We start from the raw sequence: 57,671 nt of genomic DNA on the forward strand, positions 1-57,671 counted from the left end.
CGGCCTGCGGGGGTGCGGGCATGGTGTCCGGCCTTCCGTCGGGGAGCGTAAGGACGTCACCCGTTGAGACGCCGCCTCCTCGGCCGCGGTTGCGGTTGCGCGGCCCGTACCGGAACCGTGGCCGGTCCGGCCCCGAACGCACCGCGGGCCCCGTCCGGAGGATTCCGGTCGGGGCCCGCGGCCACAGGTGCGCGGTGCCGGTCAGCCCGAGCGCTCCACCACGTAGTCGCACAGGGCCAGGAAGGCGTCCCGGGCCGGGATGTCCGGCAGGGTGACCAGTTCCGAGCGGGCCCTGTCGGCCCAGCCGCGCAGGGTGGCGTCGGCCTCGGCCATGGCGGGGTGCGGGCGCAGCAGCCCCAGGGCCTCCTCGGCCTCGGTGTCGTGGAGCGGACGGCCAAGCAGCGACTTCAGCCGCTCGTCGGCCGGGTCCTGCGAACGCATCGCGTAGAACATCGGCAGGGTGAGCACGCCCTCGCGCAGGTCCGTTCCGGGGACCTTGCCCGAATCGGCGCTCTCGCTGGCCACGTCCAGGATGTCGTCGGCCAGCTGGAAGGCCATCCCCAACGCGTCGCAGGCGCGGGTCAGGGTGCTCACCGTCTCGGGGTCGACCTTGCCGAACATGCCGCCGAACTCCGCGGAGGAGGCGATCAGCGAGGCCGTCTTGTCGTCGATGACGTTCAGGTAGTGGTCGAGCGGGTCGATCCCGTCGCGCGGTCCGGAGGTCTCCAGGATCTGCCCCTGGACCAGGCGGGCGAAGGTCTCGGCCTGGAGCCGGACGGCCTCGGTGCCCAGGTCGGCCAGCATCGTGGAGGCCTTGGCGAACACGTAGTCGCCGGTGAGGATCGCGATGGTGTTGCCCCAGCGCTGGTTGGCGCTGGCCTTGCCGCGGCGCAGCTCCGCCTCGTCCATGACGTCGTCGTGGTAGAGCGTCGCCACGTGGGTCAGTTCGACCACGGCGGCGGCCGGGATGAGGTCGGGGACCCGGGGGTCGCCGAAGTGGGACGCGAGCAGCACCAGCATGGCGCGGAAGCGCTTGCCTCCCGCGGCCAGCAGGTGGGAGGCGGCCTCGGTCAGCATGGGGTCGCTGGACCGGACCGATTCCCGCAGCAGGTCCTCGACCTTCTCCAGGTCGTCCTTGACCTCCCGGGCGAGGCTCGGGTCAACTCTCGGCAGAGCGAGAAAACCGCTCGGGACAGCACCGCTCACCGTAAAGCTCCACCTGTTGAACGGGCGTGTGACGGCCCCCTCGGGAGGGGGCCGTCACACGCTCAGCACATGAACATGATCCGACTTGCCACGTTATCCGACCCGGAATGATCGTCCAAAGCCACACCCGGGTAGGCGGTCACTCCTCGCCCGGGACCGCTGTGACCTGGTCAACCATTACCGCCGCGGGCTCCTGGCCCGGCTCCGAGGACGGCAGGAGGTTGTCCAGTACCGGCCCCGGGAAGATCCCGAGCGCGAGGGTGGCCGCGACACCCACGGTGATCACACCGCCGGTGAGCAGACCGGCCCGGGCCACCGTGGGGCCTTCGCCCTCGGAATCCCGGAAGAACATCACAACGATGATGCGGACGTAGAAGAACGCGGTGACGGCGCTGCTGAGGACACCGACGACGACCAGCGGGGCCGCACCGGCCGCGACGGCCGCCTCGAAGACCGCGAACTTGCCGATGAACCCGCTCGTGAGCGGGATGCCGGCGAAGGCCAGCAGGAACAGCGACAGCGACAGGGCCAGGGCCGGGGAACGCCGTCCCAGGCCCGCCCACCGGTCGATGTCGCCGAGCTCCTGCCCGCCGTCCCGGGTCCGCACCAGGGTGACGACGGCGAACGCGCCCAGCGTGGTGAACCCGTAGGCGGCCAGGTAGAACATGGCGCCCGCGAGCCCGTCGACGCTGCCCGCGACCACGGCGGTGAGGATGAACCCGGCGTGCACCACCGAGGAGTAGGCCAGCAGCCGCTTGATGTCCCGCTGGGTGACGGCGACGAGCGCGGCGACGACCATCGTCAGGACGGCCACCGTCCACAGCATCGGCTCCCAGATCTGCGCCGAGGTGCCGAACGGGACGAAGAACACCCGCAGCAGGGCACCGAAGGCGGCCACCAGCGTGCAGGAGGCCATCAGCGCGGTGATCGGGGTCGGAGCGCCCTGGTAGACGTCCGGCTTCCAGTTGTGGAAGGGCACGGCGCCGACCTTGAACAGCAGGCCGATCGCGACCAGGCCCACACCCATGAGCAGCAGCGGCTCACCGTTGCCGTCGGCGAAGATCTCCGCCCCGCCCGACTCCACGGCCAGGCGGATCACACCGAAGTTCACCGAGCCCGCGTAGCCGTAGACCATGGCGATCCCGAACAGGAAGAACGCCGAGGAGAACGCGCCCAGCAGGAAGTACTTGACCGCGGCCTCCTGCGAGAACAGGCGACGGCGGCGGGCCAGGCCGCACAGCAGGTACAGCGGGAGGCTCATCACCTCCAGGGCGATGAACATGACGAGGAAGTCGTTCGAGGCCGGGAACATCAGCATGCCCAGCACGGCGAACAGCACCAGCGGGTAGACCTCGGTGTGCTGGGAGCCCGCGAGGATGTGCGTGCGCTCCTCCTCGCTGCCCGGGACGGTGGCGGCCTGGGCCGAGAACGCGTCCCGGCCGTCCCGCCGCTCGGCGATCAGCATGAGGCTGACCAGGGCCAGCACGGTGATGGTGCCCTGGAAGAAGAGCACCGTGCGGTCCACCGCCAGCACACCGTTGGCGACGGTCGTACCCTCCCCGACCGCCTCCACCTGGAGGATCAGCAGGACGAACGTGGCCAGCAGGGCGAGCGCCGCGAGGGCGATCTGTACGGTGCGGCGGGAGCCCTTGGGCCAGAAGGCCTCGAACAGGACCGCCAGCACACCGGCGCCGAACAGCACCAGGAACGGGGCGAGCAGCCACCAGTCCAGGGCCGGCGGCGCCTCCGTGACTCCGTGGAGCGCCGGGGGCGCCCCGTCCGCAAGGTTGAGGGGGATCACTCCTCGTCTCCTTCCGCGTCGCCGTCCGTGACCGCCACTGCGGTGTCGGCCTCGGCCTCCACGGTGCGTTCGACGGCGGGGTTGATCACGTTGAGCATGGGCTGCGGGTAGACGCCGAACGCGATGATCAGGGCGACCAGCGGGGCGACCGCCCACATCTCACGCCCGGACAGGTCCGGGAGCCCGGACAGCCTCTCCGGGGTGGGGCCGGTCATCGTGCGCTGGTACATCCACAGGATGTAGAGCGCCGCGAGGACCACACCGGCCGTGGCGATGACCGCCGGGACCGGGTTGAAGGCGTACACGCCGACGAACACCAGGAACTCGCTGACGAAGGGGGCCAGGCCCGGCAGCGCCAGGCCGGCGAGCCCCGTGACCAGGAAGACCCCGGCGAGTTTGGGCGCGACCTTCTGGACGCCCCCGTAGTCCCCGATCCCGGAGCTGCCCCGGCGGGCGATGAGGAAGCCCACCACCAGGAAGAGCGCGCCGGTGGCGAACCCGTGGTTGACCATGTACAGGGCGGCTCCGGCCTGCGCCTGCTGGGTCAGGGCGAAGATCCCCAGGGTGATGAAGCCGAAGTGGGACACCGAGGTGTAGGCGACCAGGCGCATCATGTCGCTCTGCCCGATCGCGAGGATCGCACCGTAGACGATGCTGACCAGGCTCAGCCCCACCACCGGCCACACGAACCAGGACACGGCGGCCGGGAACATCTCCAGGCAGTACCGGAGCATGCCGTAGGTGCCGACCTTGTCCAGCACGCCGACCAGCAGTACCGCCGTGCCGGGACTGGAGGACCCGGCCGCGGTGGGCAGCCAGGTGTGCACCGGCCACATCGGGGCCTTGATCGCGAAGGCGATGAAGAACCCGAGGAAGAGCCAGCGCGCCGTGGCCGGGTCGACGGCCGCGAGGGCGCCGCCCGGGTCGGTGAGCTCGGTCCACAGGAACGTGCCGCCGACGACGTACACGCCGATCACCGCGACCAGCATGATGAGGCCGCCCGCGAGGCTGTACAGCAGGAACTTCATCGCGGCCCTGGCGCTGTCGGCGCCGCGCCCGTACCGCCCGATCATGAAGTAGACCGGGATGAGCATGGCCTCGAAGAACACGTAGAACAGGAAGACGTCGGTGGCGGCGAAGACACCGATCATCATCGCTTCCAGGGCGAGGACGAGGGCGAAGTAGCCGCGTCCGCCGTCCTCGCGGTCGGAGTACTCGTTCCAGGCCGCCAGCACCACCAGCGGCACCAGGACCACGGACATGAGGATCAGCAGCAGGGAGATGCCGTCGACGCCGACCGCGAAGTGGACCCCGAAGTAGGGGATCCACGGGTAGACCTCCTCGAACTGGAGGCCGCCCGCCCCCGAGGCGTCGAAGTTCAGGGCCATGGCCGCGACCAGGAGCAGGGTCGCGACCGAGAAGCCGAGTGCCAGGCGTTTGGCGGTCTCGGCCGGGGCCGCCGCGCCGCCGGTGGCGGCGGGACGGGCCCTGGTGGCCGTGGCGGTGCCCGAACCGGCGTCGGCGCGGGCCGAGGCGCCGGCCTGGGCCGCGGTGTCCGCGGCCGCCGGTGCCTTGACGCGCGGCAGCGCCCAGATGACGGCCGCGCCGACCGCGGGAAGCGCGATCGCGAGAGTGAGCCAGGGGATCATTTAGAACCTCACAACCAGCGTCGCGGCGACGATGACGGCGCCGAGGAGCATGGTGAGCGCGTAGGTGCGGGCGAACCCGGTCTGTGTCCTGCCGAGCCCGGTGGAGGAGTCGCGGACCCCGGCACCGATCCCGTTGACCGCGCCGTCGACGACCTTGTCCTCGATGACGACCAGCGCCTTGGTGAGCACCTGGCCGGGCCGCATGAACAGGCCTTCGTTGATCTCGTTGCCGTACAGCTCGTTGCGGGCCGCGTCGGTGACGAGGTTGCCCTCGGGTGCGGTGCGCGCCACGGGCTTGCGCAGGTACGCGAACCAGGCGAGCGCCACGCCGAGGACCAGCACGGCCAGGGCGGCCAGGCCGTAGGGGGCGGTGAGGGCGTGCCCCACGGTGAAGTGGTGCGGTTCGGCGCCGACCGCCGGGGCGAGGAAGCCCGCGAACCGGTCGCCGAGCACCAGGAAGGCGCCGAGGAAGACCGATCCGATCGAGATGACCACCATGGGGGCGGTCATGCTCACCGGGGACTCGTGCGGGTGCACGCCCTCGTCCCAGCGCTTCCTGCCGAGGAAGGTCATGAAGACCATCCGGGACATGTAGAAGGCGGTGAGCGCGGCTCCGGCGATGACGGCGGTACCGAAGACCGTCCCGGCCGTGCCGCCGATGCCGAAGGTGGCGGAGATGATGCTCTCCTTGGTCCACCAGCCGGACAGGAACGGGACGCCGATGATGGCGAGGTAGCCGAGGCCGAAGGTGGCGAAGGTGATCGGCATCTTCGACGCCAGCCCGCCGTACCGGCGCATGTCGACACCGTCGTTCATGCCGTGCATGACCGAGCCGGCGCCGAGGAACAGCCCGGCCTTGAAGAAGCCGTGCGTGACCAGGTGGGCGATGGCGGCGACGTAGCCGACCGGGCCGAGCCCGGCGGCCAGCACCATCATTCCGATCTGGCTCATCGTGGATCCGGCCAGGGACTTCTTGATGTCGTCCTTGGCGGAGGCGATGATCCCGCCCGCCAGCATGGTGGCGGCCCCGACCGTCATGACGGCGGTCTGGGCCACGGGGGCGCCCTCGAAGACCGGCCCGGCGCGCACGATCAGGTACACACCGGCGGTGACCATGGTGGCGGCGTGGATGAGCGCCGACACCGGGGTCGGGCCCTCCATCGCGTCGAGCAGCCACGCCTGGAGCGGGAGCTGCGCGGACTTGCCGCAGGCGCCCAGGAGCAGGAGGAGCCCGATCGCGAGGAGGACGCCGTCACCGGCGCCCGGCACCGCGGCGAAGACGTCGCTGAAGCTCACCGCGCCGAGCGCGGTGAACATGATCATGATCGCCACGAGCAGGCCGATGTCACCGACCCGGTTGATCAGGAACGCCTTCTTGGCCGCGGTGGCCGCCGCGGGCTTGTACTGCCAGAACCCGATGAGCAGGTAGGACGCGAGGCCCACACCCTCCCAGCCGAGGAACAGCAGGACGAAGTTGTCCGCGAGCACCAGCACGAGCATGGCCGCGACGAACAGGTTCAGGTAGGCGAAGAAGCGCCGCCTGGCGGGGTCCTCGGCCATGTAGCCGAGCGAGTAGACGTGGATGAGCGAACCCACGAAGGTGATCAGCAGGACGAAGCTGATCGAGAGCGGATCCACCAGGAGGTTGATCCGGGCGGAGAAGTCGCCTGCCGCGAACCACTCGTAGACGGGGACGGAGACGCTGCGCTCGGCCGTGCCCCGGCCGAGGAGCTCGAACAGGGCCAGGACGGCCCAGACGAAGGAGCCGACCGGCAGGGCGGTGGCCAGCAGCGGCCCCCACCCGTTGGTGCGCCGCCCGCCGAGCAGCAGGATCACCGCGCCCGCGAGCGGCAGGGCGATCAGCAGCCAGGCGTTCGACAGCACCGCGCTGTCGGCCGCGGTCGCCACCGCGGGTTCGGCGGCGAGGTATGCGTGATGTCGTGTCACTGCCACGTCGCCTTCTAGTGCTTGAGCAGGTTCGCGTCATCAAGCGACGCCGACCTGCGGGTTCGGAAGATCTGCATGATGATCGCGAGGCCGACGACCACCTCGGCGGCGGCCACCACCATCACGAAGAAGGCGACGACCTGCCCCTCGATGTCCCCGTGCATCCGGGCGAACGCGACGAACGCCAGGTTGCAGGCGTTGAGCATGAGCTCCACGCACATGAAGACGATGATCGCGTTGCGCCGTACGAGGACGCCGACCGCGCCGATGGTGAACAGAAGCGCCGCGAGGACGATGTAGTTCATCGGGTCCACGTGGACTCGACCTCCTGCCCGTTGCCGTTGCCGTTCTCTTCGCCGTCCGTGTCGGAGGCGGTCCCGTCCTCACCGTGTGCGGCGGGGCGGGACTCCCCGTCCGCGATCGGCTCTGCCTCCTTGGAGCTGGTCGGGTCCGACGCCCCTCCGGGGATCGCGGACCGCCCGGTCCGGACCTCGCCCGGGACCCCCGACTGGTACTCGGGGTCGCGGGCGGTCAGGACCGGGTTGAGGGAGAGCTGGGAGACCGTGCCGTCGGGCAGCAGCGCGGGCATGTCGATCGCGTTGTGCCGGGCGTAGGTGCCGGGTCCGGGCAGCGGGGTCGCGTGGTCGCCGCGGATGCGGTCCTCGGACATCTCCCGCTGGGTGCGGCGCTTGCCCGTCCGGGCGGTGTGCGCGAGCACCATGGCGCCGAGCACCGAGGTGATGAGCAGCGCGGCCGTGGCCTCGAAGGCCACCACGTAGCGCAGGATGAGCTCACCGGCGATCCACGGGATGGTGCCGCCCACCGGGGCGGCCGCGGCGGCGATCCCGGTCGGGTCGCCCACGACGATGCGGGTGATGCCGGTGGTCAGGGCGCCGACGAAGCAGATCGCGACGACCGCCGTCATGAGCCGCTGTCCGCGCAGGGTCTCCACCAGGGAGTCCGCGGAGCTGACGCCGACGAGCATCAGCACGAACAGGAACAGCATGAGGACGGCACCGGTGTAGACGACGATCTGGACGACCATCAGGAACGGCGCCTCGTTGATGCCGTAGAAGATCGCGAGGCCGACCATGGCCAGTGCCATCGACATGGCCGAGTGCACGGCCTTGCGGGAGAAGACCACGCCCAGGGCACCGAGCACGACGACCGTGCCGAGGATCCAGAAGACCGCGGCCTCTCCCGAGCCGATGGGAGCCGGGGCGGCGAGGTGGAACGCGGGGGTCGCGGGGGTGAGCGGGTTCAACGGACCGCCCCCGTGTTCTCCGGCCGGTCCTGCGTCCCGTGCTCGCCGCGCCCGGTGGCGTAGTAGTCCTGTTCGGTCTCACCGAGCCGCATCGGGTGCGGCGGCTGTTCCATCTCCTCGCGGAGCGGGGCGAGCAGCTGCTCCTTCGTCCAGATCAGGCTCTGCCTGCTGTCGTCGGCCAGCTCGTACTCGTTGGTCATGGTGAGCGCGCGGGTCGGGCAGGCCTCCACGCACAGCCCGCACAGGATGCACCGCAGGTAGTTGATCTGGTAGACGCGTCCGTAGCGTTCGCCGGGCGAGTACCGGGCGTCCTCGGTGTTGTCCCCCGCCTCCACGTAGATGGCGTCGGCCGGGCAGGCCCAGGCGCACAGTTCGCACCCGATGCACTTCTCCAGGCCGTCGGCCCACCGGTTCAGCTGGTGCCGTCCGTGGAAGCGCGGCGCCGTGGGGCGCTGTACCTCCGGGTACTCGACGGTGGGCACCTTCTTGAACATCGTGTGGAAGGTGACACCGAAACCCTTGACGGGGTTGAGCCAATCAAGCACCGGTAACCTCCCCCTTCTTCTGGTTGCGTTCGGCGGTGGCGGCCGGGGCCGTCCGCGGCGGTTCGGCGAGCACGCTGCTGCCGTAGTGGGCGGCGGTGCTCGGGGGCACCGGGAAGCCGCCGTAGGAGGGCTCCCGGTGGGCGCGGCGCGCGTTCTCCGCGCGTTGGCGGGCCTCCTCGGCGCGTTCGCGGCGCACGAAGCGGACCCAGGCGGCGATCGCGGCGACGGTGGCCGCGGTGAAGCCCGCGACGACCGCGGCGATGACCAGCGGGTGGGCCCCGTCGAGCACGAGCATGCGGACGACGGCGACACCGGTGATCCACACGAGCTGGATCGGGATGAGGACCTTCCAGCCGAGCTTCATCAGCTGGTCGTACCGGACGCGCGGAAGGCTGCCGCGGGCCCAGATGAACAGGAACATCACGGCCACGAACTTGAGCAGCCACCACAGGACGGGCAACCAGCCCTCGTTGGCGCCGGGGATGATCATGCTGACCCCGGGCGGGGCGTACCAGCCGCCGAGGAAGAGCGTCACCGACACCGCGGCGACGGTGCACATGTTCACGTACTCCGCGAGGAAGAACATCGTGAACTTCATGGAGCCGTACTCGGTCATGAAGCCGCCGACGATCTCGCCCTCGCCCTCCGCGAGGTCGAACGGGAGCCGGTTGGTCTCACCGACCATCGTGACGATGTAGATGAGGAACGACGGCAGGAGCAGCACCGCGAACCACAGGTTCTCCTGGGCCGCGACGATGCCGGAGGTGGTGAGCGTCCCCGCCATGATGAAGACCGCGACGAAGGACAGGCCCATCGCGATCTCGTAGCTGATCACCTGCGCGGAGGCGCGCAGGCCGCCGAGCAGGGCGTAGGGCGACTGGGAGGCCCAGCCGCCGAGCACGAACCCGTACACGCCCAGGGCCGCGGTGGCCAGGACCAGCAGGGCGGCGATCGGCAGGTCGGTGAGCTGGAGCGGGGTCATGACCCCGAACATGTTCACCTCGGGCCCGAGCGGGATGACCGAGAAGGCGATGAACGCGGGGACGGCCGCGATCATCGGGGCGGCGATGTAGACGAACCGGTCCACCCCGCGCGGGATCAGGTCCTCCTTCAGGGAGAGCTTGATGCCGTCGAACAGGGACTGGAGGAGGCCGAAGGGGCCCATCCGGTTGGGTCCGTGCCGCTGCTGCATCCGGCCCATGACCTTGCGGTCGGCCATGATCATCATGAGCACGCAGACCATGAGGAAGACGAAGATCCCCAGGGCCTTGACGGTGGTGATCCACCACGGGTCGTTCCCGAAGGCGCCGAGGGTGCTCTCCGAGGCGAGGTGGACCACGCTCGGTTCGAGAGCGGCGGGGGTCACTGCTGCCTCCCGTTGGTGGTGTGCGCGGCCAGGGATACCGTCTGACCGGCGGCGCCGCCCAGGTCACGGCGGATGTCGCAGCCGTGGGCGTTGGCCGGGAGCCAGACGACCCGGTCGGCGATGCCGGTGACGACCACGGGGACGGTCACCGAGCCCCGGGTCCCGGTGACGCGGAGCGATCCGCCGTCGGGGACCCCGACCTCGTCGGCCGTGGCCTTGGACAGGTAGGCGCGCGGCTGGCGGGCGGTACCGGCGAGGTAGGGCTCGCCGTCCTCCATCCGGCCGGTGCCGAGCAGTTGTCGCCAGGTGGACAGGAGCGCCTGGCCCGGTGCGGGTTCGGGCGGCGGGACCGGCCGGACGGCGGGTCCGGCGGCCCGGTCGCCGAGCCACACCCCCATCTCCAGCAGCTCGTTGTAGGCGCTGGCGGAGTCGGGCAGGCCCAGGTGGACGTCCATCTCGTCGGCGACGGCGGACAGCACCCGCAGGTCCGAGAGGGCGCCGGGCACCTTGAGCGCGTCGCCGAAGGGCCGGTGGCGGCCCTCCCAGTCGACGAAGGTGCCGGACTTCTCGGCGACGGCGGCCACCGGGAGGACCACGTCGGCCCGGTCGGTGACGTCGCTGGCGCGCAGTTCGAGGCTGACGACGAACGGCACCCTGGCCAGTGCGGCGCGGGCCGCGTCGGGGTCGGGCAGGTCGTCGAGCTCGACCCCGGCGATGACCAGTGCGTCGAGCTCCCCCGCCTCGGCCGCCGCGATGATCGCGCCGGTGTCGCGTCCGGGGGTCTGCGGGAGGGAGCCGACGTTCCAGGCGCGGGCGACCTCGGCGCGGGCCGAGGCGTCGGCGACCGGGCGGCCCCCGGGCAGCAGGCCCGGCAGCGCCCCGGCGTCGATGGCGCCCCGTTCACCGGCGCGGCGCGGCACCCAGGCCAGCCTGGCGCCGGTGCGCTCGGCCAGGGCAGCGACGGCGGTGAGGGCTCCGGGGACGGCGGCGAGCCGCTCGCCCGCCAGGATGACGGCGCCCTCCTGACCGATCGCCTCGACGACGTCGGGGTGGTCCGCGTCCAGGGCGTTGAGGGCGCGGCCCTCGTCGCCGGGGGCGGTCCGGACCAGAGTGCCCTTGGTCTTGGTGAGGCCGAGGCTGGCGTGCGAGGCGATCGAGTACACCTTCAGGCCGCGCTTGCGCGCCCCCTTGCGCAGGCGCAGGAACACCAGGGGCGACTCGTCCTCGGGTTCGAACCCGGCCAGCAGCACGGCGGGGGCCTTCTCCAGGGCCGTGTAGTCCACGTCCACCGGGGTCCCGGCCACGTGGGCGGCCAGGAAGTCGGCCTCCTCGGCGGAGTGCTCGCGGGCGCGGGCGTCCACGTCGTTGGTGCCCAGGGCCACGCGGGCGAACTTGGCGTAGGCGTAGGCGTCCTCGTAGGTGAGGCGCCCGCCGACCAGGACACCGACCCTGCCGCGGGCCGCCTCCAGCCCCCGGGCCGCGACGCTGACCGCCTCGGGCCAGGAGGCGAACTCCAGGGCCCGGGAGTCCTCGTCGCGGACCAGGGGCCGGGAGAGGCGGTCGGACCGGGTGGCGTAGGTGAACGCCCACCGGCCCTTGTCGCAGTTCCACTCCTCGTTCACCTGCGGGTCGTCCCCGGCCAGTCGGCGGGTGACCTTGCCCCGGCGGTGGTCGGTGCGCTGGGCGCAGCCGGCCGCGCAGTGCTCGCACACGCTGGGGGTGGAGACGAGGTCGAAGGGGCGCGACCGGAACCGGTAGGCGGAGCCGGTGAGGGCGCCGACCGGACAGATCTGCACGGTGTTGCCGGAGAAGTAGGAGTTGAACGGCTCCCCCTCGGCGATACCGACCTGCTCCTGGGCGCCGCGCTCCATCAGTTCGATGAGCGGGTCCCCGGCGATCTGCGCGGCGAAGCGGGTGCAGCGCGCGCACTGGATGCAGCGTTCGCGGTCGAGCAGCACCCCGGTGGAGAGCGCGATCGGTTTGGGGAAGGTCCGCTTGACGTCGATGAACTCGGTCTCGCCCTGCCCGGTGGACATGGCCTGGTTCTGCAGGGGGCACTCGCCGCCCTTGTCGCAGACCGGGCAGTCCAGCGGGTGGTTGATCAGCAGGAACTCCATGATCCCGCGCTGGGCCCGCTCCGCCGTCTCGGAGGTGAGGTGGGTGTTGACCACCATCCCCTCCATGACGGTGATGGTGCAGGAGGCCGCGGGCTTGGGCATCCCGCGCCCGTTGCCCATGTCGGGGATCTCCACCAGGCACTGGCGGCAGGCCCCGACCGGGTCGAGCAGCGGGTGGTCGCAGAACCGCGGGATCTGGATGCCCAGCAGTTCGGCGGCCCGGATCAGCAGGGTGCCCTTGGGGACCCGGATCTGGAAGCCGTCGATGGTGACGGTGATCAGGTCCTCGGGGGGCGGGGCGGGTGCGGACCCGCCGGAGGTGTTGGAGGTGACGGTCACTGGTTCCCTCCCTCTTCCGTGGTCGGCCGGTCCGCCCAGACGGTGGACCTGGAGTGGTCGAAGGGGCAGCCGCCCTTCTCGAAGTGGTCAACGTACTCCTGGCGGAAGTGCTTGATCGAGGACATGACGGGGCTGGTGGCACCGTCGCCCAGCGCGCAGAACGAGCGGCCGAGCAGGTTGTCGCAGATCTGCAGGAGCTTGTCGATGTCGGCCTCGGTGCCCTCGCCGCGCTCCAGCCGGTCCAGGACCTGGACCATCCAGAAGTTGCCCTCGCGGCAGGGTGTGCACTTGCCGCAGGACTCGTGCGCGTAGAAGGCGATCCAGCGGCCGACGGCGCGGACCACGCAGGTGGTCTCGTCGAAGATCTGGAGGGCGCGGGTGCCGAGCATGGACCCGGCGGCGCCGACCGACTCGAAGTCGAGCGGGGTGTCCAGGTGCTCCTCGGTGAAGATCGGTGTGGAGGATCCCCCCGGGGTCCAGAACTTGAGCCGGTGCCCGGCGCGGACGCCGCCCGCCATGTCCAGGAGCTCGCGCAGGGTGATCCCGAGCGGCGCCTCGTACTGGCCGGGGTTGGTGACGTGCCCGGACAGCGAGAAGAAGCCGAACCCGGCGGACTTCTCGGTGCCCATGGAGGTGAACCACTCGGCCCCGTTGGCGACGATGCCGGGGACGCTGGCGATGGACTCGACGTTGTTCACCACGGTGGGCGAGGCGTAGAGCCCGGCCACGGCGGGGAAGGGCGGTTTGAGGCGGGGCTGGCCCCGGTAGCCCTCCAGGGAGTCCAGGAGGGCGGTCTCCTCACCGCAGATGTAGGCGCCCGCCCCGGCGTGCACGACGACGTCGAGGTCGAAGCCGCTGCCGAGGACGTCCTTGCCGAGCAGTCCGGCCTCGTAGGCGTCGGCTACCGCCTGGCGCAGCCGGCGGACGACGTGGACGACCTCGCCGCGCACGTAGATGAAGGCCTGGTTGGACCTGATCGCGTACGAGGCGATCGCCACCCCCTCCACCAGCACGTGCGGGTTGGCGAGCATGAGCGGGATGTCCTTGCAGGTGCCCGGCTCGGACTCGTCGGCGTTGACGACGAGGTAGCGCGGGTTGGGGTTGTCCTTGGGCAGGAACCCCCACTTCATCCCGGTGGGGAAGCCCGCACCGCCGCGGCCGCGCAGACCGGACTCCTTGACCAGGTCGACGATGGAGTCGGGTTCCATGGTCAGCGCCCTGCGGAGCGCGTCGTAGCCGCCGGTGGCCCGGTATCCGTCGATGGTGAAGGAGTCGGGGCGGTCCCAGTTCTGGGACAGGATCGGGGTCAGGGTGGTCACTTCGCGCCCTCCTCACCCTGGTCGTCGGTCGAGGGGGCGGGAAGGTTCCGGGGGTCCGGAGCCTCCCACCCGTTGCTTCGGGCGAGTGTGAGCCCGGCCAGCGAGGGGGCGGCCGCCTGCACGCCCTCGCCCGCGCGGCCGTCGTCGAACCCGGCGAGCACGCGCGAGGCCTGCTTCCAGGTGCACAGGCCCGCGGGGCCGCGGGTGGGGGCGACGTCCTTGCCCAACCGCAGGTCGTCCACCATCTGCCTGGCGGTGGCGGGGGTCTGGTTGTCGAAGAACTCCCAGTTGACCATCACCACGGGGGCGAAGTCGCAGGCCGCGTTGCACTCGACGTGCTCCAGCGTGACCTTGCCGTCCCCGGTGGTCTCCCCGTTGGCCAGGTCCAGGTGCTCCTTGAGCGCGGAGAAGATCTCGTCGCCGCCCATGACCGCGCACAGGGTGTTGGTGCACACGCCCACCTGGTAGTCGCCGCCCGGCTTGCGGCGGTACATGGTGTAGAACGTGGCGACCGCCCTGACCTCGGCGAGGGTGGTGTCGAGCTGGTCGGCGCAGAACTGCATGCCGGCCTGGCTGACGTGCCCCTCCTCGGCCTGCACCAGGTGCAGCAGCGGCAGGAGCGCCGAGCGCGGCTTCGGGTAGCGGCTGATGATCTCCTTGGCGTCCTGTTCCAGGCGCGCCACGACCTCGTCGGTGAAGACCTCGGGGGTCTCCTCTGCGGTGTTCTCGTTGTGCTCGCTCACCGGTCCACGCCTCCCATCACCGGGTCGATACTGGCCACGGCCGCGATCACGTCCGCCACCGTCCCGCCCTCGCACATGGCGGCGACGGCCTGGAGGTGGGTGAACGAGGGGTCGCGGAAGTGGACGCGGTGGGGGCGGGTGCCCCCGTCGCTGACGGCGTAGCAGCCGAGTTCGCCCTTCGCGCTCTCCACCGCCGCGTAGGCCTGGCCCGCGGGGACCCGGAAGCCCTCGGTGACCAGCTTGAAGTGGTGGATGAGCGCCTCCATCGAGCCGCTCATGATGTGCGCGATGTGGTCCGGGGAGTTGCCCAGGCCGTCCGGGCCGAGCGCCAGTTTGGCGGGCCAGCCGATCTTGGCGTCCTCGATCATCACCGGGCCGGGCCGGAGCTTGTCCAGGCACTGCTCGACGATCTTGAGGCTCTCCTCCATCTCGGCGATGCGCACCCGGTAGCGGGCGTACACGTCGCCGCCGTCGGAGACCGGGACGTCGAACTCGTAGTCCTCGTAGCCGCAGTACGGTTTGGCCTTGCGCAGGTCCCAGGCCAGGCCCGAGGCGCGCACCAGCGGGCCGGTGACGCCGAGCGCCATGCAGCCGGGCAGGTTGAGGTAGGCGACGTCCTTGGTGCGGGCCAGGTAGAGGGGGTTCTCGTCCAGGAGCTTGCGCATGACCTGGATGCGCTTGGGCATCTCCTTGAGCAGTTCCCGGATCTTGCCGACCGCGCCGGGCGGCAGGTCCTGCGCCACCCCGCCGGGCCGCACGTAGGCGTGGTTCATCCGCAGGCCCGTGACTAGCTCGAAGATGTCCAGGATCATCTCGCGCTCACGGAAGCCGTTGGTCATCACCGTGGTGGCGCCCAGCTCCATGCCGAACGTCGCCATGGCCACGAAGTGCGAGGCCATCCGGTTGAGCTCCATGAGCATGACGCGGATGACGCTGGCGCGCTCGGGGACCCGGTCGGTGATGTCGAGCAGCTTCTCGACCGCCAGGCAGTACGCCGTCTCGTTGAAGAGCGGCGTCAGGTAGTCCATGCGGGTCACGAACGTGGTGCCCTGCGTCCACGTCCGGTACTCCATGTTCTTCTCGATACCGGTGTGCAGGTAGCCGATGCCGACCCGGGCCTCGGTACAGGTCTCGCCGTCCAGTGTGAGGATCAGCCGGAGCACCCCGTGGGTGGACGGGTGCTGCGGTCCCATGTTGACGACGAGGCGCTCGGCGCTGGTGCCCTGGGCCTTCTCGACGACGTCGTCCCAGTCCCCACCGGAGGCGTCGATGTAGTCCTCGGTGACGGTCATGCCGTGCCTCCCTTCCGGAGGGGCCATCGTGTGGCTGGTGTGGTAGCAGGGCTGATCACTGGTAGGACCGCCGCTCGTCCGGCGGGGGCACGGTGGCTCCCCGGTACTCGACCGGTACGCCGCCCAGCGGGTAGTCCTTGCGCTGGGGGTGGCCGTGCCAGTCGTCGGGCATCTGGATCCGGGTCAGCGCCGGGTGGCCGTCGAAGACCATCCCGAAGAAGTCCCAGGCCTCGCGCTCGTGCCAGTCGTTGGTCGGGTACACCGACACGATCGAGGGCAGGTGCGGGTCGGCGTCGGGGCAGGTGGTGCAGACGCGGATCTCGCTGTTGTGGGTGATCGACCGGAAGTGGTAGACCGCGTGCAGTTCGCGTCCGGCGTCCTCGGGGAAGTGCACCCCGACCACGCCCGTGCACAGCTCGTAGCGCAGGGCCGGGTCGTCCCGCAGGACGCGGACCAGTTCCAGCAGCGCCTCGCGGCGCACGTGGAAGGTGATCTCACCGCGGTCGACCTCGACCCGCTCGACCTCGTCCTGCCGGCCGATCCCGGTGAGGGCCGCCTCCAGGTCGTCGGCGACCCGGTCGAAGTCCGCGGTGCGCGGGTCGCCGGGATCGGTGAAGGGGCGCCTGCTGTGGGCGGGAGCGCTCCCCCGCACCTGGAGTCCGCCGAAGCCGGAGGTGTCGCCCGTGGTGTTCGCGCCGAACATGCCGGTGCGCCTGACCGGTGCGGCCAGGCGCTCACGGCCGAGCTGGTCGGGGAGGTTCTCCGCGGCCTCGTCGCGCTCGTTCTCGTTGCTCATGTCAGTCCTTGGTCACCAGGGGCAGCGAACGGCGGAGCATGCGCTCCTCGGTCTCGGTGATCTCCTGCTCGCGGTGGGCGCCGAGCTTGGTGTTCTGCACCTTGTCGTGGAGCTTGAGCACGGCGTCCAGGAACATCTCCGGCCGCGGCGGGCAGCCCGGCAGGTACATGTCGACCGGCACGATGTGGTCGACGCCCTGGACGATCGCGTAGTTGTTGAACATGCCGCCGCTGGAGGCGCAGACGCCCATGGCGATGACCCACTTGGGTTCGGGCATCTGGTCGTAGATCTGGCGCAGGACCGGGGCCATCTTCTGGCTGACCCGTCCGGCGACGACCATCAGGTCGGCCTGCCGCGGGGTGGCGCCGAACTTCTCCATGCCGAACCGGGCGAGGTCGTAGTGGGGGCCGCCGACGGACATCATCTCGATGGCGCAGCAGGCCAGACCGAAGGTGGCGGGCCACATCGAGCTCTTGCGGGCCAGGCCCACGACCTGTTCGACCGTGGTGAGGGCGACTCCTGCGGGTAGTTTCTCTTCGAGTCCCATCAGCTGCGGACCTCCTCCGGGATGGGCGGCTGGGGCTGGTGTGGCTGGACGCGGGGTGCGCGGGTCGTCCCCGTTCGGGTCAGTCCCATTCGAGGCCCCCTCGGCGCCATTCGTAGGCGTAGGCGATGGAGACGTTCACCAGGAAGAGGATGATCGCGACCAGACCGAACCAGCCCAGGGCGTCGAAGTGCACGGCCCACGGGATGAGGAAGATGATCTCGATGTCGAAGACGATGAACATCATCGCCGTCATGTAGTACTTGACGGTGAAACGGCCGCCGCCCGCGGGCTGCGGAGTGGGTTCGATACCGCACTCGTAGGCCTGCATCTTGGCCCGGTTGTAACGCTTGGGGCCCATGACCGCGCCGGCGACCATCGACACCACGACGAACGCGGCGCCGATCCCACCGAGCACGAATATCGGTGTGTACAGCTCCACGGCTCACCCTCCTCCACTGAATGGCTGGTCGGAGTGCGCGACCGGCAGTCTTGTGAACGTTTTCACGTGCTTCTCGAATCCGTTTCGGCGAGGCCGGGCCGCTCCGGAGAGCGCCGGGGACCCGGTCCCCGCGCCGCGGCGCCCGCCCGGGTCTGCGCGCTCGGCCCCGACCCGCCCGGACGCCAGGGAAAGCCGGGGGTCCCTCGTCCGCTCCCCGCCCGTTCCTCCTGGCGGCTCGGTTCGTCCTGCGGAACCCCGGCGGCGCCCTCGCCTAGGCGGCGGGCGCGATCTTGGTCAGTCCGTTGATGACCCGGTCCATGGCGTCACCCTTGTTCGGCTCGGTGAGGTTGGCGAGCATCTTCAGGGCGAACTTCATGAGCGTGCGCTGGCGCAGGCCGTACTTGGTCGCGTACTTCATGAACTCGGGCTGGCCGATGACCTTCACGAAGTAGCGGCCGAGCGTGTAGTAGCCGCCGTAGGTGTCCGCCAGCACGTCCGGGTAGTGCAGCAGTGCGCGCTCCCGGGTCTGCTGGGTGGGGCGCCCGTGCGCCTGCACGATCACGTCGGCGGCGATCTGACCGGCCTCCATGGCGTAGGCGATGCCCTCGCCGTTGAAGGGGTTGACCATGCCGCCCGCGTCACCGACCAGCAGCAGGCCGCGCGAGTAGTGCGGGACCCGGTTGAAGCCCATCGGCAGCGCGGCGCCGCGGATGCCGCCCTTCTGGTTCTCCTCGGTGAAGCCCCACTCCCGCGGCATCGAGTCGGTCCACCGGCGCAGGAGCTTGCGGTAGTCCACGTCCTGGAAGGAGGAGGTGGAGTTGAGGATGCCCAGGCCGACGTTGCTGGTGCCGTCGCCGACCCCGAAGACCCAGCCGTAGCCGGGCAGGAGCACGTCCTTCTCACCGCTGCGGTCCCACAGTTCCAGCCAGGACTCCAGGTAGTCGTCCTTGTGGCGGGGGCTCTCGAAGTAGGTGCGCACGGCCACGCCCATGGGGCGGTCGTCGCGCTTGCGGATGCCCATGGCCACGGAGAGCCGGGAGGAGTTCCCGTCGGCGGCGACGACCAGCGGCGCCCGGAAGGTCACCGGTTCGCGGTCGGCGTTCTTGGCGCGCACCCCGACGATGCGGTTGCTGCGCTCGTCCATGAGGGGCCCGGTGACGTTGGTGCGCTCCAGGAGTTTGGCCCCGGCGGCCACGGCCCGGTTGACCAGGATCTGGTCGAAGTCGAAGCGCGTGCGCACGAGTCCGAAACCGGGGTAGGCGGCCAGGTCGGGCCAGGGCAGTTCGAGGCGGACACCCGCGCCGACGATGCGCAGGCCGTGGTTCTTGATCCACCCTTCGTCCTCGAAGGTGATCCCCATGGCGGTGAGCTGTTTCACCGCCCTCGGGGTGAGCCCGTCGCCGCAGACCTTCTCACGGGGGAAGGAGGTCTTCTCCAGGAGGAGGACGTCGAGCCCTGCCTGGGCCAGGTAGTAGGCGGTGGTGGAGCCAGAAGGGCCAGCGCCGACGACGATGACGTCGGCGTCGTACTCGATCCGTTCCCGGCCTCTGGGAGAGGAGGTGGCTGTCTCGCTCACGGATGTGTCCTCGACTACTTGCGCGGTACGCCGTGGCGGGTCAGTGCGGGGTCGACCCGCTCACGGGGGGTGTTATGGGACGTTTTGGGACTTCCGACATACCCGACATGGGTCTTGTGTCATACGACTCGTGTGCTTGTGAAGCACTTCACAAGCCTCTTTTCCGCAGTCTAGACCCTCCCGGGCCGGGAGGCGACCCCCGGGGGGCGTTCTTCAAGAAATCGGATATAGCGCCCACAAGGCCACTCATGCGCATCAAAGAGGTCACTCAGTGCTAGAAGTGCAGCTAGCACCACCACAGGAGGCACAAGTGACTCATGAGTAACAAGAAACCCCGGGGAACGGACCGTTCCCCGGGGTTTGAGTTCTTTTTAGTTGAAAGCGAAAGCTTTCGCCCTTTGGGCGTTATGTCGGGTTTTACTTCTCCCGGAAACCGCGGTGCAGGGCCACCGTGCCCAGGGTCAGGTTGCGCCAGGCGACCCGCGACCACCCGGCGCCCTGGAGGTACTTCGACAGCTCGGCCTGGTCGGGCCAGGCCATGATCGACTCCGACAGGTAGTCGTAGGCCTCGCTGCGGCCGGAGAAGGCTCCGGCGATCCTCGGCAGGGCCGCCATCAGGTACGTCGAGTAGAGCCTGTCCACGAACTCGACCGGGATGTGGCTGAACTCGCAGATGACCAGACGGCCGCCGACCCTGGTCACCCGGCGCAGCTCCCGCAGCGCCTGGTCCACGTCGGCGACGTTGCGCAGACCGAAGGAGATCGTCACCGCGTCGAAGGTCTCGTCGGCGAAGGGCAGGGAGAGGGCGTCACCCGCCACGAAGGTCACGCCGCCGCGCGAGGCGCCGCCGCGCCGCCGGGCCCCGTTCTGCAGCATGCCCAGCGAGAAGTCGCAGGCGATCACGCGGGCGCCCTTCCTGATGAAGGACTCCGAGGAGGTGCCGGTACCCGCGGCCAGGTCCAGGACCAGCTCGCCGCTGTGGGCGTCGACCGCGTCGACCACGGCGCGCCGCCAGACGCGGTCCTGGCCGAGCGAGATGACGTCGTTGACGAGGTCGTAGTTCTCTGCGATGCCGTCGAACATCGCGGCGACGTCCTGGGGCTTCTTGTCGAGCTTCGCGCGGGTCATGGAAACAGCCTAAGGGGGCCCGGACAGCAGCCCGGACCGGCCTTGTCTCAGACGGGGAACTCCCCCTGCCAGGAGCGCTCCAGCAGGGCACGGGGCAGGTAGTCCGAGCGCACGTCCATCCGGTAGCCAGGGTCGTGGTCGACCCGGTCGAAGGCCAGGCCGGCCAGGCCGAGCAAGCCGAGCGGCAGCACCTCCGCGAGCGGGTCCCCCTGCCCCTCCGACCGGGCGTGGTACTCCCCGAACGACTCCAGGCCCCGGACCAGGATCCGCTCGAAGTCCTCCGGTTCACCGCCCAGGAAGGCGCGCAGCAGGTCCAGTTGGGGGAAGACCAGCAGATCGAGTTCGAGAGCCGGAAGGTCGGCCCCGGGCTGCCGGGGGTCGGACAGTTCCATCGCCGAGCGCAGGTGCGGGGCGAGCCGGTCGTCCCCGTTGACGAGCGCCTGCAGGGCGCCCACCCAGTGGTGGAGGTAGGCCGGGTGCGCGGCGGTGCCCCCGGTCTCCCGCAGGCGTTCGACCGGGATGCCGGCCAGGTCCCGCACCCGCTTCTCGTCGCGGCCGACCAGGGCCAGGAAGAAGGCCCTCGTCCAGGCACTGGCGTCGGCGGCGGCCACCGGCCCGGGCGAGGTCAGGCGACGGTCCTCGTGCTCCACCCGCCACTCGAACTCCGTGCCGCGGGGAGCGGTCCCCAGCGCGACGACGGCGTGGTGGTACTGCGTGGCCAGGACCCAGCTCTCCCAGCCCCAGAGCCAGTCGCAGTCGGGTGCGGCCGCGAGGGTCTCCAACACGGGCCGGTACACCTCGTCCAGGCAGGCGCCGGCGGTCGCCGGCCGCTCCTCGAGGAGGGCGGCGTAACGGGGCCGTTCGGCCTCGATCTCCTCGATCCGGGCCCGGTCGACGGACACACGAACCGGCGAACGCCGGGGAACGAACACCACGGACTTCACTTCCTCACGGAGTCGGCATGGGCGGGTCGGTCTCAGCCGGGGAACGAGCGCTGCCCGCGTCGGACCGGCCGGTTCCCGCGCCCGGACGATCCGGTCCCCCACCTCACACAACACCCCGACGGGGGATTCCGCCAGGAAACTCACCCGACCGGCGACGAGCCGGTTTCCCCGGCGTGCGAGCCGTGCGTCCTCCGGTACCGGAGGACTCTCCCGGGCGGAGCAGGCGGCTCGTGGCCGCCCAGCCCGGGCGCCCGGGCTGGGAGAGCCGCGGACGATGCGGGAACGCTTGACTACCTGGAGTAATTAATCAGCAACAACATGCAATAATGGCGTCTCCGAAACCATCCCGCCGTGCGTCCTAGGAGAGTCCCGTGAACCCGGCCCGATCGTTCGTCGCCCTGACGATGAGCTCTCTGCTCCTGCTTCCGCTGGGGGCCGCGGCCGCCTCACCGGCCTTCGCGGCCCCGCACGACGGCGTGGTCAGCGAACAACCCGTCCAGTGGACCCCGCACGTCCTGGACGGGACGGTCAAGGACATCCTCCGCCTCGGCGACACCGTGGTGGTGGCCGGGGACTTCGACCGCGTCTCCGACGCCGACGGAAGGCGCACCCACGACCGGTACAACCTGTTCGCGTTCAGGCACGGCAGCGGCGAGGTCCTCCCGGGCTTCGCCCCGGCCGTGGACGGCACCGTCACCTCGCTGGCGGCGGGGCCCGACGGGTCGGTGGTCATCGGCGGCGAGTTCAAGCGGGTCAACGGGGCGGACAGCCGGGGCGTCGCACGGATCGACACGGCCACCGGGAGGACCGTCAGGGGGTTCGACGCCTCGGTGGACAGCGGGAAGGTGCACCGGCTCACCGGCGGCGGGGGCCACGTCTACCTCGGCGGGGACTTCACCGGGGTCAACGGCCAACGGCGCACCGGACTGGCCCGGATCGACACCGCCACCGGGCGGGTCGACCCGTACTTCGCCCCGACCCTCGCCGAGCAGCGGCGCGGCAGCCTGCGCGTGCAGGAGCTCGCACTGAGCCCGGACGGGGAACGGCTCGCCATCAACGGAACCTTCACCGAGGTGGAGGGGCTGGACCGCTACCAGATCGCCCTGATCGACACCGCGACCGCGGCCCCCACGGCCTGGTCGACCTCCGCCTACGAGGCGCCCTGTGACTACTCGGCGATGCACACGTACATGCGGCAGATGGAGTTCTCCCCCGACGGCTCCTACTTCGTGGTGGTGACCGCGGGCGGCCCGAAGACGAAACCCGGCCTGTGCAAGTCGACGGCCCGGTTCGAGAACAACGACACCGCGGACTCCGAGCCCACCTGGACCAACCTGACCGGCGGGGACTCGCTGTACTCGGTCGAGGTCACCTCGTCGGCCGTCTACGTGGGCGGCCACCAGCGCTGGATGGACAACGAGAAGGGCGCCCTGAACCCGGGCCCCGGGTCGGTGGCCCGGGAGGGCATCGCCGCGGTGGACCCCGGCACGGGGCGGGCCCTGCCCTGGAACCCGGGGCGCTCCCGCGGCCACGGCGTGGAGGCGCTGCACGCGACCTCCGACGGCCTCTACGTGGGCAGCGACACCGATCGCCTCGCCGACGAGTACCACGCGCGGCTGGGGATGTTCCCGGCCCCGTGAGGCACTCCCCCGGCCGGACCGGGGACCGCAGGGGCGGCTCCGCGGAAAGCGGGGCCGGCCCCTTCGTCAGTTCCTGGTCTCGGCGGCCCCGGTGCCCTCCGCGGGAGCGGCCCCGGCCCCCTCCGCGCCCCGGGCCTCCAGGAGCTCGTCCTGGATCTCGTCCTCGCGGGCGGCACCGCCGGAGAGCCGGGTGCCGACCGCCCTGTCCTCGCGCTTCTTCGACCAGTCGACGACCGACGCCGACATCTGGTCGCGCCACTTCGAGAGCAGGACGTAGGAGGCGAGCCCGCTGACCACCCACGCGAGGATCAACGCGACCCACGACCTCGCGCCGAAGAGGTAGACGACTCCGAAGGCGCCCGCGAACAGCGCCAGGCGGGCGGCGGTGTAGGTCAGCCAGCTACGCATCAAAAAGCCTCACAACAGACGATTACCTGCACTAGATTGGTCGACACACCCGCCCGCGCATGATCACGCATGTGGTCGGCCGAGTCGCGCGACCACGGTCGAAGGGTGGCGTTCCGCATCAGGCAGCCCTTACCTCCAGGTTAAGGGTGTGCCTCCGTCGGCACGCACCAGGGCGGGGTGTGTTCCACCGCAGGCCTGGCCGGGCGTGATCGGCACCGGATTCGGATAGTCATGGGATGTTTCCAATCCCGACAGCAGGGCCCGAACATCACGTTCCGATCACATATCTCCCACTCCTCCCCCCAGCGGAGCAATTTCTCCGAAAACTAGGGAGGAAACGGACCAACTCGTGCACACTAGGGGATCAAACGCCCGCCGCCCCCTCAGTCCAGGCGGGCACGATTGGGGGAATGTGAAGGTGGAACGAGCAAGCGAACGCCTGTTGACCCCCGGGGAAGTGGCCTCACTCTTCCGGGTTGATCCCAAGACCGTCACCCGCTGGGCCGCCTCCGGGCGGATCAGCAGCATTCGGACGCCCGGCGGCCACCGCCGTTTCCGGGAGTCCGAGGTACGCGCCCTCCTGCTCGGAGAGCCGAGCGAGAGCACCCCCTGACCGACCGGCGTCCGACACGCCCCCGACGGCCCCGGACCCGACGATCCGCGCGGTCTCCCGCACCTCTGGGCAGGCGCACCCGGCTGTGCGGAGTCGACAGCAAGAGTAGGCTGGAAGCATGGTGTGGCTCGGTGGCCTGATCACGCTCGTATCGATCGTTCTGTGGGTGTACGCGTTCTTCGACGCGTTGACCACCCCTGCCCAGGAGGCTCGGAACCTTCCGAAGGTCCTGTGGCTGGTCGTCATCGCACTGTTCATGCCCGTCGGCTCGATCCTGTGGCTCTTCCTGGGTCGTCCGCGCAGGCCTGCCTCCGTCGGTGGCACGCCCTCTCCGGAGCAGGCCGCGTCCGTGGACGACCTCGACCCGTCAGACTTCGCCAAGCCCTCGGACAGCCCGCACCCGCTCGGCCCCGACGACGATCCGGAGTTCCTCCGACGCCTCAACCGTCGGATCGACCCGGAGGAGTAGTCCACTCGGTACCGCCGAACGGCACCTGCCGAAGGGCTTCGCAGACAACGGACTGCGGGGGCCGTACCCGAACCGGGTACGGCCCCCGCCGCCGTTTCCGGGCGGGCCCCTCGGGGGCGGGCCGCCCGGCCGCCGGGCCCGGGTGGCTACAGGAGCCCGGCCCCCGCCGACCGGGGCAGCCCCCGGACCGCGTGCACCGGCTCCACCTCGTCCGCCAGCTGCGGCACCCAGGTCAGTTCGGTCCCGAGCCGGTCGTCCGGGCGGAGGGCGTTGTGCTCGGCGACCAGGTCGACAGGGGTGAGCCGTCCGGACCCCTCGGTCAGCAGGACGTTCCCGTGCTCCACGATGTCGGTGCCGCCCCAGTTGCGCAGCAGCTCACCGGCCCCGATCCCGTCGTGGAGGTCGAAGATGTTGTTCTCCGCGTACAGGTGCGACTCCTTTCCCACCCCCAGGCTGTAGCCGAAGTGCTCGGGGTCCCGGACCGTGTAGTAGTTGTTGTGCACGTGCACCTGGCCGTAGCGCACCCGCGGTGCCCGCTCCCCCAGGCCGTCGAAGTGGTTGTGGCGCCAGGTCACCCGCAGGTAGCCCCGGTCGGTGGTACGGCCGTCGCTGTTACCCAGCAGCATCGCCTTGTCCCGGCCCTCGAAGTGGTTCCGGGAGACCGTGACGAGGTCGGTGGCGCGCACGATGTCGAGCAGGCCGTCGTGCACCTCGTACTTGCGGCCGAAGTACTCGGGGAGTTCGCTGCCGGGGTTGTCGCCGTCGTCGAAGGTGTTGTGGTCCACCCACACGTTGGTGGATCCGGAGACCTCGACCTGGTCGTACTCGGAGTTCCAGTTGCCGCCGCCCCCGTCGCCCGGGTCCCAGCCGGGGAAGCAGTCGTACGCGTCGGAGAAGGTGAGGTTGCGCAGGATGACGTTGTCCGCGTTGTGGACCCGCAGGTTCATCCCGGTGACGGTGGCGTCGTCCCCCACCCCCACGATGGTGGTGTTGGAACCGACCCCGACCCGGATCTGTTCGGCCTGCACGGCCGACGAGGCGATCCGGGCCTCCTCCAGCGGGCCCTCGGGGTCCCTCCAGCCCCAGGTGTCCGGGTCGTACTCGGCGAGGTAGTCCTCCTGGGTGTACCCGTCCACCGCGTAGTCCTCGCAGCTCAGGGATGTCCCGTCCGGGGCGGTGTTGGCGTCGATGACGCCCTCGACGTAGACGATCACCGGGGTGTCGCCGTCCCGCTCACCCACCGCCGCGCGGAACTCCGCCATGGTGGAGACCCGGTGGACGTCCTCCGGGGCGGCCTCGGAACCGCCGGTCGTCCCGTTGCCCGCCGAACCCCAGCCGTCGCCCTCGGACAGGGTCTGGCGGCCGACACCGCGGGGATCACCGACGGGTTCGGCCGCGGCCGGGGCGAGTGTGGTGGCGACCAGCACGGCCGTCAGGGCCAGAGGTGGGACGAACCTTCGCATCTGTCTGCTCCTTGGTCGGGGGTCCTGAGCACATGCCTGCAAACGTTTGCAAGTATCTCTCTGAATTTGTCGCCCCCGTCAACCCTTCCTCCGCCGCGTTCCGTCTGGAAAAGGATGGAAAAACAGTCGTTGGGACAGTGGGAATGACAAAAAGGACGTGTGCCGACCGGGCTGACATCCGACAAACGATTGCCGTATTGTCGAGGAAGCGAGAACAGTCGGCGGAACGGAGGCCCCGGTGGCCGTCACCATCAGGGACGTGGCCCGGGTGAGCGGGGTGCACGTCTCCACCGTCTCGCGCACCCTCTCCGCGGCCCACCTGGTCAGGCCGGACACCCGTGCCCGGGTGCTGGCGGCCGCGGACGCGCTCGGCTACCGGCCCAACCGCGCCGCCAGGGCCCTGTCCACCAGCAGGACCGGAAACCTCGGGCTGATCGTCGCCGACATCGCCAACCCGTTCTTCCCGCCGCTGGTCAAGTCCGCCCAGGCCCAGGCCAGGGAACGCGACTACCACGTCTTCGTCGCCGACACCGACGAGCGGCCGGAGGTGGAGGAGGAACTGGTCCGGTCCATGGCCAAGCAGGTGGACGGTGTCCTGTTGGTCGCGCCCCGGCTGGCCAACCGCGTCATCGCCGAGCTCTCCCGCGAGCTCCCGCTGGTCGTCGTCAACCGGCGGCTCCGCGGGGTCCCGGGGGTTGTGATGGACGTCGGTTCCGGTGCCCGCCAGGCCCTCGATCACCTCCTCGGGCTGGGCCACCGGGAGATCGCCCTGGCGACGGGGCCGCACACGGCCTGGACCAGCCGGGAGATCGAACGCGCCGCCGAGGGGCTCGCCGCAGAACGGGGGGTGCTCCTCCAGCGGGTCGGTCCCAACCCGCCGACGGAGGAGGGCGGCCGGTCCGCCGCCGAGGAGGTCGCGGCCAGCGGGGCGAGTGCCGTGCTGGCCCACAACGACCTGATGGCCTTCGGTCTGGTCCGGCAGGCCGCCGAGCTGGGCCTGTCGGTACCCGGGGACCTGAGCGTGGTCGGCGTGGACAACAGCCACGTGGCCCAGTACTGCAGTCCGGCCCTGACCACGGTGGAGATGCCGGTGTCGGCCGCCGGGCGCGGAGCCGTCGACCTGCTGCTCCAGGCCGTGGGCGCCGGGGGTCCCCCCGGGACGGTCTCGTTGGACACCGGTCTGGTCGTACGCGAGTCGACCGCGCCGCCCCGAGGGGTCGGCGCGGCCGGCTGAGTCCGTGCGGCCCGGTGGCCGGTCAGGCGTAGGAGTGCAGTCCGCTGAACATGTAGTTCACGGCGAAGAAGTTGAACATGACGGTCAGGAAACCGATCACGTTGATCCACGTGGCCTTCGGACCGCGCCATCCGCCCGTGGCCCGGGCGTGCAGGTAGGCGGCGTAGACCACCCAGGTGATGAAGGACCAGACCTCCTTGGGGTCCCAGCCCCAGAACCGGCCCCACGCCTCGTCGGCCCAGATGGAACCGGCGATGACGCCGAAGGTCCACAGCGGGAAGGCGAACAGGATGAACCGGTGCGAGATGCGGTCGAGCAGCTCGGAGCTGGGCAGGCGGCCGGCGATACCGGCGACCTTCTCCCCCAGGGCGCGTTTGGCCTCGGCCCGGTGCGCGACCAGGTAGGTGACACCCGTGACACCGGAGACCATGAAGGCTCCGCCCGCGATGATCACGGCGGTCACGTGGATCGGGACCCAGTAGGAGTGGAGCGCCGGGATCAGCGGGCCCGGGTCGACGTACAGCCAGCGAACCCCGATGCCCAGCAGGAGCAGCACCGGGACGAGCACGAAGGCCCCGAGGAAGCGGGCCTGGTAGCGCCAGGAGGCGTAGAGCAGCGCGCCGACGGCCACCAGGCACATCGCCACGACGAACTCGAACATGTTGCCCCAGGGCCAGCGGCCCGCGGCCAGCCCCCGGGTGACGACCTGCGCGACGCTGAACACGAAGCCCAGCGCGGTCACGCCCAGGGCGATCCTGCCCAGAACGCTCTGGGGGGCCTGGGCCGCGCCCTCCGAGGTGCGGACCTCGACCTCGATGTCGCCGTCGTCGGCGTTCTCGACGGCCCCGGCGCCCACCGGCATGAGCCGGCCCTGAGCCTGGTACGCCGTCCGTAGGCGGCCTCGATGGCGAAGAGGAACAGTGCGGCCGCGTACGTCACGATCATCGCGATGATCAACGTGTCACTGGCCGACGCCATCGTCTCGTTCACCGGTCCGGCGAGTGTGTACGTCACCGGTCACTCCCTCTTGTCGTCGACTCTGGCGGGTCGGATGGTGTGCGGGGGTTGTCGTCGGACTCGCTCCGGAGCCGTCCGGCAAGCTGTTTGGTGATCTCGTGGAACTCGGAGTTGTCACCGGCCGCCTCGGTCTTGCCGAGCCCGGCCAGCTCCACCCGGGTGCGGCCGTCCGCTCCCCTGCTGGCGCGCACCCACACCCGGCGGGGGCGCACGAAGAGGGTGAGGAGCAGGCCGGCCACGGCCGTGGTGGCCGCGCCCAGGGCGGGCAGCCGGGCCCCGTCCCGGTTGCTCTGGAGGGTGGCGTACTGCTTGTACCCCTTGAAGGTGACCGAACCGGCCTCATCGGGCAGCTCCCAGGTGTCGCCGACGGCCATCACGGGGGATTCGCCGAGCTCCTCCATCCCCGTGGTCTGGAGCTGGTAGACCGACTGCGGCTCGGACATCCCCAGGTCGCCCCGGTAGGCCTCCAGGGTCACCGCGGGGTTCTCCGGTCCGGGGAAGGTGGAGGTCAGTTCGCCCCCGGCGTCCTCGGCGGCCGTGGGCAGGAAGACCCCGACGAAACCGATCTCCTCGCCGCCGGTGTCCGGGACCTTGATGACACCGTCGGAGGTGTAGCTCCTGGTCTCCCGGTGCAGGAACGGGACCGCCTGGTCGAAGACCACGTCGCCGTCGGCGTTGCGGACCTCGAACTCCGGGGCGTAACCGTGCCCGAGCAGGTAGACCTGGACGCCGTCCACGCTCAGCGGGTGGTTCACCTCCAGCCTGTGCTGCTGCTCCGGCGCCCCGGGAGCCTCCTTGTAGGTGACCTCGGCGACGTAGGACTCGGCCTGCCCGCGCAGGTCGCCCTCCTCGATGAAGCTGGCCTCGAAGCTGTCGAGGTGCATCGTGAAGGGCTCGAACCGGTCGGTGTCGGTCCAGTGGCCCGGGTAGACGGCGTCGTAGGACGGCAGCGTGTTGGCGAACCCGTCGCCCTCCACGATCAGCATGTTGCCGCGGTAGCCGAAGAACGCCCCGGCCGCGAGGGCCAGCAGCAGAGCAAGCAGGGCGAGGTGGAACAGTACGTTCCCGACCTCGCGCAGGTAGCCGGTCTCCGCGGAGACCGAGTCGCCGTACCGTTCGGTCCGGTACCCCCGGAGTACTCCGCCGACCCGCTCCAGCGCGGTCTCGGGTGAGGCGTCGGTGCTGAACCGGGCCACGTAGGGCATCCGGCCGAGGTTTCGCGGGGTGGGCACCGGCCGTGCCCGGACCGCCTTGGCGTGCACGAGGGCGCGCGGGAGCACGCACCCGGCCAGGGAGACGAAGAGCAGCAGGTAGATCGCGCCGTACCAGGGCGAGGAGAAGACGTCGAAGAGGTAGAGGCGGTCCAGCCAGGGCGCCAGCTCCGGGTTCTCCCGGAAGTAGGCGTTCACCTCGTCGACGCTGACCACGTTCTGCGGCAGGATCGATCCGGGGATCGCCCCCAGCGCCAGCAGGAAGAGCAGGATCAGGGCGGTGCGCATCGAGGTGAGGGTGCGCCAGACCCAGCGCGCCCAGCCGATGGCGCCCAGCCCTCTGGGCCGGTTCTCGGGGGGCTGTCCCCCGGACGTGTTCTCCGAGTTCTCGGACGTGGTCGTGGTCAAGTCAGATCACCGTCTGGAAGTTTGCGGCCCAGCCCTGCATGGCGATGGTCATCTGCGTCCAGAGGCCGGTCACCATGGCGAGGCCGACCAGGACGAGCATGACACCGCCGAACACCGTGACCGTGCGGGTGTGGCGCTTGAGCCATCCGAACGCGTGCAACGCGCGCCGGTAGAGCAGCGAGGCGAGGATGAACGGCAGCCCCAGCCCGACGCAGTAGACGAGGGACAGGAGCATCCCCCGGCCGGCGCCCCCCTCGACGAAGGCGAGGGTCTGGACGGCGGCCAGGGTGGGACCGATGCACGGGGTCCAGCCCAGGCCGAAGAGGACGCCGAGCAGTGGCGCCCCGGCCAGCCCGGCGCGGGGCAGGCGGTGGAAACGGAACTCGCGGCCGAACCCCGGCAGGAGGCCCATGAAGGCCAGGCCGAGGACGACGGTGAGCGCACCGAGCACCCGGGTGACGGGGTCGGTGTAGTCCATGAGGAGGTCGCCGAGCCAGCCGATGAATCCGCCGACCGCGACGAAGACGAAGCTGAACCCCGCGATGAACAGGATGCTGCCGGTGACCATCGTCCACCGGCGCCGCGCGAGCTCGGTGTCGATGTCGGCGACCGTACGGGTGCCCGCGGCGCCGCCCCCTCCGGCCGCTGCGTTCTCCTCCCGTTCGCGGACCTGGGTTCCGCTCATGCCGGACACGTACGACAGGTAGCCGGGGACGAGCGGGAGCACGCAGGGTGAGAGGAAGGAGACCAGTCCGGCGGCGAGGGCGAGGGGCGCGGCCAGGAGGAGGGAGCCGGTCAGGACGGTGGTGCCGATCGGGTCCATCAGTCGTCGTCCCCGTCCTGAGCACCGTCGGCGGCGTCCTGGCCGGTCTCCCCGGCGGTCTCCGGGGCCTCGTCGGCGCCTTCCCCGGCGCCCTCGCCGTAGCCCTCCTGCTCGGAGACGCGGGGGCGCTCCTCGGGGTCGCCGAAGTCGAACTCGACCACCAGCGGGTCGAGGAGGCCGGTGAGCTGGCCGTAGGTGGTGGGTCCGATGACGCGGGCGGCGATGTTGCCGTCGGGGTCGATGACCAGGGTGCTGGGGATCGCCCGGGGCGGGACGGTGTCCCGGAAGGCCTGCGGGATCTCTCCGGGCTGGTCGTACAGGCTCGGGTAGGGCACGTCCTTGTTGTCGGTGTAGGCCAGCGCGGCGGTCTCGTCGTCCTTGATGTTCACACCGAGGAAGTCCACCCCGAGGCCGCCGTACTCGGTGTACACCTCGTCCAGGACGGGCTGTTCGGCCCGGCAGGGGCCGCACCAGCTGGCCCACACGTTGAGCACGAGGATCTCGCCCGAGTAGTCGCTCAGGGAGACCTCGTCGCCGTCGAAGGTGGTCCCGGTGATCTCGGGAACCGCCTCGCGCTCACCGGTCTCGAAGACGGTGGCACTGCCGTCACCGGAGATGAACCGGTCCTCCTCGCCGCCGGACTCGATCTCGTTGCCTCCGGCGCAGCCGGACAGGGCGAGGACGGCGGCCAACGCCGCGGCCGACAGGCGCGGCACGGCACGGCGGCGTCGTGTACCTGCGCTGGTACTGGGCATCGAGGGGACCTCGCGAACGCGGTGTGAACAGGGCGGACTACAACAACGACAAAGTGTAGTAGATGCCCTGGGGACCGCTCGGCCGCCCCGGCGCAAGGGCGCGGAGCGGCACTCGGCGAGGTGGACCCCTTACGGGGGCGATGTCGGGGAGTCACCGCCCCCTGGTGATCGGCGGACCGGGCGCTGGGCGTGTGGGCCCCGCACCCGGGTCCGGCCCGGCCCTGTCAACCAGCCTCGACGAAAGCCTCGCGGAGGTAGTCGTGCACGGCTCGCTCGGGTACCCGGTAGGAACGCCCCACACGGATCGCGGGGAGAACTCCCGAGTGCACCATTCGGTAAACGGTCATCTTGGACACACGCATGATCGTGGCGACCTCCGCCACGGTCAAGAACCTGACCTCTTCGAGAGGCGGCTTGCTCCCGTTCATCTTCCGACGCCCTCATTCCCGGACGTGAGCATTTGTCTACCGTTCAGCCCTGGCGTGCCCGGCAGTGGTTGGGCGACCCCGGAAACTGTGCCCGTCCCACCGACACGCCAGCGTGTCGTGCTGTCACTACTGACACGTCCGTTTTCAGAGTAGAGCCGAGTTCCCGTCTACGGAAGGTCGTTCGTGCTGTCTTCGGCGCCATACGTTGACCACGGGTCAGATGAGGTTTAACGGTGGGTATAAATGGTCGGCCCTACTCATACAAGGCCCGCGCGGGCCAGGACGTAATCGCGCAGCGGGGCGTAGTCCTCGGGCAGATAACCATCGTCCAAAGGCACCGTGACCAGTAGTTTCCCCTCGTGCTCAGCGAGAAAGAGCGCGGGGTCGTTGCAGTCGGCGAAGCCCATCGTGGGCACCCCCGCCTCCGCCGCGGCCCCCGCGAACCCGTGGTCCGCGATGACCAACTGCGGCCATGGCTCGTCCCGGTCGGTGAGCTCCGCCAGAATGGCCCGCATGGCGAAGGGGTGGTGGCTGTGCCGGGGGAGGTGCCCGTCCGTCACCAGAGCCACCTCGTCCCGCCAGACCACGATCCGGCGGTTGGGGGGCCGTTCCGTGGTCACCTCGTAGGAGTAGCCCCCCGCCGCGGTGATGACCTTGCACCCGCGGCCGGACAGGGCGTCCTTCCAGTCCCGGTAGGTCTCCCGGAGGTTGCGGGGGTGACCGGTGGCGAACATGACCGTCTCCTGGCGCTCGGCGGCCAGTGCGAACCGGTCCGCGAGGGCCTCCAGGGCGTCGATGGTCAGGTCCGGGTCGATCGTGTCGATCCCCCAGACGTACTCCTCGTCCCCCACCACACCGCAGCGCTTGTTCATCAGGGCGAGGACCTCCGAGACGGTCCAGTCCTGGGAGAAGGTCAGCCCGAACTGGTGGTACGGGTCCTTCTGCACGAGTCTCCGGTAGTGACGCAGGTTGTTCTGCCGTGGGGTGTCGACGTGCCCCGCGATCCCCGTGCGAACCAGATAGGTGATGAGTTCAGCGCGTGTCGGCGGCGTCACCTGCGTTCCCCTTCCTCGTCAGCGCGGCGAGCTTTGCGAAACGCCGCGCGACCGCCACGACGTCGACTCCTGTTCGCCCGGTATTCATCCTCTTCCTACCCGCTGAACGCGCGCCACGCGGCGATCCGGGATATTTCACCGGGGTGTGACCGGACGGGCCGGTCCGACGCCGGTCGGGGACCCGGCCGGGGGCCGACCGGGTTCAGAGGGTCGGGTCGATTCCGTGGCTGGGGAAGACGGCGGTGCGGGTGGCGTGGATGGCCCGGTCCACGGGATCGCCGGGGTCGTACCCGCGCTCGAAGGGCGTGAAGGAGACCTCGCGGCCGTCGGTCATGTAGAGCGGGGCCAGTTCACCGGTGCGTTGGCGCACGAAGTCGCGCCACCCCTGCGGGGTCTCCCGCTCCGGGTCCACGGGTGAACCCGCGGCCTCGGCCAGCAGGTGGGTCCAGGCCCTGGGTACGACGTGGACGAGGCCGTAGCCGCCGCCCCCGAACAGCAGCCAGCGGCCGCCCGCGGTCTTGCGCGCCAGCCTGTGCAGCTCCTCGTAGGCCCGGCGCTGGCCGTCCACGCTCAGCGTCAGGTTGGCCAGGGGGTCGAGGGCGTGGGTGTCACAGCCCTGCTGGGTCACCAGGATCTCGGGCTGGAACTCGTGCAGGAGCGGCGGGACGACCGCGTCGAAGGCGCGGTGCCAGCCGGTGTCGCCGGTCCCGGCGGGCAGGGCGACGTTGACCGCGTACCCCTCCGCGCCCGGTCCGCCGACCTCCGAGGCGTGGCCGGTGCCGGGGAAGAGGGTCGCCGGGGACTCGTGGAGGCTGATGGTGAGGACCCGCGGGTCGTCGTAGAAGGCGTTCTGGACGCCGTCGCCGTGGTGGACGTCCACGTCCACGTAGGCGACGCGCTTGGCGCCCTGTTCCAGGAGCCAGGCGATGGCCAGCGCGGGGTCGTTGTAGACGCAGAACCCCCACGCGTTGCCGTGCATGGCGTGGTGGAGGCCGCCGGCGATGTTGGCGGCGTGCGCGCTCTGACCGGTCCACACGGCCTTGGCCGCGGCCACCGAGGCGCCGGAGATCAGCGCGGAGGCCTCGTGCATGTCACGGAAGACCGGGTTGTCCGCGGTTCCGAGCATGTGGGCGTCGTCCGGCTCCAGGGTCCGGCCCGCCCGCTTGACCGCCTCGATGTAGGAGGGGTCGTGCACCAGGGAGAGGAGTTCGTCGGAGGCCGGTTCGACGTCCAACAGGTCGACCCCCGCCCCGTCGAAGACCCCGAGTTCGCGGCTGAGCGCCATGGTCAGCTCGACTCGGATCGGTGCCATCGGGTGCTGCGGACCGAAGTCGTAGGCGGTGAGTCCGTCGTCCCATGCCACCCGAAGCGAGCAGGACGTGCGCCCTCCCATGTGGTGACCCCCGTTCCAGGTGTGCGTGCTCCGAAGCACACAGTACGCAAGGCCGCGGCGGGGGCAGAACCCCGGGGCGTCCGATCTCCGGGCAAGGACGGGGCCCCGGCGTGAAGGGGTGCTTCACGCCGGGGCCCGGGCCGTGGTCCGTCGGCGCCCCGCGGGGCCGACGGGGGGAGGGGACGGGTCAGTCCGCCTCACCGCGGTAGAAGCAGTCCGCGTAGACCTCCCCGGCCTTCATGTCGACGTTGCCGTGCAGGGGGCGGTCGAACAGGTTCTCGGTCGAGCCGATCACGATCCGGTACTTGCCCGGGTCCAGCTTCAGGTCCATGGCGTTGGGGTCGCTCATGCAGGACGTGTCGGTCGGCGGGGAGGAGACGTCGCAGTCCGCACAGGGCTCGATGATGACCTCCCCGTGCACCGCGTCCGGACCCACGTAGAGGAAGCGCATCTCCTCGTCGGTGTAGTTCACGTACTCGACGGAGACCTTGTCGCCGCCGCCGGTGCTGTAGGCGACCGCGTCGAGGTCGCTCTCGCCGAGAAGGACCGCGGTGTCCATCTCCTCCTCGATCCGGCCCGCCCCGACGTGCCGGACCAGGTCCTCGACCTCGTCGGCCTCGTGGTCCGGGTACTCGGCGGCGAGGAAGTCCGCGCGCGCCTCGGCGTCGTCGAAGTCGCCCGCGTCGACCTGGGCCCAGCCGCACTTGAGGGCGGCGTCGGGGCGCTCCTGCTCGATGCGGTCGGCGATCTCGGGGGCCGCGTCCCAGCTGAGGTCGTCGAACATCCCGATCTGGTCGGAGGCCGAGCACCAGCTCTCCGCGGAGTAGTCGCCGGTCGCCAGGTCGTACAGGTCGTTCAGGGCGGCGGGGACCTCGGCGGCGGCCGGGGTGTCGGAGAAGTCCTCGGCGACGAAGGCGTAGGTCTCCTGGGCCTGCCGGAAGGTCTCCCTGACCTCCTCGGTCACCTCACCGCTGTAGAGCTCGTCCGCGTCGGCCGCGAGCTGGGAGGCGTAGTCGAGGTGGATGTCGGCGATGCTGCCGTCGGTGTCCTCCCAACGGGAGGCCTCGTGTGCGAAGTAGTCGCTGTAGGACTCCAGCGCGTGGTCGAAGGCCTCGTTGTCCACGTCGGACTGGGCCCGGCTCAGGATCTGGCAGGCCTCGCTGCCGGAGCGCGCCCGGTCCATCAGCGACGGTGACATGGAGAGCTGGAAGCCGCTCTCCACCTGGCCGTAGACGTCGATGGCGGTGTCGCAGTCGCCGCGCGCGTGGGCGGCGTCGGCCACGCGGAGCCGCCACTCGCCGGTCTGCCAGACACCGAGGAGCGAGACGGCCATCACCAGGGCGAGGCAGGCCGCCAGCACGAGCGTGACGGGTTTGGCCGGGGGCTGTTCACCCCGGGCCAGGAGGCGCCGGTCGTGGGCCCGGCCCGCGAAGAGGCCGTGGACGGCTGTGATCAGGATCCAGACCAGGATCGCCGGAGCCCAGACGAGCAGGTCGTCGGCGGCGCCCATGACGGCGGCGGCGACCAGCAGGCCGAGGGTGACGACCAGGTTGATCCCGAAGAACACCCAGCTACGCAGGTAGAAGTAGCCCGCGCCGAAGCCGGACAGGTTCATCAGGGCTGCGCGCAGGCCGGACTTCGACTTGAAGAGGCCCAGCGGGGGCAGGGGCGGCGGGGGCGGCGGACCGCCGAACTGGCCCGGGGGCGGCCCGCCGGGGGGCATCCCGCCCGGAGGCATCCCGCCGGGGGGCATCCCGCCCGGGGGCGGTCCGAACGGCAGGTTCGGCCCCGAGGGGGGTCCGCCGGGGGGCGGCCCGCTGAACTGGCCGGGGGGCGGCGGCCCGCCCGCGGGGTTTCCACCGGAGGGGGTCCCGCCGGGAGGCGGGCCCGCTGGAGGCGTTCCTCCCGGTGGCGGACCTCCCGGTGGCGGTCCGCTCGGCGGCGGCCCGAGCGGCGGTTGACCGCCGGACGGGTTCTGGGGTGCGGGGCCGCCTCCCGTCGGGGCGCCCCCAACGGGACTCTGCGGACCGCTCGGGACATGGGGCGGCGTGGCGGGAGGCCCGGATTGCCCGGGCTGGTGGGAAGGGTCCGAAGGGGGTTGAGGAGTTGTCATGGGGCCCCGGAATCAGGAGGATGCGAACACGTACACAGGAGAGGAGACAGGAGGGTCAGCCCCCTCTTATTCCGACTTTATGCACCTGGTGTGACGCGGCGTCCGGCGCCCCACGACCATCGCGGCTGGAAATTTTTGTGTGACATGCATCACCTGAGCTGTGGTTCAGCTCTCGGAGAGCGCCCTACTCCGGTCCCGAGCCGCCTCGATCGCGTCGGTGAAGGCGGTACGCACCCCGTGTCGTTCCAGTTCACGCAGGGCGGCGGCGGTGGTCCCGCCCGGCGAGGTGACGGCCTCCCGCAACACCACCGGGTGCTCACCCGAACCGTCGAGCATGGCCGCGGCACCGGTGATCGTCTGACCCACGAGCCGCTGCGCCGTGACACGGGGCATACCCATGGCGACCCCGGCCTCGATCATGGTCTCGGCGATGAAGTAGAAGTAGGCCGGCCCGCTGCCGGAGATGGCGGTGACCGTGTCCATGTGCTGTTCACCGACCCGGAGCACCTCACCGACCGCGCCCAGCAGCTCCTCCGCCCGGTCCAGGTGTGCGGCCTCGGCGTGGGCCCCGCCGGAGACGGCGGTCATCCCCCTGCCCATGAGCGCCGGGGTGTTGGGCATCGCGCGCACGACCGGAACTCCCGGGTGCAGGTGGCTCTCCAGGACGGCGGTGGTCAGCCCGGCGGCCACCGAGATGACCAGGTGCTCACGGCCCAGGTGCGGGGAGAGGTCGTCCAACAGGGCGAGCATGTCCTGGGGTTTGAGGGCCAACAGCAGGGTGTCCGCCCGTTTGGCGGCGTCCTGCGCCGGAACCGTCTCGATCCCGTAGCGGCCGCGCAGCTCCCGCGCGTGCTCCGCGCGCGGCTCCGTGACGAGCACGTCCTCCGGTGTGTGGCCCTTGGCCAGCAGCCCGGCGAGCAGTGCCTCGCCCATCTTTCCTGCACCGATGATCGCGATCATGTGGGGTCCTCTCTGCGGATCCCCTCCACGCTAGCCCCCCGGCCCCGGGAAACGGACCGGCCGTCCCAGCCACTGGACAACCGGCCGATCGGGGTGTCAGCTCTGGTCGACCGAGCCCTCGTCGTCAGCCGCTCCCCCGGGGTCCACCGAGAAGCGCCGGGGCGGCGACTGGGGTCGTCTGCGGAGCAGCGCGATGCGCTCGCGGCGGCCCGGCACGGATTCGGAGCCCGGAGGCCCCTGGGCGAAGTGCAGCCGGGTGAAGGCCAACGCCTCGGCGAGCTCACGCATACGCGCCTGGCGGTCGGGGGCCTTGCGGGTGCTCACCTCCAGGACGAGTTGTCCCTCGTAGCCGTTGCCCGCCAGGTGTTCGAGCAGCTCGGCGACGGGCTGGCTGCCGCGGCCGGGGATGAGGTGCTCGTCGAGGTTCTGCCCGCCGAGCCCGTCGGCCACGTGCACGTGGGAGAGGCGGCCGCCCAGCTGTTTGGCCATGTCCATCGCGTCCGATCCGGACATGGCGGTGTGCGAGAGGTCGAGGGTGACGTCGGGGTAGTCGCGGTCGAGCGGGTTCCAGCTCGGTGCGTAGGGGACGACCTCCCGGTCGCGCACCCGCACCGGGTACATGTTCTCCACGGCGAAGACCACGTCGGTCTCCTCCTGCATGCGGGCGACGCCGTTCTCGAAGTCGCGGGCGTACTCGCGCTGCCAGCGGAAGGCCGGGTGCACCACGATCGTGCTGGCGCCCAGGGCCTCGGCCATCTCCTTGGAGCGGACGAGCTTGCCCCAGGGCTCCCGGCCCCACACGCGCTGGGTCAGTACGAGGCAGGGCGAGTGGACCGCGGTGACGGGCATCTGGTGGTAGTCGGAGAGGCGCCGGAGGAGTTCGGTGTCCTGACTGGTCGGGTCGGAGGAGACGAGGACCTCGACACCGTCGTACCCCAGTTTCGCGGCGATCTCGAAGGCCGCCGGGGTCTTCTCCGGGTAGACCGACGCCGACGAGAGGACCACGGGCGCGTCTGGGACCTGGATAGGGCTCACGGGAACCAGACTATGCGCTCCACGGCTCCCCGGGGCGACCGCCCGGGTGAACGCGGCGTGGCGGACAGCCCCCTCTCCCCCTCTCACGGGGGGCGGTGTGAAGAGGGGGACGACCGCCCCCGGGAGCACGGGAGACGGCCGTCGTCAGCTGTCGGGGCGCCTTCGCGCGCCTGTTCGGGGCCGGTTCAAAGACGCACGGCGCCGGCGAGGTTGTAGTGGTTCACGGCCCGTTCGGAGATGCTGCCGCCGGAGTTCGGGGCGTCGATCATGCGGCCGCCGCCGAGGTAGATGGCGACGTGGTAGGCGTATCCACCGCTGTCGGTCCAGTAGAGGAGGTCGCCGCGCCTGGCCTTGGCGTAGCTGACGCGGGTTCCGGAGTCGACCTGGTCGTGGGCGATCCGGGGCAGGCTCACCCCCGCCCGCTTGAAGGAGTACTGCACCAGACCCGAGCAGTCGAAGGAGTCCGGACCGGTCCCGCCCCAGGCGTAGGGCTTGCCCTTCTGGGCCTGGGCGGCGCTGATCGCCTTCTCGACGGTGCTGGAGGGGAGCGCCTGGTGGATCCGCTCGGAACCGCGTGCGCCCTCCGCGGCGACGGAGGCGGCCGGTGCGGGTTGGGCCAGGGCCGGGGCTCCCCCGGCGGCGAAAGCGGCCGCGAGAACGGCGACGGCGAGTGCGCGCGGCGCACGGCGACGCGGCTGGGCGGGTACGGCCTGCCGCCCCGGGTCCGTGGTGGGACGGCAGGCCCGCGTTTGCTCGTGGTGTCGCGGTAGTCGCATGACGTGGTTCTCCCTGTGTGGTCCGTCGGGGCCGCCCGCGCCGCTGTGACACGGATCCCACGACCGCCGACACACCACCATTGGTCACACAGACACCAAGAGTTGTCACTCTCCGTAGCCAAATCGGTATCCAAGGACGGTAAAGCCTGCTTGACTTCGGTAGACAAAACGGCCAGAGAACCACTAACCAACCGCACGCCACCGAGGCCGGTGACCGGGCGCTACGGGACCGGCACCCCCAGGGAGGAGTGCACGAAATCGGTCGTCGCGGCCATACCGAGGTTGTTCGGGTGGATGGGCGCCCCGTCCTCCGGGATCAGCCCCTCCACCCAGCGGGTGTCCGAGCCCTGGCAGACGTCGTGACCGCGTTCGAAGGTGTCGACGAAGACGGCTCCCTGGCCCTGCGCCTCCTCCCTGAGCATCTCGTTGAGCGCGGTCTGGACCCCGTCCAGGAACGGGACGTCGCCGCGGGCGATCGGCGTGCTGGGCCAGCAGCCGCCGCTCTCCGGAAGGATCTGGAGGTACCCGACGCTGAGGACGGTGGCGTTCGGGCTGCGCTCCGCGATGTCCGCGTAGACCCCCGAGACCTCGCTCCGCAGCCCCTCGATCCGCTGGTCCAGCTCGTCTCCGTAGTGGTTCGCGCACGGGCTGCCCCACGGGTTGCGCAGGCTCTGCTTCGCGCACTCGACCAGCACGTCGGAGAAGCCGAAGTCGTTGCCGGCGATACCCACCGTGACCAGGTCGGTGTCGGGCCGGAGCGCGTCCAGCTGCGGCGGGGTGTCGTCGAACTGGGGCTCGTAGAGGTGGTCCATCCGCGCACCGGAACAGCTCACGTCGGTGATCTCGGTGATCCCCAGCTCCTCCGCCAGGAGCTTGGGGTAGTTGACCGAGGACTGCATACAGCCCAGGAGCGGCATCCGGGCACTGGCGACCATGGGACCGGCGACGAAGGAGTCCCCGATGGCGACGTAGTGGCCGAAGGCCGAGGTCTGCGCCTCGTTCGCGGCGGCGGGCGCGCTGACCAGGGATGTTCCCAGAGCGGCCAGGGCCAGCGGGACCGTGAGCCGGGCGAGGCGGCGCAGGGCTCCCGGACGGCGGTCGCTTCGGGTGCTGCGGGGGACGGCGGGGGATCGGCGTGTACGGGACACGTGGGTTTCCTCTCCAAGGAGCGGGGACATCGGAGTGTTCGGACCCGGGGAGTGACTCCCTAGGAAGTCTCTAACACGACCTACGAAAGAAGGGTCCTAACCCGTAGGTAACTTTCCTGTGTCCCGGGCGGCCCCTGCCGCGGCAGCGAGAGCTGTCCCCGGCAGCCGTTAGCGTGTCGACCATGGCAAAAGCAGCGAAGACCACGTTCCGGTGCGCCGAGTGCGGATGGAGCACCCTCAAGTGGGTGGGGCGCTGCGGGGAGTGCCAGGCATGGGGCACCGTCGAGGAGGCCGGCGCCCCCGCGCCCGCCGCCGTCGCTGCCGCCCCCGTGACCTCCCGGGCCCGACCCATCACCGAGATCAGCGTGGAGAGCGCCGAGGCGGTCCCCACCGGGGTGGACGAACTCGACCGGGTCCTGGGCGGCGGAGCCGTCCCCGGCGGCGTGGTCCTGCTCGCCGGAGAACCGGGCGTGGGAAAGTCGACCCTCCTCCTGGAGGTCGCCGCGATGCGCGCGGCCGACGCCCCCGTCCTGTACGTGACCGGCGAGGAGTCCGCCGGGCAGGTGCGCCTGCGCGCCGAACGCCTCGGCTCCCTCTCGGACCAGCTCTTCCTCGCCGCGGAGACCTCGGTGGCCACCCTGGTCAACCACGTGGAGGCCGTCGCCCCCAAGCTGCTGATCGTGGACTCGGTGCAGACGATGGTCTCCCCCGAGGCCGCCGGCGTCCCCGGCGGCGTCACCCAGATCCGACAGGTGACCGGGGCTCTCATCCAGATCGCCAAGGAGCGCGGCATCGCGACCGTGCTGGTCGGCCACGTCACCAAGGACGGTTCCATCGCGGGACCCCGCATGCTGGAGCACCTGGTCGACGTCGTCCTGCACTTCGAGGGTGAACGCCACTCCCAGCTGCGCCTGCTCCGCGCGGTCAAGAACCGGTACGGCCCCACCGACGAGATCGGTGTCTTCGAGCTCACCGAGAAGGGCATCTTCGGGCTTCCCGACCCCAGCGGCCTCTTCCTCACCGAACGGACCGACCCGGTGCCGGGCACCTGCGTGACCGTCGCCCTGGAGGGCCAGGCGCCCCCTCATCACCGAGGTGCAGGCCCTCGTCGCGCCGACCCCGCTACCCGCCCCCCGCCGGGCCACCTCGGGTCTGGACACCTCACGGGTGAACATGATCCTGGCGGTGCTGGAGAAGCGGACCGGGATGAGGCTGGCCAACATGGACGTGTACGCCTCGACCGTGGGCGGCGTGAAGCTGGGCGAACCCGCCGTCAACCTGGCCCTGGCCCTGGCCGCGGCCAGCTCCAGCAACGACGTCGCCCTGCCGAGGGGGTTCATGGCGGTCGGCGAGGTCGGCCTCGCCGGTGACGTGCGCAGCGTGAACGGGGTACGCCGCCGGGTCGCCGAGGCGCAGCGCCTGGGCTTCACCGAGGCGGTCGTGCCCCAGCACTTCGGCGATCCGATCCCGGGCATCCGCGTCCACGAGGTGGAGGAGCTGAGCGAGGCCCTGACCCGGGTCGCGCGGCGCCGCCGCTCCCGCAAGGAGGAGTGAGCGCCGGCGCCCGCCGCTAGAAGTCCAGGACCGCGCCCTTGGCACGCTTCATGACACAGGCGTTGCTGAAGGTCTCCTCGTACTCCTCCGCGCCGGTGACCCTGGCGGTGACCGGCTGGTAGACCATCGTGCAGACTCCGTCCCCGACCCCCTGGACCCCGGCGATGCTCCCGTGCTCGGCGATGAGGTCGCAGGCCTCCTCTGCCCGGGGGTGGGAGCCCCCGGGCTCCTCACACGTCAGGACGACCGCGCGGTACCAGCTCATACCTGTCTCCTCGCGCTGTTCGGCGGGGGTGTAGAGCTCCAGCTTGTACACGGGGGCCTGCGCGGTGCCGGTCAGCGCGGTGTCCGCGTGCCCGGGCGCGGCCAGGGCGAACGAGGCGGCTGCGGCACAGGTCAGGACGGCGGCGATGCGTTTCACGGCGGACTCCAGGATCGAGGAAGCAGAAGTTCACTCCGAATGGTAGTCATTCTGTGACCAAGGGTCACGACTTTGCGGCAAGCCGCCCCGGACACACGAGAACCCAGCCCGGCGACGGGCTGGGTCGGCTCGGGTCGGGTTCTCAGGCCTTGAGCTGGAACACGAGCTGGTCGACGTTCCCGACCTGGTCGCCGTGCAGGTTGGCCTTGTACCAGCCGGGCTGGGCCTTGGCACTGCTCTCCCGGCAGTCGGTGAAGGAGCGTTCCCGCGCCCAGTCGATGGTGTACTCGTGCGGTCGTCCCTGGCTGAGCTGGCGCTCCTCCTCGGCCTTGCCCTCGACACAGTCCGCGGAGGAGTAGACCCGGTCGTCGCCGGAGTGGATCCTCAGTTCGATCGCCTCCGGTCCCACGTCGGCGGTGCAGGTCTGCTCGGCGACGTTGACCACGGTCACCTCGAACCCGGGGCTGGCGCCGCCGCCGTACACCTCCCGGTCGTCCTCGGCGAAGTCGAAGGTGACGACGAGGTCCTGCGGGCGGCACGGGTCCTCGGGGCTCTCGGGAGCCGCGGCCCCGCCCCCCTCGCTCTCCGCCTCCCCGGAGCCGCCTTCGGCCTTCTCCCCGCCTCCGGCCTCCTCACCTTCCGGCGGTGAGGGGGAGGGCGAGGCGGACGGGTCCTGTGCCTCTTCCTCCGTTTCGGGTTCGGAGGGCTCGTCCTCCGCGATACTGGGAGAGGCCTCGGGTTCCTCCAGGGCCGCCTGCGAGCCCGTCGGCTCGCCGTCGTCACCGGAGGGACGGCACGCGTACGTGATCAGCGCGAGCACCAGCATCAGACCGGCCAGCACGAAGGCACGCCGCCTCCAGTAGATGTCCTTGCTGACGGGTGCGGGGTGTCCGGTACTTGACGCCATGGGCCGTAGTATTGCGGTTTTGCGCGCCACCCACCTACTCAACCCGCCGATTTCCCGTTAAAGATGAGCGATAACCCTTACAGCACCGCGGTTCTGGCGTGGTACGAGACCAACGCCCGAGACCTGCCCTGGCGTGCGCCGCACGCCTCGCCCTGGTCCATCCTGGTCAGCGAGATCATGCTCCAGCAGACCCCCGTCGTGCGGGTCCTCCCCGCCTGGCAGGCCTGGATGGAACGCTGGCCCACCCCTGCCCACCTGGCAAAAGAGCCCTCCGGTGAGGCGGTGCGCATGTGGAACCGGCTCGGCTACCCGCGCCGGGCCCTGCGCCTGCACGCCTGCGCCGTCGCCATCACCGAGGAGCACGGCGGCGAGGTTCCCGAGGACCACGCGACGCTGCTCTCGCTCCCGGGGATCGGCGCCTACACCGCGGCGGCCGTGGCGAGCTTCGCCCACGGGCAGCGGCACGCGATTTTGGACACCAACGTGCGACGGGTCCTGGCTCGGGCCGAAACCGGGGTCGAGTACCCGCCGAAAACCCAGACCAAGGCGGAGACCGCCCTCGCCGAGTCCCTTCTGCCACCGGTCCCCTCGGTGGCGGTCCGCTGGGGCGTGGCCGTGATGGAGCTGGGCGCCCTGGTCTGCACCGCGCGCTCGCCGCGTTGTGCGGACTGCCCCATCGCCGGGCAGTGCGCCTGGAAGCTCGCCGGGAAACCCGCCTACGACGGCCCGCCCCGGCGCGGACAGACCTACGCGGGCACCGACCGCCAGGTGCGCGGAAGACTTCTCGCCGTCCTGCGCGACTCACGCGAACCGGTCGCCAAGGACGCGTTGGACTCGGTCTGGGACGACCGCGTCCAACGCGAACGGGCCCTGGACGCCCTGGTCCACGACGGCCTGGTGGACCCGCTGGACGACGGCCGCTACGCACTGCCCGGGTGAGACGACCGGCGTGTGCCGGCGGGGCGCTCAGTTCATCCGCTCCTCGAGGGCCCCGGCGCCCTGGGCGTCGAACTCCGCCTGGGTGCCGTCGTAGGCGCCGGTGCACGGCGCTCCGGGTTCCGGGGACTCCGGGCTCTGCTCGTACTCGCGCAGGAAGGCGCCCAGTTCCGGATCCCGGGGGTCGTCCGTCCTGAGCTGGGCGCCCCAGGCGGAGGCCACCACCGCGGAGGGCAGGCCCTCCATCGGGCTGACCAGGACGTAGGAGCCGGGGAGGTGGTACGCGGCCAGAGCCTCGGCCCCGGCCGGATCCAGAGCGGGATCGTAGGTGATCCAGACCGCGCCGTGCTCCAGGGAGTGGACGGCCGCCTCGGTCAGGACGGGCTCGTCGTAGACACCGCAGTTCTGCCAGAAGCCGTAGTGCTCACCGCCCACCGGAGGAAACTGCTCGTAGTCGACGGTCTCGCCGGTGTCCACGTGGTCCCTCGACAGGCCCTCGAAGGTCTCGGCCTCCGAGGCTCCGCCACCTGCCGCGGCACCGTTACCGGGCGCGCCGTTACCGGACACGCCGTACAGCAGCCACACCCCGCCGAGGACCGCACCCGCCACCAGGGCCAGCGCGAGCACGATGCCGCCGACGACCAGCCACGGCGCCGCGGACCGCCGTTCGGGGGCGGGTCCGGGAGCCCCCGGATAACCGTACGGCGGGTAGTTCGGGGGCGGGCCCTGCGGTGGATGGCCGGGCGGAGGAGCCTGCGGCGGGTAGTTCGGGGGTGGACCCTGCGGTGGATAGCCGGGCGGCGTGCCCTGGCCTCCGGGAGGCCCCTGGGGCGTCTCGTGCGCCCCTGAGGGGCCGTGCGGGAACGAGGGACCGGGAGGAGGCCCCTGCGGCGGCTGGGGGCCGCCCTGACGGGGATCGTTTGGATAGGCCACGGACGGCACCCTAGCGTCTCCCGGTCCCGCGGCCCCCGACCCGGCCGCCCCGACCCGGAAACGCCGACGGGGGCACCCCCGAAGGGATGCCCCCGTCCGCACTCGGACCGGTACCGGCGGGTAACCGGTCAGCGGCGTTACTCGCCCTTGGCGGCGGACTCCACCTCGGGGGTGTCCGGCACCTCGGCGGGCTTGGGAACACCCTTGAAGGTGAACTTGGCGTCCGTGCCCTCGCCCTCGGCGTCGATCACGACGATCTGACCCGCCTTGAGGTCGCCGAACAGGATCTTCTCGGAGAGCTGGTCCTCGATCTCCCGCTGGATGGTGCGACGCAGCGGCCGCGCGCCCAGGACCGGGTCGAACCCGCGCTCGGACAGGACCTTCTTCGCCTTGGGGCGAAGCTCGATGCCCATGTCCTTCTCCTTGAGGCGACCGTCCAGGCTCGTGACCATCAGATCCACGATCTGGAAGATCTCCGACTCGGTCAGCTGGTGGAAGACGATGACGTCGTCCACACGGTTGAGGAACTCGGGCCGGAAGTTGGTCTTGAGCTCCTCGCTGACCTTCGCCTTCATCCGCTCGTAGTTGGTGTTGGCGTCGTCCTCCTTGGCGAAGCCCATGGCCTGGCCCTTGGAGATGTCCCGCGTACCCAGGTTGGTCGTCATGATGATGACCGTGTTCTTGAAGTCGACGTTGCGACCCTGGGCGTCGGTGAGACGACCCTCCTCCAGCACCTGGAGCAGAGAGTTGAAGATGTCGTTGTGGGCCTTCTCGATCTCGTCGAAGAGGACCACGGAGAACGGCTTGCGGCGCACCTTCTCGGTGAGCTGGCCGCCCTCCTCGTAGCCGACGTAGCCGGGAGGGGAACCGAACAGCCGCGAGACCGTGTGCTTCTCCATGAACTCGGACATGTCGAGCTGGATCAGCGAGTCCTCGTCCCCGAAGAGGAACTCGGCGAGGGTCTTGGACAGCTCGGTCTTACCCACACCGGACGGACCGGCGAAGATGAACGAACCACCGGGACGCTTGGGGTCCTTCAGACCGGCGCGGGTACGGCGGATGGCCTGCGAGAGCGCCTTGATGGCGTCCTCCTGGCCGATGACCCGGCGGTGCAGCTCGTCCTCCATGCGCAGCAGGCGGGAGCTCTCCTCCTCGGTCAGCTTGAAGACCGGGATACCGGTGGAGGCGGCCAGGACCTCCGCGATGAGCTCCTCGTCGACCTCGGCCACGACGTCCATGTCGCCGGCCTTCCACTCCTTCTCCCGCTGCGCCTTCTTGCTGAGCAGCTGCTTCTCGTCGTCACGCAGGGAGGCGGCCTTCTCGAAGTCCTGCTCGTCGATGGCCGACTCCTTGTCGCGGCGCACGGCCGCGATCTTCTCGTCGAACTCACGCAGGTCCGGCGGAGCGGTCATCCGGCGGATGCGCATCCGGGAACCGGCCTCGTCGATGAGGTCGATCGCCTTGTCCGGCAGGAACCGGTCGCTGATGTAGCGGTCGGCCAGTTGCGCGGCGGCCACGAGCGCACTGTCGGTGATCGAGACGCGGTGGTGGGCCTCGTAGCGGTCGCGCAGGCCCTTGAGGATCTCGATGGCGTGCTTGGTCGACGGCTCGTCCACCTGGATCGGCTGGAAGCGCCGCTCCAGGGCGGCGTCCTTCTCCAGGTACTTGCGGTACTCGTCGAGCGTGGTCGCGCCGATGGTCTGCAGCTCACCCCGGGCCAGCATGGGCTTCAGGATGGAGGCGGCGTCTATGGCACCTTCCGCCGCCCCCGCTCCGACCAGCGTGTGCAACTCGTCGATGAAGAGGATGATGTCGCCGCGGGTGCGGATCTCCTTGAGCACCTTCTTGAGGCGCTCCTCGAAGTCACCGCGGTAGCGGCTGCCGGCGACCAGGGCGCCGAGGTCGAGCGTGTACAGCTGCTTGTCCTTGAGCGTCTCGGGGATCTCCCCCTTGACGATCTTCTGCGCCAGGCCCTCGACGACGGCGGTCTTACCGACGCCGGGCTCACCGATCAGCACCGGGTTGTTCTTGGTGCGCCGCGAGAGCACCTGCATGACGCGCTCGATTTCCTTGTCCCGGCCGATGACCGGGTCGAGCTTGGACTCGCGCGCGGCCTGCGTCAGGTTGCGGCCGAACTGGTCCAGCACCAGCGAGGTGGAGGGGGTGGACTCGGAGGAGGCCCCGGTGGCCTGCGGCTCCTTGCCCTGGTACCCGTGCAGCAGCTGGATGACCTGCTGGCGGACGCGGTTGAGGTCCGCTCCGAGCTTGACGAGGACCTGGGCGGCGACGCCCTCGCCCTCGCGGATCAGGCCCAGCAGTATGTGCTCGGTACCGATGTAGTTGTGGCCGAGCTGAAGCGCCTCGCGCAGCGACAGCTCCAGGACCTTCTTGGCGCGCGGGGTGAAGGGAATGTGCCCCGACGGCGCCTGCTGGCCCTGCCCGATGATTTCCTCTACCTGCTGCCGAACCGCTTCGAGGCTGATACCAAGGCTCTCCAGAGCCTTGGCGGCGACGCCCTCACCCTCGTGGATGAGGCCGAGCAGGATGTGCTCCGTACCGATGTAGTTGTGGTTGAGCATCCTGGCCTCTTCCTGGGCCAGAACCACCACTCGCCGCGCGCGGTCGGTAAACCTCTCGAACATGTCTCGTCGCTCCTCTACAGAGCGGTCAGGCAGGGACGGTTCTTTCCGACCCAACTCTTCCGCATATCGGCCCCACAGGGATAACCGCCCCGGGGAGCACTGTCGCACCCGTCCAACCCGTCGGCGGCTGCCGACGTGGCTGGACATCTCCGCACGGCCGACCGCAGCCGTCCGTGTCAGAGACTTTCCCCGACGATAGGGCGTTCACCCAACATCCAACTACCAATTGCCGCGTCAGATTTCCCTGTACGCCGAAGGCGAACGACCCGGGCACTCCCATCCATCACGAGAGTGCCCGGGCCGCACGTGTGTAAGCCGGATTATCGGCTCTTAGCGAACAAGCCGAAGTCGTGTTGTTCTTCAAGCAGAAATGCTCCGGACCGTCGTCCGGTGACGGGGGCGTGCCCTGCGTGCCCCGAGAGGGGCGACACCGTCTCGGACGGCCCCGGAAACCGGTTCCCCGGCCTCCCGGGCGGGCCCGGACACGCTCCACCGGAACACCCCGGGGTCCGGCAGCGGAACCTCACGGCCCCGTGTGCCCCGGGCTCCCCCTCCGCGGCCCCTCGGACCGCGGCACAACAGTACCCGCCCCGCCGGCACAGCTGCTGTGGGCGGGGTCCCGCCCGCCCCGGCCGCCGACACGGCCCGCGTCCTCGGAAGAGTTTCACGCCCCCGGAGTATCCCCTTCGCCCCGCTTGTCGCGGGATCCCGGTGTCACAGGCACTCCGGCGCCACCGGTCCTGCCGGTGCACCGGACACGGCCGACCCGGCCCGCGATGTCACGCGGATACCGGACCCGGCGGTTCTCCGGCGCCTCGAACGTCCTTGCTCACGGGGCGTTCGGGCCGAGCCGGGCCTCGGGATGTACGGGTTCGGGGCGGTGAACTGAAGCCGCGGGACGAAATCTTGATCAAGAACTGACAACATTTCGGCCGACCGGGGCAGTGGCAAACCTAACCCTTGACGGCCTCGTATTCGGCAACGATGGCCGCGGGGATACGGCCGCGCTCATTGACGGGCTTCCCGGCAGCCTTCGCCCAAGCGCGAATCTCGGCGCTGCGCTCACGGCTGGGAGCATTCCGGCTTCCACGCCGGGAGCCGCCACGGGCCTGCTTCGCCGGGGCCTTGCGGGAAGCTTCGACGAACGGGGTAAGGGCCTCGCGGAGCTTGGCAGCATTACCCGCGCTGAGGTCGATTTCGTACGTCGATCCATCGAGACCGAACGTCACCGTCTCCTCGGCCTCGCCGCCGTCGAGGTCGTCGACCAGGAAAACCTGGACCTTCTGTGCCATGGAATCAAACCTTTCAGAAGAGCGGTGTCTCCACACCTGAATATAAAGCTATCTCGCGAGAACGCGAAAGACAATTCCCGGCGTGCCAGAAATCGTGCGGATCCGGATCGGCGTGATTCAGGGTCGCCGAAGCGGCGCGGGGCGGCCAGCGGCGCACACACGCGTGTCCCCCTCTTCGGGAGCGTTCGGGTCCGGGTTCGTCGGACCCCGGGGCTAACGACCGTCGGATTCGGTGCGTTCCCGGTCCTGGGCAATCGGCGTCTCGTTCGTCGCCTCGGTCTCGCCGACCTTGGCCGCGCCCTTGTCACGCGCGTCTTCCGCGCCGGCCTCCTCGTCGCTGACCAGGCTTCCGTCCATCCTCCGCGGCGCCATCTCCTTGCGCAGCAGCTTGATGACGAAGGCACAGAACACGGTCGCGACTACCACCGGCGGGATGAGCGCGGACAATACGTCGATCAGTCCAGGGGGAAGCACCGATGACAAAAAGTCACCCATCGAAGCGGCCTACCCTTCCTGGTTGTTACTTATTGCAGCAAATACCCGACTCAGTGTCGGCACTGCCCTGGGGGATGGCGCTCCGGCACCGCCGGTCAAACGCATACCAGACATCATAGACATCGTTTGCCACCGGTTTGACACCGGACGTACCGAAGACGCCCCGGCAAAGCCCCCTGACGGCCAATGTCCGGTCCGCTCTCGCACCGTCACACGGAAGACCGCTGACGCTCAGACGATCGAACACCGAGGGATCCGGAAAAACTGGGATCCGCAACGTCCGATCGCCACTTCGTCGGCCCACCGACGATCCGGACGGACGCAGGTACACATTACCTGCCTTGTTCCACGCCCATACCACCCGGTGCGCTTAAGCGCGCACGGCGGGAGGATCCGATGAAGCGGAGGGAAGGGGAAGCCGATCCTATGCGGGACCCAAATCCTTTAGCCAGGCGCGCTTGCGGAGTCGGCACCCAGGTGCACAAGCATCCGGGTGTTCCCCAGGGTGTTGGGTTTGACCCGCTCAAGATCGAGGAATTCGGCCACACCCTCGTCATAGGAACGCAGGAGTTCCTCGTAGACACGCAAGGAGACGGGGGTCCCCTGGATCGGGGCAAAGCCGTGTTTGGCGAAGAAACCGGTCTCGAATGTCAGACAGAACACACGCTGCACGCCCAACTCGCGCGCGGTGTTCAGGAGTTCAGTCACGATTCGGTGACCGACGCCGAAACCGCGCAGGGAGGGGTCCACCGCAACGGTGCGCACCTCCGCCAGGTCCTCCCACAGGACGTGGAGGGCGCCGCAGCCGACCACGCGGGCCCCGCCCTCCGACCGGAGGGGGTCGCCCGGGGTTTCGGGGGGGTCCTCCTCCACCTCGGCCACCCAGAACTCCTGGATGTCCTCGTAGAGGTTGACCGTGCTCTTGGAGAGCACCCGCCGGTCAACGGAGTAGGTGTCGACCAGGCGGCGGATATGGGCCACGTCGCGCGTCCTGGCGCGGCGGACCCGGACATGACGAACGGGCATAGCCGGACCAGACTACGCCCACGCGGCCTCCCACCGGAACGCTCTTCGTCCGGTGGGCGCCGATGCGCGGCCTCCTGGGCCGGTATGCCCGTGGTGTCTCCCGACGGCGGCCGGGAAGGGAAGCGTCAGATCAGATGAGCTGACGCCTCGCGGCCCACACGACCGCCTCGATGGGTGTGTTCACGCCCAGCACGTCGCAGATGTTGCGAATGCGACGACGCAGGGTCCGGGCGCTGAGTTCGAGGTGCCGAGCGGCCACCTCGGTGGTGACGCCGGTGGCGATCTCGGCGAGCAGCTCCAGCTCCTCGTGACTCAGATCGACCGGCGGGTAGGGGCCGTTGAGCGTGGTCTCACGCGAACGGGCCTGCAGGGGAACCACGTTCTCCCGGTGCTCCCGCGGCGCGAGGGTGTTCTGGTCCTCAACGGTACGTCGTACGAGTGTGGCCTGTTCCACTCCGTCCTCCCTCATCCATGTGAGTGCGGAACATCAACTCGTCACCTACGGATCAAGCGCGTCCGACTGGCTGTCGGCGCGGGCGAGTCCCGGGCACCCCGACCGGCCCCCGGAACCCCTCTGGCACAGGGGTGGGAGATGGAGGGGAGCACAGAGGACACACGACCCCGGGCGTTGCGGTCTGGGACGGACAGACCACACCGTGGGCACGCGTGCGGTGGGTTCTCGGGCCGTTCTCGGCCCTGACCCCTGCTCACCGTTGTTCTCGATCCACTTCGGCAAACTCGCGGGCCAGAGCCCGCTCACAGCACGCTAAGGCGGCGCGGGTTATACCGTCAAGGCCCCATAAATCACCATCCGTGATTACCCAAAACCCCTGTGTCACAGTGTCATCGGAAGGGAAATAATCTTCACACCCTGACCTGCGAAAACCATCTTCGGCAAAGACAGGGGCCCGGTAACGGAACTTCTGACGGAAAAACTGCGCTCTGGCCTCGGAGACATCTGCCTCTGGCTGGGAGTTTGTTCCGTATGACCGTTAAGTGAGGCAGGTCTCATGCCCTCCGCCGCGTCTTCGCAGGCAGGGACCGACGAGTCGGGGCCGTCGCAACGAAGGTGCGACGGCCCCGAATTGACCTTTCGGTCCTCCCCCTACCGGGATTCGATCTCTCCCGTTTCCCGGCAGAGGGCGAGGACCGCGTCTAGTCCCCGGAGGGCTTCACAATCGGGAAAAGCACAGTTTCCCGAATGTTCTTGCCGGTGAAGGCCATGAGCAGGCGGTCGATACCCACGCCCACGCCCCCGGTGGGCGGCATGCCGTACTCCAGCGCCCTCAGGAAGTCCTCGTCGAGCTGCATCGCCTCGGGGTCGCCGTCAGCGGCCATCAACGACTGCTCGGTCAGCCGGCGGCGCTGCTCGACCGGGTCGACCAGCTCCGAGAAGCCCGTACCGAGCTCCATACCGAAGCCGATCAGGTCCCACTTCTCGGTGAGCAGCGGGTCCTCGCGGTGCTGACGGGTGAGCGGGCTCGTCTCCACCGGGAAGTCGCACACGAACGTGGGCTGGATGAGCGTGTGCTCCACCAGCTCCTCGAAGAGGTGCTCGACGAGCTTGCCCGGGCCCCAGTCGTGGCTGAACTCGACACCCCTGGCCTCGGCCAGCCGACGGACCTCCTCGACCGGGGTGCGCGGGGTGACCTCGGCGCCCAGGGCCTCGGAGACCGAGCCGTACAGGGTGATCCGCGGCCACTCCCCGCCCAGGTCGAAGGTCTGCCCGTCACGCTCGATCGTGGTGGAGCCGAACACCGCGCGGGCGGCCTCCTGGATGAGCTCGCGGGTCACCTCTGCCACGTCGTTGTAGTCGGCGTAGGCCTGGTAGAACTCCAGCATCGTGAACTCGGGGTTGTGCGTGGAGTCCGCGCCCTCGTTCCGGAAGTTCCGGTTGACCTCGAAGACCTTCTCCAGGCCGCCCACTACCAGCCGCTTGAGCGACAGCTCGGGGGCGATGCGCAGGTAGAGGTCCATGTCGTAGGCGTTGATGTGCGTGGTGAACGGACGCGCCGTGGCACCGCCGTGCACCCGCATCAGCATCGGGGTCTCGACCTCGATGTAGTCGCGGGCGCTCAGCCCCTCGCGGATGGCCCGGATGGCGGCCGAACGGCGGCGCACCATCTGCTGTGACTCGGGGTTGACGATGAGGTCGACGTAGCGCTGACGCACCCGGGCCTCGGGGTCGGTCAGCCCCCGGTGCTTCTCCGGGAGGGGGCGCAGGCACTTGGCCGTCAGCGTCCAGTCACTCACCATGACGGAGAGCTCGCCCCGCCGGGAGGTGATGACCTCGCCCTGCACGCCCACGTGGTCACCGAGGTCGACGTCGGCCTTCCAGGCGTCGAGCCCCTCCTTGCCGACCTGGTCCAGGGACAGCATGATCTGCAGGTCCCCGGTCTCGTCGCGCAGGGTGGCGAAGCACAGCTTGCCGCCCGAGCGGTAGAGCATGACGCGACCGGCGATGGCTACCTTCGCCCCGGTGTGGGTGTCGGGCTCGAGGCCCTGGTGTTTCTCACGCACAGGGCCGATCGACGTCGTCCGCGGGTAGTTCACGGGGAAGGGGTCGGTGCCCTCCTCCCGGAGACGGTCCAGCTTCTGCCGCCGGACCCGCATCTGTTCGGGCAGGTCGTCGTAGTCGTCGTGCGTGTGATTCACGGCCCCGATCCTACCGGCGCGGCGGCCCCCGGCCGAACCGGGCCGTGCGCAGGGAATCCGGGGAACAACCCCACGGCCGACGGCCGCATGTGTGCGCTAGGTGTATGAGTCGCACAAATATCGATATCGACGACGAGCTGGTCACCTCGGCGATGGAGCACTTCCAGGTACGCACCAAACGGGAGGCCATCGACATTGCGTTGCGCCGGGCTGTGGGAACCCCCCTGACCAAGGATTTCCTCCTCGACCTGGAGGGCATGGGCTGGAAAGGCGACCTCGACGAAATGCGGCGCTCCGGCTCCGAGGGTGCCAGGGAGTGAACAACCTCTACCTTGTCGACAGCTCAGCCTGGGTGGAGTACCTGCGCAAAACCGGCTCGGAGACCAACGTCTTCGTTCGGGAACTCATCTCGGCAGGAGCTCCACTGGCCACGACGGAACCTGTCGCCGCCGAACTGTTGAGCGGGGCACGAAACAGCAGCGAACTCCTCCGTTTGGAGCGCCTGACCGACGGCCTCATCCAACTCGCCCTGGACAACCGGCTCGACTTCCACCACTCGGCTGGGATCTACCGCGAGGCCCGATCCCGGGGCAGGACGGTTCGGAAACTCCATGACTGCCTCATCGCAGCCGTCGCCCTGCGGACCGACGCGGTCCTGGTGCACTGCGACCGCGGCTTCGACCACCTGGCCGAGGTCTACCCAAGACTGCGCGTGCAGCGCCACAACCAGGACTGAACGGGGCGGGCGGTCCCGGGCGCCCACCCCGGACCGTCAGCCGGCGTTGCGCTCGAAGACCAGGCGCAGACCGATCAGGGTGAGCCAGGGCTCGTGCACGTCCACGGTCTCGCACTCGCCCACCACCGTCGAGGCCAGTCCCCCGGTGGCGACCACCGTGACGGCGTCCGGGTTGTCGGTGAGTTCGGCGACCATGCGGTCCACGATCCCGTCGACCTGTCCGGCGAAGCCGAAGACGATCCCCGAGCGCAGCGCCTCGGTGGTGTTCCTGGCGATCGCGGCGCGCGGCCTGACGATCTCGACCATGTGCAGCTGCGCGCCCCGCCGGGAGAGGGCGTCCACCGAGATGTCGATGCCCGGCGCGATGGCGCCGCCCACGTACTCGCCCTTGACGCTGACCGCGTCGAAGGTGGTGGCGGTCCCGAAGTCCACCACCACGCAGGGGCCGCCGTAGAGGTGGCTGGCGGCCAGCGCGTTGATGATCCGGTCGCTGCCCACCTCCTTGGGGTTGTCCATCCGGATCGGCACGCCCGTCTTCACACCGGGTTCGACGATCACCGCGGGCAGGTCGCCGAAGTGGCGGCGGAACATGTCCCGCATCTCGTGCTGCACGGAGGGGACCGAGCAGCACAGCGCGATGCCGTCGACCTCGTTCAGGTTGCTCAGGGAGCTTCCGTCGATGAGCCCGCGCAGGACCACGGCCCATTCGTCCGCCGTGCGCCTGGTGTCGGTCCCCACCCTCCAGTGTTCGAGAAGATCGTCGGATTCGAAGAGACCGAGGACCGTCTCGGAGTTACCGACGTCGATCGCGAGCAGCATTCTGGGGGCCTCACTGGTCGAATTGGTGTGTACCAAAGGAATCTTCCACCAAACGGGTCCCTCACAACAGGTCGAGCGCGATATCGAGCGCGGGACTCGAGTGGGTGAGGGCCCCGACCGCCAGGTAGTCGACCCCGGTACGGGCCACGTCCGAGGCCGCGTCGAGGGTGAGGCCGCCGCTGGACTCCAGGCGGGCCCGGCCGTCGACCAGGGCCACCGCCTCCGCGAGCCGCTCCACGGTGAAGTTGTCGAGCAGGATCTCCTCGGCCCCGGCGGCCAGCGCGTCCTCGATCTGGTCGATCCGGTCCACCTCGACCTCCAGAGGCAGGTCCGGGAAGCGCTCGCGGACGGCTCGGACCGCCTCGCCCACCCCGCCGGCGGCGACCACGTGGTTGTCCTTGACCAGCCCGGCGTCACTGAGCCCGTACCGGTGGTTGACCCCGCCGCCGCAGCGCACCGCGTACTTGTCGAGGGCGCGCAGGCCGGGTGTGGTCTTGCGGCTGTCCCGGATGCGGGCGCCGGTCCCGGCCACGGCGTCCACCCAGATGCGGGTGGCGGTGGCGATCCCCGACATGTGGGTGAGCAGGTTCAGCGCGGTGCGCTCGGCGGTGAGCAGGTCCCGGGTGCGGGCGGTCACGGTCATGAGCACGTCGCCGCGCTTGACGGAGTCGCCGTCCCCCGCCTGCCGGGAAACCTCCAGCGCCCCCTCCGCGACCAGCCAGAAGACGAGTTCGGCGAGGGGGAGGCCGCTGACGGTGCCGTCGGCGCGGGCGACCACGTGGGCGGTGCGGACCTGGTCCTCGGGGATGGTCGCCACGGTGGTGACGTCGATACGGGGCCCGGCGGTGAGGTCCTCGGCGAGGGCCCGGCGGACGGTGTCCGCGTGCGACTGGTGCGGCACGGTCCAGGGGAGGGTGAACTCGGCGCGGGACTCGGGTGCGGGGTCCGGTCCTGCGAGGGGGAAGGCGATGGCGTCGAGCTCGGCCGCGAGGGCGGGCGGGAGGTCGGGCTGCCGGGTCTCGTCTGTGGCCACGATCGTGTCCCCTTCCAGTCGGACGACCACGGGCCGCAGACGCAGCTCGGGCCGGGGTTCGGGTGTGTCGGCGCGCTGGTGCGCACCTCGGCTCTCGGTGCGGTGCAGTGCGGCGGCGGCCACGAGGCGGGCCACGGTGAGCAGGTTGGTGGCCTCCCAGGCGGCCACGTCGGGTGCGACGTGTTCGGCGGGCGAGGCCAGCGAGTCGAGCCGGGCGGCGAGTCCGGCCAGGCCCTCCCCGGTGCGCAGGACCCCGGCGTCGCGGGACATCAGGGCACGGACCGTGGCCGTGGTGGCCGGATCCACCAGCGGGACGGTCGCGCCCGGGGCAGGTGACCCGCCCGGTGCCCGCTCCGGTGCCCGCTCGGCCGCCCGCGCGAGACCGGCGGCGATCCGGTCGGCGAAGACCAGGCCCTCCAGCAGGGAGTTCGAGGCGAGGCGGTTGGCGCCGTGCACGCCGGTCCGGGCGACCTCTCCCACCGCCCACAGGCCGGGGACCCCGGTGCGCCCGTCGATGTCGACCTCCACACCGCCCGAGGCGTAGTGGGCGGCGGGGGCGACCGGAAGGGCCTCGGTGAGCGGGTCGATGCCGTGGGAGCGGCAGGAGGCCAGAATGGTCGGGAACCGGCGTTCCCAGGTGGCCCGGCCGAAGTGGCGGGTCTCCAGGTACACGTGGTCGGTGCCCTGGGCGGCCATGGTCCGGGCGATGGTGCGGGCGACCACGTCGCGGGGGGCGAGGTCACCGAGCTCGTGCACCCCCTCCATGATCCGGCGGCCCCCGGCGTCGACGAGGTAGGCGCCCTCCCCGCGCAGGGCCTCCGAGACGAGGGGTTGGCGTCCGCGCGCCTGCGGGCCGAGCCAGAGGACCGTCGGATGGAACTGGATGAACTCCAGGTCGCGCAGGCGCGCCCCGGCCCGGGCGGCCAGGGCCAGGCCGTCACCGGTGGACACCGGCGGGTTGGTGGTGGCGGCGAAGACCTGGCCCATGCCACCGGTGGCCAGCACGACGGCGGGGGTCACGACCGCGCCGACGCCGTCGCGCTCCCCCTCCCCCATGACGTGCAGGGTGACCCCCCGCACCGCGCCGTCGTCCCCCTCGCGCAGGGTGTCCAGGGCGACGGCGTGCTCGACGACCTCGATCCGTTCCTGGGACAGGACCGCCTGGACCAGGGCCCGCTGGATCTCGGCGCCGGTGGCGTCGCCGCCCGCGTGGGCCACCCGGTCGGCGCGGTGGCCGCCCTCCCTGGTCAGGGAGAGCCCGCCGTCGTCGTCGCGGTCGAACTCGGCGCCCAGGTTGATGAGCCAGCGCAGCGCGTCGGGGCCGTCCGTGGCGAGGACGTTGACCGCGTGGGGGTCGCAGAGCCCCGCCCCTGCCAACAGGGTGTCGACCATGTGGGCCACGGGCCCGTCCTCGGGCGCCATCGCCGCCGCGATGCCGCCCTGGGCGTAGGCCGTGGAGCCGGTGGAGAGGCGGTCCTTGGTGACGAGGACGACCCGGCCCGCCCCGGTGCGCTGGACGTAGCGCAGTGCGGTGCTCAGGCCCGCGATGCCCGAACCGATCACCGCGACGTCGGCGTGCACGGTCCACCCGGGCTCGGGGGCTTCGATCCGGGTCTGTCTGGCAGAACTCATCTGGGCTCTCTTTCCGCGATGCCGCCGGAGGGCGGCTGGCCGGGAGCGGCCTGAGTCAGAGGGTCACCGACACGTTGTCGATGAGCCGGGTGGCGCCCACCCGGGCGGCGACGGCCAGGACGGCCTCGCCCCGGTGGTCGGCTCCGGCCTCGGCGAAGGTGGCCGGGTCCACCAGGGCCAGGTAGTCGAGTCCGACCGGCGGGACGGCCTCGGCCGCCTCGGCCAGGACCGCGAGTGCCGCCGCGCGGACGGCCTCAGCGCCTCCGGGTGCGGCTTCGGCGCCGGCGCGCAGTGCCCGGGACAGCGCCAGAGCGCTGGTGCGCTCCGGTGCGGAGAGGTAGACGTTGCGGCTGGAGGAGGCCAGACCGTCGGGGTCGCGCAGGGTGGGCGCGCCGACGATCTCCACGGGCAGGTCGAGATCGGCGACCATGCGGCGGACCAGGGCGATCTGCTGGGCGTCCTTGGCGCCGAAGACGGCGAGGTCGGGCCGGACCAGGTTGAACAGCTTGGCGACCACGGTGAGGACCCCGGTGAAGTGACCGGGCCGGGAGGCACCCTCCAGGCGCTCCCCCATGCTGCCGGCGTCCACCGTGACCATCTGCGGGAGGGGGTACATGGTCTCG

51 protein-coding genes and 2 pseudogenes (2 of these 53 running past the window's edge) are annotated in these 57,671 nt (G+C 70.3%); 8 read left to right on the forward strand and 45 right to left on the reverse strand.

Annotated features, from left to right (window positions below; translation table 11 throughout):
* From AC0VYD_RS23410 to AC0VYD_RS23500, 19 genes are all read right to left on the reverse strand, one after another.
* Positions 1-22 carry the start of a serine/threonine-protein kinase gene (locus AC0VYD_RS23410; protein ID WP_475477499.1) on the reverse strand. It extends 977 nt beyond the left edge of the window, so 22 of the gene's 999 nt are visible here — the first part of the coding sequence; the start codon lies at positions 20-22; its stop codon lies off the left edge, out of view.
* A 179-nt stretch (positions 23-201) separates the two neighbouring features.
* Positions 202-1,206 carry a polyprenyl synthetase family protein gene (locus tag AC0VYD_RS23415; RefSeq protein ID WP_475477500.1) on the reverse strand — a complete coding sequence of 335 codons (1,005 nt, stop codon included), beginning with the start codon at positions 1,204-1,206 and terminating at the stop codon, positions 202-204.
* A gap of 139 nt (positions 1,207-1,345) precedes the next feature.
* Positions 1,346-3,007: an NADH-quinone oxidoreductase subunit NuoN gene (gene nuoN, locus AC0VYD_RS23420; protein WP_475477501.1), complete on the reverse strand. Its 1,662-nt coding sequence runs from the start codon at positions 3,005-3,007 to the stop codon at positions 1,346-1,348.
* Positions 3,004-4,656, reverse strand: coding sequence for an NADH-quinone oxidoreductase subunit M (locus AC0VYD_RS23425; protein WP_475477502.1), 1,653 nt, complete (start codon positions 4,654-4,656; stop codon positions 3,004-3,006). Before AC0VYD_RS23425 ends, nuoN begins: the two co-directional genes overlap by 4 nt.
* A complete protein-coding gene (gene nuoL / locus AC0VYD_RS23430; RefSeq protein ID WP_475480353.1) occupies positions 4,657-6,603 on the reverse strand; it encodes an NADH-quinone oxidoreductase subunit L in 1,947 nt (648 codons plus the stop codon). It abuts the gene before it with no gap.
* A 14-nt stretch (positions 6,604-6,617) separates the two neighbouring features.
* Positions 6,618-6,917, reverse strand: a complete 300-nt coding sequence (gene nuoK, locus AC0VYD_RS23435; protein ID WP_017543069.1) for an NADH-quinone oxidoreductase subunit NuoK — start codon at positions 6,915-6,917, stop codon at positions 6,618-6,620.
* Positions 6,905-7,867 (reverse strand): NADH-quinone oxidoreductase subunit J, encoded by a 963-nt coding sequence (locus AC0VYD_RS23440; RefSeq protein ID WP_475477503.1) that lies wholly within the window; start codon positions 7,865-7,867, stop codon positions 6,905-6,907. Before AC0VYD_RS23440 ends, nuoK begins: the two co-directional genes overlap by 13 nt.
* On the reverse strand, positions 7,864-8,412 hold the full coding sequence (gene nuoI, locus AC0VYD_RS23445; RefSeq protein ID WP_191266916.1) for an NADH-quinone oxidoreductase subunit NuoI: 549 nt from the start codon (positions 8,410-8,412) through the stop codon (positions 7,864-7,866). The genes AC0VYD_RS23440 and nuoI overlap by 4 nt, the downstream gene beginning before the upstream one ends.
* Complete coding sequence (gene nuoH / locus AC0VYD_RS23450; protein ID WP_475477504.1) at positions 8,405-9,778, reverse strand: NADH-quinone oxidoreductase subunit NuoH; 1,374 nt, start codon at positions 9,776-9,778, stop codon at positions 8,405-8,407. The genes nuoI and nuoH overlap by 8 nt, the downstream gene beginning before the upstream one ends.
* Positions 9,775-12,234, reverse strand: a complete 2,460-nt coding sequence (locus AC0VYD_RS23455; RefSeq protein ID WP_475477505.1) for an NADH-quinone oxidoreductase subunit G — start codon at positions 12,232-12,234, stop codon at positions 9,775-9,777. Before AC0VYD_RS23455 ends, nuoH begins: the two co-directional genes overlap by 4 nt.
* Positions 12,231-13,553 (reverse strand): NADH-quinone oxidoreductase subunit NuoF, encoded by a 1,323-nt coding sequence (gene nuoF, locus AC0VYD_RS23460; protein ID WP_475477506.1) that lies wholly within the window; start codon positions 13,551-13,553, stop codon positions 12,231-12,233. Before nuoF ends, AC0VYD_RS23455 begins: the two co-directional genes overlap by 4 nt.
* Complete coding sequence (nuoE, locus tag AC0VYD_RS23465; protein WP_475477507.1) at positions 13,550-14,296, reverse strand: NADH-quinone oxidoreductase subunit NuoE; 747 nt, start codon at positions 14,294-14,296, stop codon at positions 13,550-13,552. Before nuoE ends, nuoF begins: the two co-directional genes overlap by 4 nt.
* Positions 14,293-15,588: an NADH-quinone oxidoreductase subunit D gene (locus tag AC0VYD_RS23470; RefSeq protein WP_473037948.1), complete on the reverse strand. Its 1,296-nt coding sequence runs from the start codon at positions 15,586-15,588 to the stop codon at positions 14,293-14,295. The genes nuoE and AC0VYD_RS23470 overlap by 4 nt, the downstream gene beginning before the upstream one ends.
* 55 nt (positions 15,589-15,643) lie before the next feature.
* Positions 15,644-16,384, reverse strand: coding sequence for an NADH-quinone oxidoreductase subunit C (locus tag AC0VYD_RS23475; protein ID WP_473037947.1), 741 nt, complete (start codon positions 16,382-16,384; stop codon positions 15,644-15,646).
* A 1-nt stretch (position 16,385) separates the two neighbouring features.
* Positions 16,386-16,931 carry a NuoB/complex I 20 kDa subunit family protein gene (locus AC0VYD_RS23480; RefSeq protein WP_191266930.1) on the reverse strand — a complete coding sequence of 182 codons (546 nt, stop codon included), beginning with the start codon at positions 16,929-16,931 and terminating at the stop codon, positions 16,386-16,388.
* A gap of 79 nt (positions 16,932-17,010) precedes the next feature.
* On the reverse strand, positions 17,011-17,370 hold the full coding sequence (locus AC0VYD_RS23485; protein ID WP_191266932.1) for an NADH-quinone oxidoreductase subunit A: 360 nt from the start codon (positions 17,368-17,370) through the stop codon (positions 17,011-17,013).
* Positions 17,371-17,641: 271 nt separating this feature from the next.
* Positions 17,642-18,946, reverse strand: a complete 1,305-nt coding sequence (locus AC0VYD_RS23490) for a geranylgeranyl reductase family protein (protein ID WP_475477508.1) — start codon at positions 18,944-18,946, stop codon at positions 17,642-17,644.
* Between the two features lie 417 nt (positions 18,947-19,363).
* Positions 19,364-20,074 carry a demethylmenaquinone methyltransferase gene (locus AC0VYD_RS23495; protein WP_191266940.1) on the reverse strand — a complete coding sequence of 237 codons (711 nt, stop codon included), beginning with the start codon at positions 20,072-20,074 and terminating at the stop codon, positions 19,364-19,366.
* A 47-nt stretch (positions 20,075-20,121) separates the two neighbouring features.
* A complete protein-coding gene (locus AC0VYD_RS23500; RefSeq protein WP_475477509.1) occupies positions 20,122-21,009 on the reverse strand; it encodes an immunity 49 family protein in 888 nt (295 codons plus the stop codon).
* Positions 21,010-21,389: 380 nt separating this feature from the next.
* On the opposite strand from AC0VYD_RS23500, the gene AC0VYD_RS23505 reads away from it, so the two are divergent.
* Positions 21,390-22,658, forward strand: a complete 1,269-nt coding sequence (locus AC0VYD_RS23505) for a hypothetical protein (RefSeq protein WP_475477510.1) — start codon at positions 21,390-21,392, stop codon at positions 22,656-22,658.
* Positions 22,659-22,724: 66 nt separating this feature from the next.
* On the opposite strand, the gene AC0VYD_RS23510 is transcribed toward AC0VYD_RS23505, so the two are convergent.
* The gene (locus AC0VYD_RS23510) at positions 22,725-23,066 is read right to left on the reverse strand and encodes a DUF4229 domain-containing protein (RefSeq protein ID WP_475477511.1); all 342 of its coding nucleotides are present in this window, start codon (positions 23,064-23,066) and stop codon (positions 22,725-22,727) included.
* Positions 23,067-23,478: 412 nt separating this feature from the next.
* Here AC0VYD_RS23510 and AC0VYD_RS23515 point away from each other — a divergent pair, with 412 nt between their 5' ends.
* The gene (locus AC0VYD_RS23515; RefSeq protein ID WP_017535950.1) at positions 23,479-23,679 is read left to right on the forward strand and encodes a BldC family transcriptional regulator; all 201 of its coding nucleotides are present in this window, start codon (positions 23,479-23,481) and stop codon (positions 23,677-23,679) included.
* Between the two features lie 118 nt (positions 23,680-23,797).
* Entirely contained in the window at positions 23,798-24,148 is a 351-nt protein-coding gene (locus AC0VYD_RS23520) for a PLD nuclease N-terminal domain-containing protein (RefSeq protein WP_191266948.1), read from the forward strand.
* Between the two features lie 146 nt (positions 24,149-24,294).
* Here AC0VYD_RS23520 and AC0VYD_RS23525 read toward each other — a convergent pair whose 3' ends face one another.
* Positions 24,295-25,611, reverse strand: coding sequence for a pectate lyase family protein (locus AC0VYD_RS23525; RefSeq protein ID WP_475477512.1), 1,317 nt, complete (start codon positions 25,609-25,611; stop codon positions 24,295-24,297).
* A 238-nt stretch (positions 25,612-25,849) separates the two neighbouring features.
* Between AC0VYD_RS23525 and AC0VYD_RS23530 the strand changes: the two genes are divergently transcribed.
* Positions 25,850-26,845 carry a LacI family DNA-binding transcriptional regulator gene (locus tag AC0VYD_RS23530; protein WP_475477513.1) on the forward strand — a complete coding sequence of 332 codons (996 nt, stop codon included), beginning with the start codon at positions 25,850-25,852 and terminating at the stop codon, positions 26,843-26,845.
* A 22-nt stretch (positions 26,846-26,867) separates the two neighbouring features.
* On the opposite strand, the pseudogene ccsB reads toward AC0VYD_RS23530, so the two are convergent.
* The 12 genes and pseudogenes from ccsB to AC0VYD_RS23590 form a co-directional block, all read right to left on the reverse strand.
* Positions 26,868-27,859, reverse strand: a pseudogene (gene ccsB / locus AC0VYD_RS23535) (c-type cytochrome biogenesis protein CcsB).
* Entirely contained in the window at positions 27,856-29,481 is a 1,626-nt protein-coding gene (gene resB / locus AC0VYD_RS23540; RefSeq protein ID WP_475477514.1) for a cytochrome c biogenesis protein ResB, read from the reverse strand. The pseudogene ccsB and the gene resB overlap by 4 nt, the downstream one beginning before the upstream one ends.
* Before the next feature lies 1 nt (position 29,482).
* Positions 29,483-30,304 (reverse strand): cytochrome c biogenesis CcdA family protein, encoded by an 822-nt coding sequence (locus AC0VYD_RS23545; protein ID WP_475477515.1) that lies wholly within the window; start codon positions 30,302-30,304, stop codon positions 29,483-29,485.
* On the reverse strand, positions 30,304-31,059 hold the full coding sequence (locus AC0VYD_RS23550; protein ID WP_475477516.1) for a TlpA family protein disulfide reductase: 756 nt from the start codon (positions 31,057-31,059) through the stop codon (positions 30,304-30,306). Before AC0VYD_RS23550 ends, AC0VYD_RS23545 begins: the two co-directional genes overlap by 1 nt.
* Positions 31,060-31,283: 224 nt before the next feature.
* Positions 31,284-31,487 (reverse strand): helix-turn-helix domain-containing protein, encoded by a 204-nt coding sequence (locus AC0VYD_RS23555; RefSeq protein WP_013155995.1) that lies wholly within the window; start codon positions 31,485-31,487, stop codon positions 31,284-31,286.
* Between the two features lie 257 nt (positions 31,488-31,744).
* Complete coding sequence (locus AC0VYD_RS23560) at positions 31,745-32,542, reverse strand: phosphatase (RefSeq protein WP_473037935.1); 798 nt, start codon at positions 32,540-32,542, stop codon at positions 31,745-31,747.
* Positions 32,543-32,744: 202 nt separating this feature from the next.
* Positions 32,745-33,905 carry an acetoin utilization protein AcuC gene (locus AC0VYD_RS23565; RefSeq protein ID WP_475480354.1) on the reverse strand — a complete coding sequence of 387 codons (1,161 nt, stop codon included), beginning with the start codon at positions 33,903-33,905 and terminating at the stop codon, positions 32,745-32,747.
* A gap of 217 nt (positions 33,906-34,122) precedes the next feature.
* Positions 34,123-35,658: a DUF1109 domain-containing protein gene (locus tag AC0VYD_RS23570; protein ID WP_475477517.1), complete on the reverse strand. Its 1,536-nt coding sequence runs from the start codon at positions 35,656-35,658 to the stop codon at positions 34,123-34,125.
* A gap of 555 nt (positions 35,659-36,213) precedes the next feature.
* Positions 36,214-37,008: a pyrroline-5-carboxylate reductase gene (proC, locus tag AC0VYD_RS23575; protein ID WP_475477518.1), complete on the reverse strand. Its 795-nt coding sequence runs from the start codon at positions 37,006-37,008 to the stop codon at positions 36,214-36,216.
* Positions 37,009-37,104: 96 nt separating this feature from the next.
* Positions 37,105-38,043, reverse strand: coding sequence for a sugar phosphate isomerase/epimerase family protein (locus AC0VYD_RS23580; protein ID WP_475477519.1), 939 nt, complete (start codon positions 38,041-38,043; stop codon positions 37,105-37,107).
* A gap of 185 nt (positions 38,044-38,228) precedes the next feature.
* A complete protein-coding gene (locus AC0VYD_RS23585; protein ID WP_475477520.1) occupies positions 38,229-38,819 on the reverse strand; it encodes a C40 family peptidase in 591 nt (196 codons plus the stop codon).
* 221 nt (positions 38,820-39,040) lie between these two features.
* Positions 39,041-39,967 carry an SGNH/GDSL hydrolase family protein gene (locus AC0VYD_RS23590; RefSeq protein WP_475477521.1) on the reverse strand — a complete coding sequence of 309 codons (927 nt, stop codon included), beginning with the start codon at positions 39,965-39,967 and terminating at the stop codon, positions 39,041-39,043.
* Between the two features lie 182 nt (positions 39,968-40,149).
* Between AC0VYD_RS23590 and radA the strand changes: the two are divergent.
* Positions 40,150-41,521 (forward strand): annotated as a pseudogene (radA, locus tag AC0VYD_RS23595) (DNA repair protein RadA).
* A gap of 16 nt (positions 41,522-41,537) precedes the next feature.
* Here radA and AC0VYD_RS23600 read toward each other — a convergent pair.
* Positions 41,538-41,942, reverse strand: coding sequence for an SSI family serine proteinase inhibitor (locus AC0VYD_RS23600; RefSeq protein WP_475477522.1), 405 nt, complete (start codon positions 41,940-41,942; stop codon positions 41,538-41,540).
* 142 nt (positions 41,943-42,084) lie between these two features.
* Positions 42,085-42,768, reverse strand: a complete 684-nt coding sequence (locus AC0VYD_RS23605) for a hypothetical protein (RefSeq protein WP_475480355.1) — start codon at positions 42,766-42,768, stop codon at positions 42,085-42,087.
* Between the two features lie 144 nt (positions 42,769-42,912).
* On the opposite strand from AC0VYD_RS23605, the gene AC0VYD_RS23610 reads away from it, so the two are divergent.
* A complete protein-coding gene (locus AC0VYD_RS23610; protein WP_475477523.1) occupies positions 42,913-43,788 on the forward strand; it encodes an HhH-GPD family protein in 876 nt (291 codons plus the stop codon).
* Between the two features lie 27 nt (positions 43,789-43,815).
* Here AC0VYD_RS23610 and AC0VYD_RS23615 read toward each other — a convergent pair whose 3' ends face one another.
* The 7 genes from AC0VYD_RS23615 to lysX all read right to left on the reverse strand — a co-directional run bounded on the left by AC0VYD_RS23615 (position 43,816) and on the right by lysX (position 52,828).
* On the reverse strand, positions 43,816-44,718 hold the full coding sequence (locus tag AC0VYD_RS23615; RefSeq protein WP_475477524.1) for a DUF3105 domain-containing protein: 903 nt from the start codon (positions 44,716-44,718) through the stop codon (positions 43,816-43,818).
* A 137-nt stretch (positions 44,719-44,855) separates the two neighbouring features.
* Positions 44,856-47,360: an ATP-dependent Clp protease ATP-binding subunit gene (locus AC0VYD_RS23620; protein ID WP_452542534.1), complete on the reverse strand. Its 2,505-nt coding sequence runs from the start codon at positions 47,358-47,360 to the stop codon at positions 44,856-44,858.
* A gap of 953 nt (positions 47,361-48,313) precedes the next feature.
* Positions 48,314-48,652, reverse strand: coding sequence for a histone-like nucleoid-structuring protein Lsr2 (locus AC0VYD_RS23625; RefSeq protein WP_191266983.1), 339 nt, complete (start codon positions 48,650-48,652; stop codon positions 48,314-48,316).
* A 213-nt stretch (positions 48,653-48,865) separates the two neighbouring features.
* A complete protein-coding gene (locus AC0VYD_RS23630) occupies positions 48,866-49,147 on the reverse strand; it encodes a hypothetical protein (RefSeq protein WP_475477525.1) in 282 nt (93 codons plus the stop codon).
* A 444-nt stretch (positions 49,148-49,591) separates the two neighbouring features.
* Complete coding sequence (locus AC0VYD_RS23635) at positions 49,592-50,173, reverse strand: amino-acid N-acetyltransferase (RefSeq protein ID WP_475477526.1); 582 nt, start codon at positions 50,171-50,173, stop codon at positions 49,592-49,594.
* A 130-nt stretch (positions 50,174-50,303) separates the two neighbouring features.
* A complete protein-coding gene (locus AC0VYD_RS23640) occupies positions 50,304-50,627 on the reverse strand; it encodes a LuxR C-terminal-related transcriptional regulator (RefSeq protein WP_473037921.1) in 324 nt (107 codons plus the stop codon).
* A gap of 701 nt (positions 50,628-51,328) precedes the next feature.
* Entirely contained in the window at positions 51,329-52,828 is a 1,500-nt protein-coding gene (gene lysX / locus AC0VYD_RS23645) for a bifunctional lysylphosphatidylglycerol synthetase/lysine--tRNA ligase LysX (RefSeq protein ID WP_475477527.1), read from the reverse strand.
* Between the two features lie 104 nt (positions 52,829-52,932).
* Between lysX and AC0VYD_RS23650 the strand changes: the two genes are divergently transcribed.
* Both AC0VYD_RS23650 and vapC read left to right on the forward strand, forming a co-directional pair.
* Positions 52,933-53,148, forward strand: coding sequence for a type II toxin-antitoxin system VapB family antitoxin (locus AC0VYD_RS23650; protein WP_475477528.1), 216 nt, complete (start codon positions 52,933-52,935; stop codon positions 53,146-53,148).
* On the forward strand, positions 53,145-53,564 hold the full coding sequence (vapC, locus tag AC0VYD_RS23655; protein ID WP_475477529.1) for a type II toxin-antitoxin system VapC family toxin: 420 nt from the start codon (positions 53,145-53,147) through the stop codon (positions 53,562-53,564). Before AC0VYD_RS23650 ends, vapC begins: the two co-directional genes overlap by 4 nt.
* A 36-nt stretch (positions 53,565-53,600) precedes the next feature.
* Here the strand turns inward: vapC and AC0VYD_RS23660 are convergent, their stop codons facing one another.
* The 3 genes from AC0VYD_RS23660 to panC all read right to left on the reverse strand — a co-directional run.
* A complete protein-coding gene (locus AC0VYD_RS23660; RefSeq protein ID WP_473041120.1) occupies positions 53,601-54,383 on the reverse strand; it encodes a type III pantothenate kinase in 783 nt (260 codons plus the stop codon).
* A 61-nt stretch (positions 54,384-54,444) separates the two neighbouring features.
* A complete protein-coding gene (locus AC0VYD_RS23665; RefSeq protein WP_475477530.1) occupies positions 54,445-57,048 on the reverse strand; it encodes an L-aspartate oxidase in 2,604 nt (867 codons plus the stop codon).
* Between the two features lie 55 nt (positions 57,049-57,103).
* Positions 57,104-57,671: the 3' portion of a pantoate--beta-alanine ligase gene (gene panC / locus AC0VYD_RS23670; RefSeq protein WP_475477531.1), read on the reverse strand. 308 nt of this gene lie beyond the right edge of the window; only the last 568 of its 876 coding nucleotides appear in the window; its start codon lies beyond the right edge, outside the window; its stop codon occupies positions 57,104-57,106.

The organism is Nocardiopsis sp. iso_40, from assembly GCF_056173285.1.

Bases quoted from the DNA above. Each gene is read 5' to 3' on its own strand.
- AC0VYD_RS23425 (WP_475477502.1), bottom strand. From the start codon at position 4,656: ATGATCCCCTGGCTCACTCTCGCGATCGCGCTTCCCGCGGTCGGCGCG.
- AC0VYD_RS23470 (WP_473037948.1), bottom strand. From the start codon at position 15,588: ATGACCGTCACCGAGGACTACATCGACGCCTCCGGTGGGGACTGGGAC.
- AC0VYD_RS23475 (WP_473037947.1), bottom strand. From the start codon at position 16,384: ATGAGCAACGAGAACGAGCGCGACGAGGCCGCGGAGAACCTCCCCGAC.
- AC0VYD_RS23480 (WP_191266930.1), bottom strand. From the start codon at position 16,931: ATGGGACTCGAAGAGAAACTACCCGCAGGAGTCGCCCTCACCACGGTC.
- AC0VYD_RS23495 (WP_191266940.1), bottom strand. From the start codon at position 20,074: ATGACCCGCGCGAAGCTCGACAAGAAGCCCCAGGACGTCGCCGCGATG.
- AC0VYD_RS23510 (WP_475477511.1), bottom strand. From the start codon at position 23,066: ATGCGTAGCTGGCTGACCTACACCGCCGCCCGCCTGGCGCTGTTCGCG.
- AC0VYD_RS23520 (WP_191266948.1), top strand. From the start codon at position 23,798: ATGGTGTGGCTCGGTGGCCTGATCACGCTCGTATCGATCGTTCTGTGG.
- AC0VYD_RS23525 (WP_475477512.1), bottom strand. From the start codon at position 25,611: ATGCGAAGGTTCGTCCCACCTCTGGCCCTGACGGCCGTGCTGGTCGCC.
- AC0VYD_RS23545 (WP_475477515.1), bottom strand. From the start codon at position 30,304: ATGGACCCGATCGGCACCACCGTCCTGACCGGCTCCCTCCTCCTGGCC.
- AC0VYD_RS23550 (WP_475477516.1), bottom strand. From the start codon at position 31,059: ATGCCCAGTACCAGCGCAGGTACACGACGCCGCCGTGCCGTGCCGCGC.
- AC0VYD_RS23555 (WP_013155995.1), bottom strand. From the start codon at position 31,487: ATGAACGGGAGCAAGCCGCCTCTCGAAGAGGTCAGGTTCTTGACCGTG.
- AC0VYD_RS23570 (WP_475477517.1), bottom strand. From the start codon at position 35,658: ATGCCCCCCGGCGGGCCGCCCCCGGGCCAGTTCGGCGGTCCGCCGCCC.
- proC (WP_475477518.1), bottom strand. From the start codon at position 37,008: ATGATCGCGATCATCGGTGCAGGAAAGATGGGCGAGGCACTGCTCGCC.
- AC0VYD_RS23585 (WP_475477520.1), bottom strand. From the start codon at position 38,819: ATGCGACTACCGCGACACCACGAGCAAACGCGGGCCTGCCGTCCCACC.
- AC0VYD_RS23605 (WP_475480355.1), bottom strand. From the start codon at position 42,768: ATGCTGGTGCTCGCGCTGATCACGTACGCGTGCCGTCCCTCCGGTGAC.
- AC0VYD_RS23610 (WP_475477523.1), top strand. From the start codon at position 42,913: ATGAGCGATAACCCTTACAGCACCGCGGTTCTGGCGTGGTACGAGACC.
- AC0VYD_RS23620 (WP_452542534.1), bottom strand. From the start codon at position 47,360: ATGTTCGAGAGGTTTACCGACCGCGCGCGGCGAGTGGTGGTTCTGGCC.
- AC0VYD_RS23625 (WP_191266983.1), bottom strand. From the start codon at position 48,652: ATGGCACAGAAGGTCCAGGTTTTCCTGGTCGACGACCTCGACGGCGGC.
- AC0VYD_RS23630 (WP_475477525.1), bottom strand. From the start codon at position 49,147: ATGGGTGACTTTTTGTCATCGGTGCTTCCCCCTGGACTGATCGACGTA.
- AC0VYD_RS23635 (WP_475477526.1), bottom strand. From the start codon at position 50,173: ATGCCCGTTCGTCATGTCCGGGTCCGCCGCGCCAGGACGCGCGACGTG.
- AC0VYD_RS23650 (WP_475477528.1), top strand. From the start codon at position 52,933: ATGAGTCGCACAAATATCGATATCGACGACGAGCTGGTCACCTCGGCG.
- AC0VYD_RS23660 (WP_473041120.1), bottom strand. From the start codon at position 54,383: ATGCTGCTCGCGATCGACGTCGGTAACTCCGAGACGGTCCTCGGTCTC.
- AC0VYD_RS23665 (WP_475477530.1), bottom strand. From the start codon at position 57,048: ATGAGTTCTGCCAGACAGACCCGGATCGAAGCCCCCGAGCCCGGGTGG.